This window comes from Micromonospora sp. CNZ303, assembly GCF_004345505.1.
The window spans coordinates 56,433-112,584 of the sequence record NZ_SLVT01000021.1 but is presented as its reverse complement, the minus strand read 5'-3'; the positions used below and the strand labels follow the sequence as shown (position 1 = coordinate 112,584).

Sequence of the window (56,152 nt, the reverse complement as noted above, 5' to 3'; positions counted from 1 at the left end):
TGCGCTACACCCCGGCGGTCTGCGCCGCGCTGGCGCTCGGCTACCGGCAGGACCGGACGGCGTGGAACATGACCGCCGACCTGTCGTACGACGGCTCGCCCGCGCTGCGCCCGACGGAGCCGGCGGAGGCGCGGCTGGCCGGACAGGGCGTCACGGTCCGCCGCGCCGAGGCGAATGACCTGCCGGCGCTGGGGGAGTTCGCCCGCGCCACCTTCGGCGGGGCCTGGGACGCCGAACTGGCCGGCTCGGTGGACCGGGAGGGGGCGGGCTGCCACCTGGCCGAGCGCGACGGCGAGGTGCTCGGCTTCGCCGCGTACGGGTCGTCGCGGCCGAGCTGGTTCGGCCCGATGGGCACCGCCCCGGCGGCCGAGGGCTCGGGGATCGGCGGGGTGCTGCTGCGCCGCTGCCTGCGCGAGCAACGGGCGGCGGGCGTGACGGCGGCGCAGATCGGCTGGGTCGGGCCGGTCCCGTTCTACTCGGGCAGCGCGGGTGCCCGGATCGAGCGCGCCTTCTTCCTGTACCGCAGGACGCTCGGGGACTGACAACCGGGCGAACAGGATATAGACCCTCATAACGCCATTCGCCCGCATTGGTGATCGTCGCGCCCTACCGTTTCCGGTAGAGGAGGCAGCCATGACCACGGACGACGAACGCCCCGGCCCGTTGCCGTTCGACCGGCTCGACTACGGCGACGCCGAGCAGCAGGCGGAGATGGCCGGCGTCGACGAGCCGGCCGACGAGCCGGTGACACTGGTCGACGAGCCGGTGCAGATCCCGCAGCCGTACGACCGGTCGCAGAAGAGACGCAACCAACGGCCACTGCCGACGTGACAGCGCAAGGGGCGGACCGCTGACGCGGCCCGCCCCTCATGGCGTTGGTGGAGCTGGACTCAGAAGTCCATGTCCCCGCCACCCGGACCAGCCGGGGCGGCCGGGGTCTTCTCCGGCTTGTCCGCCACGACGGCCTCGGTGGTGAGGAAGAGCGCCGCGATCGACGAGGCGTTCTGCAGCGCCGAGCGGGTCACCTTGGCCGGGTCGATGATGCCCGCGGCCAGCAGGTCGACGTACTCGCCGTTGGCGGCGTTGAGGCCGTGACCCGGGTTGAGGTTGCGGACGTGCTCGACGACCACGCCACCCTCGAGACCGGCGTTGACGGCGATCTGCCGCAGCGGGGCGTCCAGCGCGATCTTGACGATCTGCGCGCCGGTCGCCTCGTCGCCGACCAGGTCCAGCTTGTCGAAGGCGGTCTTGCCGGCCTGCACCAGCGCGACGCCACCACCCGGGACGATGCCCTCCTCGACGGCGGCCTTCGCGTTGCGGACGGCGTCCTCGATGCGGTGCTTGCGCTCCTTCAGCTCGACCTCGGTGGCCGCGCCGACCTTGATCACCGCGACGCCGCCGGCCAGCTTGGCCAGCCGCTCCTGCAGCTTCTCGCGGTCGTAGTCGGAGTCGCTCTTGTCGATCTCGGCCCGGATCTGGTTGACCCGGCCCTGGATCTGCTCGGCGTCGCCGGCACCGTCGACGATGGTGGTCTCGTCCTTGGTCACCACGACCTTGCGGGCGCGGCCCAGCATGTCGAGGCCGACGGCGTCCAGCTTGAGGCCGACCTCCTCACTGATGACCTGGCCACCGGTGAGGATGGCGATGTCGGCCAGCATGGCCTTGCGGCGGTCACCGAAGCCCGGCGCCTTGACGGCGACGGACTTGAAGGTGCCCCGGACCTTGTTGACGACCAGGGTCGCCAGGGCCTCGCCCTCGATGTCCTCGGCGATGATCAGCAGCGGCTTGCCCGACTGCATGACCTTCTCCAGGATCGGGAGCAGGTCCTTCACCGACGAGATCTTGCTGTTGACGATCAGGAGGTAGGGGTCGTCGAAGACGGCCTCCATGCGCTCCGGGTCGGTCATGAAGTAGGCCGAGATGTAGCCCTTGTCGAAGCGCATACCCTCGGTGAGCTCCAGCTCCAGCCCGAAGGTGTTGCTCTCCTCGACGGTGATGACGCCTTCCTTGCCCACCTTGTCCATCGCCTCGGCGATGATCTCGCCGACGCTGGTGTCACCGGCGGAGATGGAGGCGGTGGAGGCGATCTGCTCCTTGGTCTCGACGTCCTTGGCGAGCTTGAGCAGCTCCTCCGAGACGCTGGCCACGGCGGCCTCGATGCCCCGCTTCAGGGCCATCGGGTTGGCACCGGCGGCCACGTTGCGCAGGCCCTCGCGGACCAGGGCCTGGGCCAGGACGGTCGCCGTCGTCGTGCCGTCACCGGCGACGTCGTCGGTCTTCTTCGCGACCTCCTTGACCAGCTCGGCGCCGATCTTCTCGTAGGGGTCCTCGAGCTCGATCTCCTTGGCGATGCTCACACCATCGTTGGTGATGGTGGGGGCACCCCACTTCTTCTCGAGGACGACGTTGCGGCCCTTGGGGCCGAGGGTCACCTTCACGGCGTCGGCGAGCTGGTTCATGCCCCGCTCGAGGCCGCGGCGCGCCTCTTCGTCGAACGCGATCATCTTGGCCATACGGCGTTGTCCTCCTGGACACTCACGGGCCACCCGGAGTGTGTGTCCCGGATGGGCCGCCTGGTGTACGCACCTTGGGACGTCGCCACCTGGCGACGACGACGTCTCCTCGGCCGGGCCGGATAGCCCGCGACGACCGGCCATGTGCCGCAGCCGCGTCTGGACGCCGCTACGACCGTGGCCCTACCGCCCCGACCATTGGCACTCACGGTATGCGAGTGCCAATGACTTGTTTAGCACTCTCCCCTGCCGAGTGCAAGCACGATGGGCCCGGTCAGCCGAGTTCGCTGGCGAGCCGCGCGCTGTCCACCGGCCCCTCGTGGGCGCGCTGCTCGGCGTACGTGACGACCAGGCCGACCAGCTGGGCGAGGTGGGTCGGCAGGGCCAGCACCGCACCCACCAGCGTCACCACGAGCACGCCGACCGCCGTGCCGGGCGACTCCAGCGGGGTGGTGCCGAACGGCAGCGTGCCGATGCCCTCCACCATGCCGGCGGCCCCGCTGCCGACGATCACCGCCGCCGCCACCAGCGCCACCCGGCCGAGCAGCAGACCGAGCCGGTCGTGGAACATGCGGAAGGAACGGCCGATCGGGTGCTGCCGCTCGAACAGGTAGACCGGGCCGGCCATGCTCAGCGCGAAGGCGAAGTAGATGCCGGGGATCACGCAGAGGCAGACCCCGAGCCCGATGATCACGCTCATCAGCAGGGTCCAGCCCCAGAGGCCCAGCGCCCGGCGCACCCCATAGGAGAGGGCGGCGCCCACGCTCACCGGTTGACCGGACGCCTGCCGGGTGACCACCCAGGTGCCGGCGGCCCAGCCGAGGCTCTGCACGAAGCCGAAGATGAGGGCGCCGCCCAGCACCACGGACAGCAGGACGACCGTGTCGGTCAGGAAGGTGTCGGGCAGCGCCGCCGGGTCGCCGGCCATCGACTCCTCCCACTTGGCGCTCGGGTCGACGACCAGCGAGAGCATCGACACCACCAGGGCCGGCAGCGCCTGGGTGAGCAGCAGGATCGGCAGCAGCAGCCGCCAGCCCCGGCGCACCGCGCCGACGCACCGGCCGAACCAGCCGTTGACGCCCGCGCCGGGCGGGGTGACGAGCAGGTCGGCCGGGTCGAGGCCGTGCCCCGGCGGGTACCACCCGTGGACCGGCTGCCCGGGGTACGCGACCGGGGCGCCCGGTTGCCCGGGATACGCGACCGGGGCGCCCGGTTGCCCGGGATACGCGACCGGGGCGCCCGGGTACCACGGCTGCCCGCCGTACGGGCCGGAGCCGACCGGGTACCCGCCGGTGGGCGGGAAGACCCAGTCCTGCGGCTGTTGCGGGCCCGTCGGCGCAGCACCGCCCGGGCCGACGGGGGGCGTCGCGGAGGGGTCGGGATCTCCCGGGGGCGGCGCGGCCTGGGGTGGCTGGTCGGACATGAACCCTCCTCAGCGATGGCTGGAACGGCTCACGATCCTCCCCTGCCGACGCAACCGCGCCGAAGCCCGCCCCCGTGGAGCAGATCGGCCGACAGCCCGCCCCCGTGGAGCGGACCGGCCGACGACCGCCCGGGCCACCCCCGGCCGGTGCCCCACGACCGGTGGTCGGGAGGGCGGTCGGCGCGGGGGCGCGGGAGGGACGCCCGTCAGGCGATGACGCGCACGCGCTCGGCCTGGGGGCCCTTCTGGCCCTGGGCGATCTCGAACTCGACCCGCTGGCCGTCGTCCAACGCCTTGTAGCCGTCCATCTCGATCGCCGAGAAGTGGACGAAGACGTCCTGCCCGCCGTCGACGGCGATGAAGCCGTAGCCCTTTTCGGAGTTGAACCACTTCACGGTGCCCTCTGCCACGGTGCACTTCCTCACTCTGCGCGGCGTTCCACGACCCCGGAGGCCGGGCGGGCCGGCACCGGAGGACCACCGGCTCGGCGATCGACGAGGGCCGCTGAAACGGTGACCGAAATCGCACGCTACACGAAGCGTGACGACGGCGCACGACCACAAATCGGACATACGCCGATCGACTGCCATCGGCCGTCATCGCTGTGATAGGCATTCGGCATGACGAGCACGCCCGACGGTCCGGGGCCGACGCGGCGGGCCGAGATCCGGCGGGTCCGCCCCCCGGACGCTGCTCGGATGCGGGCGCTGCGGCTGGAGATGCTCGCCGACGCCCCGCTGGCCTTCCTGGAGACCCTCGCCGACGCGGCGGCCCGGTCGCACGCCGACTACGCGGCCAGGATCGCGTCCGTCTCCGTCGGGGCGGGCACCGCCCAGTTCGTCGCGGACCCGGGCGGCCGGCTCGTCGGGCACGCCGGCGGCACGGTGGCCCCCGGGGAGCCGGGGCTGACCGTGGTGTACGCCGTCTACGTCACCCCGCCCTGGCGGGGCACGGGCCTCCTCGGCGAACTCGTCGACGCGGTCGCGGCCTGGTCCCGCGCCTGCGGGCGCCCCGAGCTGATGCTGGAGGTCGTGGTCGGCAACGACCGGGCCTACCGGGCGTACCGGCGGCTGGGCTTCGTCGACACCGGCGTACGCGTGCCGCACCCCACGGTCCCGGCGCTCACCGAGCTCCAGATGCGCCGCCCGGCCTGACCCGCGCCGGCGACCCGCTCCGCCAGGACCGGGTCGGCTGCCCGGAGCGGCCCGTGCGGGGCCGACCCGGGCAGCCGGAAACGTCAGGCGTGCCGGCGGGACTGCACGATGCGGAACCGGTTGGCCACGTAGGCGCCGTCGGTGAGCGCCGAGTTGGCCGCCGCGTTGGCGCCGCTGCCGTGGAAGTCGGAGAAGGCCGCCGACTGGTTCACGAAGACCCCGCCGGTCAGGTTGCAGGACAGGTGCACCCCGACCTCGATCGCCGCGGCCTCGGCCGCGTCGAGGACCGCCTCGTCGGTGGAGTAGACCGCCGCGGTGAGCGCGCCCTTCTCGCCGACCGTGGCGCGCAGGATCTCCAGGCTGTGCGCGGTGGAGTCCGTGGCGATGGCGAACGAGATCGGCCCGAACCACTCCTTCGAGTAGGTCGCGGTGTCGTCGGCCGCCAGCCTGACCACCGTCGGGGTGCGGACCACCGCGTCGGGGAAGGCCGGGTGCTCGACCGTACGCGACTCCAGCACCGCCTCGCCGACCTTGGTGACCTCGTCGAGGCGCTCCAGCACCCCGTCGTTGACGATCGCGCCGGTCATCTCCACCCCGCGCGCCGGGTCGGCGGTGACCTTGGCGACCGCCGCGGCGATCCCGCCCGCCACCTCGTCGAAGCTCTTGTGCCCCTGGTCGGTCTCGATGCCGTTGCCGGGGATGAGGATGTTCTGCGACGTGGTGCACATCTGGCCGCTGTAGAGGGTCAGGGTGAAGCCGAGGTTGCGGCACATCCCGGCGAAGTCGTCGGTGGAGTCGATCACCACCGTGTTCAGCCCGGCCTTCTCGGTGTAGACCGCCGCCTGCCGGGCGTTGGCCTCCAGCCAGTCGCCGTACTCGGTGGAACCGGTGAAGTCGATGATCTTCACGGCCGGGTGCAGGGCCAGCGTGGAGGCGAGCTTCTCCCCGGGGGCCTCGGGGGCGAGCAGCACCAGGTTCGGGTCGAAGCCGGCCTCGGCGAGCACCTCCCGGGCGTACTTCACCGTGATGGCCAGCGGCAGCACCGCGCGCGGGTGCGGCTTGACGACGACCGGGTTGCCGGTGACCAGCGAGGCGAACAGCCCCGGGTACGAGTTCCAGGTCGGGAAGGTGTTGCAGCCGATCACCAGCGCGACGCCGCGGGGCACCACGTGGAACGTCTTCGTCATCCGCAGCGGGTCGCCCTTGCCGGCCGCCTTCTCCCAGCCCGCCGTCCCCGGGTGCCGGGTCATCTCCGCGTACGCGTAGGCGACCGCCTCCAGCGCGCGGTCCAGCGCGTGCGCGCCGCCGGCCTGGAAGGCCATCACGAAGGCCTGGCCGCTGGTGAACTGCACCGCGTTGGCCAGCTCGAAGATGTGCTTGTGCAGCCGGTCGAGGATCTCCAGGCAGACCCCCACCCGGGCCTGCGGGCCGGCGTCGCGCCAGCCGGGCAGGGCGGCGGAGGCGGCGGCGACCAGCTCGTCGGCGCCGGCGTGCGGGTAGCGGACGTTCAGCTCGACGCCGAACGGGCTGCTCTCGGTGGCGACCCGGTCGGCCGCGCCCGGCTGGTCGAGGGGGAAGTCACCGCCGAGGTACGCCTCGAAGGCGGCCTTGCCGTCGGCGGCGGCGGTCTCGCCGTAGACCCGGGGGCTGGGCGACTCGGGATAGGCGGACCAGTACCCGCGCTCCGTGATCGCGGTCAGCGCCCGGTTGAGGGTGTCGGCGTGCCTGTCGTACAGGGGGTGCGGGGTCTCCGTCATGCCCGCCATCATGCAACAGGAACCCCTCAGATCAGTAGGGGCCTGTCACAACTCAGATGGTGAGCTGCCAGTCGGTCCACCCGTCGACGGGCCGGAACCCGAGCTGCTCGTTGATCCGCACCATGTGGGCGTTCTGCGCCGCGTTGAAGGTGTCGATCGCGCGTACCGCCGGCTCGTGGGCCAACAGGTGGCGCAGGTTCTCGACCTTGGTGAGCAGGCCGAGGCGACGGCCGCGGTGCTCCGGGTCGACGATGGTGATCTGCTGGAACGCGTGCCAGTCGGCCGACGCCCCGACGTCGAGCAGGGTCCAGGCGACCACCCGGCCGGACGCCTCGTGGCGCACCGCCGTGTGGTAGCGCCGCCGCCCCCGCGCCCGCAGTGCCCGCTCGATGCCGCGGACGCGTTCGACGTCGATCCGCTCCGGCTCCCACTCCACGTCGCCCAGGGGCGCATCGGTCATCAGCCGGCCGTCGAGGTAGGCGATGTCGGCGACGTACTCCTGCGGGGTGTCTCCCTGCCAGCGCACGACGTCGTAGCCGGCGGCCCGGCTCCGGGCGTCGGCCAGCGCGGCGGCCAGGCCGTCGTGGTCGAGCCGGGTGGTGTCGAGCCGGCGGCGGACCTCGGCCAGCGCCGGCCGGGCGCCGGTCGACGCGGCGAAGGCGGCGGCGGCCCCGGAGCGGGCCGGGCCGCCGGGAAGCGCGGAGACCGCCATGGCCACCACCCGCTTGCGACCCCGCTCCCGCAGGAGGCGTACGGCGTGCTCGTGCAGCGCGCGGCCGACGCCGCGACGCCGGCGCTCCGGGTGCACGACCAGTTCGGCCGTGGCGTTCTCGGTGTTGTCGAGCTGCGGCAGGTCCACCGCGAGGTAGCCGGCCGGCACGCCGTCGAGCCGGGCCAGCGCCCAGAGCGGCTCGTTGCCCGGCATCGGGTGCCGGATCGCCGCCTCGAAGCGCCGCCGGCAGAAGGGCGGAAAGTCCGGCAGGTCGGCCTCGTTGGCCGCCGCGCCGATCTGGTACGCCTCGTCAACGGCGGCCTGGTCGGCGGCGTCGAGCGGCGCGATCGCGATGCTCATCGGCTGAGGGTGCGCCACCTGACGACGATCGGGCCAGCGAATTATCGCTGGCCCGATCGGAAGTTGGTCGGGAGGGACGCTCGCACAACGCCTCCGGCGTTGGGTCGCAAGAACTGAAAGTCTCCGGCGAAACGCCCTCCCGCACGGAGCATCTTGCGCCGTCCGGTTCCTGCCGTCAAGTCCTTGTCGGCGCGTTTTCCGCACTCACAGCGAAAACCCAGTTACGCCGCGAATCCCCCGCCCTCCTGCCCGCGACCCCCTCGACGCGCCAGCTCCCGGCCCTCTGGAGGGGCGGGGAAGACCGGGGTGCGGACGCGGGTCAGCCGAGGAGGCCGGCGTCGCGGGCGGCGCGGAGCGAGGGCTTGATGCGGTGGGTGGGGCCGACCTCGCCGGCCACCGCGTCAAGGGTCTTGAGGCCCTCGCCGGTGTTGAAGACGACGGTCTCGGCGGTCGGGTCGAGGCGGCCGGACTCGACCAGCTTGCGCAGCACGGCCACCGTCACCCCGCCGGCCGTCTCGGCGAAGACGCCGGTGGTCCGGGCCAGCAGCCGGATGCCGGCGCGGATCTCGTCGTCGTCGACGTACTCCATCCAACCCCCGGTGCGGCGCACCGCCTCCAGCGCGTAGATGCCGGCGGCCGGGTCGCCGATGTTGAGGGACTTGGCGATGCCGGTCGGCTTGACGGGCGTGATGGTGTCGGTGTCGGCGTGCAGGGCGGTGGCGATGGGGTTGCAGCCGGCCGACTGCGCGCCGAACACCTTCCAGCCGCCGGCCGGCGCCTCGACCAGGCCGATCTCGACCAGCTCGGCGAACGCCTTGTCGATCTTGGTGAGCAGCTCGCCGGAGGCCATCGGGATCACCACCTGCGCGGGGATCCGCCAGCCGAGCTGCTCGGCGACCTCGTAACCGAGCGTCTTCGAGCCCTCGGCGTAGTAGGGGCGCACGTTCACGTTGACGAACGCGGTGTCCTCGAACTCGTCCGTCTCCACCAACTCGCCGCAGAGCCGGTTCACGTCGTCGTACGAGCCGTCGATGGCGACCAGCTCGCCGCCGTAGACGGCGGTGGTGATGACCTTGCCCTGCTCCAGGTCGCCGGGGATGAAGACCACCGACGGCGCGCCGGCCCGGGCCGCGTGCGCGGCGACGGAGTTGGCCAGGTTTCCGGTGGAGGCGCAGGCGTAGCGGCTGAAGCCGAGCGCGCGGGCGGCGGTCAACGCCACCGAGACGACCCGGTCCTTGAACGAGTGGGTCGGGTTGGCGCTGTCGTCCTTGACCCAGAGCGGGGCCGTGATGCCCAGCTCGGCGGCGAGGTGCGGGGCGGCCACCAGCGGGGTGAAACCGGGGTCGAGGGTGACCCGGGTGGCCGGGTCCTGGCCGGCGGGCAGCAGCGCCGCGTACCGCCAGATGTTCTGCGGGCCCGCCTCGATCTGCTCCCGGGTGACCGTCGCGAGCGCGGCGGCGTCGTAGTCGACCTCCAGCGGGCCGAAACACTCGTAGCAGGCGTGCTGGGCGGCGAGCGGGTAGCGCGCCGAACAGGCGCGGCAGACCAGGGCGCGGGCGGGGCTGGCGGTGGTGTCGATGCCGGAGGGGGCGAACGTCGACGTCATGTCGCGGTTCCTCTCATCTTTCCCCGCATCGCACCCTGCGGCGGGGACGGAATTGGCACCTGCCCCGCCGGTCGCTCTGCGATGAGCGCGCGGGGTGGTTGCCGGGGCGTCGTCGGGCCGTATCCCTCAGCCCCTCTGGATGAGGTATGCAGTTGTGCCGTCGAGTCTAAGCACCGACGCCGCCCGGATCACCGGGAGATCCCACGCTGTGAGCGATCCCGCAGTCGCCGTCGGGCGACCGGCGGGCCTTCTTCGACGGTACGGATTCAGGCGGTCACCGAGCGGGAGTCGGCGGGGCGTCGGGCCCGCAGCGCGGTGTCGACCGCCCACGCGCCGGGGCCGAACACGGCGATCAGCAGGAACGACCAGCAGAACAGGACGGCCAGCTCACCGCCGTTGCGCAGCGGGAGCAGCGCGTCGGGCTGGTGCACCACGAAGTACGCGTAGGCCATCGAGCCGGACGCCAGCAGGGCCGCCACCCGGGTCAACAGCCCGACGAGCACCAGCCCGCCGCAGACCGCCTGGATCAGCGCGGCCCACCACCCCGGCCACTCGCCGAGCGGAACCGCCTCGCCGGTGCCCCGGCTGCCACCGAGGACCCCGAGCAGTGAGGCCAGGCCGTGGCAGAGGAAGAGCAGGCCGACGACGGCACGGAACAGGGACAGGGCCGGGCCGCCGATCCGGTCAGCGAGCATCAGGGCACCTCCGATGAGACGACGGGACGACACCAGAATGCCGACGCCCATTTGGCGATGTCGATGCATTCCCTCTTCGTGGGAACGCTCCCATGGCGCTGCGGGGTAGGCGTGGCGCGGGCCCGTTACGGTGCGGGCAGATCGACGGAAAGGAACGCGCGATGCGTCGCAAACTCGTCCCGGTGGTGGCGCTCTCCATGGCCTGCCTCCTGACGTTCACCACCGCCTGCTCCACGGGCAACCGCAAGAAGCGGAACCGGTCCGCCGACCGGACCGCCGGCACCGCCGCGAAGCGGGACGACGTCGACGCCACCCCGGCGACCGCCCGGGCGACCCCCACCCCGCGCCGCACCGGCGACCAGCTCACCTGCCTGGAACTGCGCGACACCCGGGTCGGCAGCCGGAAGGTCCGCTACCGCGGGTACGCCACCCCGCTCCGCCTCACCAACGGCCGGTGGGCCGACCGGGACGGCACGACGGTGCAGTTGCAGCGGCCGTGCGCCGTCGGCGACCTCGACGGCGACGGCGCGGGCGACGCGATCGGCGTGGTCGCGCTCGACGGCGGCGGCACCGGCCGTTTCTTCACCCTCGCCGCCTGGCGCAACGTCAGGGGCGAGCCGGACTACCAGGCCCAGGTCGACCTCGGCGACCGTACGCCGGTGGAGAGCGTCAGCGTGCGCGACGGCAGGGCGACGGTGGTCTACCTGACCCGGCCGGCGGGCGGCCCGATGGCGGAGTTGAGCATCCGGCGCACCGCCGTCTACCAGCTCAGGGGCGCGACGCTGGCCGAGCTGAGCCACACCGACGCCCGGGTGACCGACACGCCCGACGACGGGGACACCGCCGACTCGGGCACCACGCCGGACTCCCCCGACTCCCCCACCCGCAAGCGCAGGCCCCGTTCCCGCTGACGTCCCCGCGACCGGGCCGCCTCCGCCCGGGACCCGTCGGTCTTGCCGGCTCCGGCCGTGCCGGGCACGCGCGGCTCAGTCCGGGACCGGCCGGTGGACCGGCGGCCTCGGCAGCCGTACGGATCCGGTGGCCGGGCAGTCCTGCTGGCGCACCTCGCCGAGGCAGCCCCACTCCGTGCCCGGAGGGCGTTCGAAGTACTGGACGGGCCGCGTCGGGATGGCCTCGGTGGTGAACGTGCCGGTGCCGCCGGGGATGCGTTGCTCGTGGGCACCGGTCGTGTCGGTGTAGGAGGCAACGATGTGCCACTCGCACGTGTGGGTGGACACCTCCGGCTGGACGCGGAAGGCCATGTTGGACTGACCGTTGCCCAGCTCGACGACGTTGCGGCGGAAGTACAACTGCCCCTCCTCCGGCTCGCCGTCGGCCAGGACGTACGGGCCGTGCGGTTCGTCCGTCGGCCCACCGGTCAGGTCCCACAGCAGCCCCTGCCGGGTCTCCGCACCCGCCGGGGGAAGGGTGACGACGGTCTGCGCCGTGGGTGCGCGGCACGAGTCCTTCACGGCGGTCATGTCGTTGATCGTGAGTCCGGCGGCGCGGTCGCTGTTCAGGTTCAGGTCGAACGTCTGGGCATGGCCGCGATTCTCGTTGCCGTCCTCGAACGAGGCCACGTAGGACGCGTGCTCGACCACCCGGCCGCCGAGCGGCTTCAGGAACTCCCACACCTCCGACCTCGGGCCGGTCAGTGCGGTGAGGGCGACCTGCTCGTCCTCGGTCAGCGGCCGGTCGAGCAGGACGGTGAAGGCCTCGGGCAGGTCCCGGTCGTAGTCCAGGGGCGTGACCGTGGACACGAACGCGGGCTGCTCACGGTCGACCGCCTTCGCGGCCTGCCGGTCCGAGCGGGCCCGATCGGTGGCCGTCGAGCGGTCCAGGAGGAAGTTGGCCTGGTACGCGAACAGCGCGCCGACCACGAGGATGACGACGGCGGCGGTCGCGTACACCGCGCGCTGCTTCGGCGGGAGCCCGCGAATCCCGGGCAGGCGCTGATCCACCAGTACGGCCCAGGCCTTCGGCCCGGCCACCGACGCGGACGGCCGTGCAGGCGCAGACGCGGACGGCGGCGTAGGCGCAGACGCGGACGGCGGCGAAGGCGCAGACGCGGACGGCGGCGAAGGCGTAGGCGCGGAGGCGGATGACGGCGCGGGCGCCGACGCGGGGGAACGCTGGGACGGCGGCGCGGGCGCAGACACGGACGGCGGCACGGGCGCAGACGGGGCGGACCGCTCGGACGACGGCTCGGGCGGCGGTGTGGACGACGACTCGGACTGCGGCTCAGGCGGCGGCTCAGGGGGCGGATTGGCCATACCCGATTCTCACTCACCGACACCACGCCATCACTGAAACACTTGCACCGTGCCGGTGGCCGACCGCCGTCGCCGTATCCCCGGGGCCTCGCGGCCCGACCGGCGATCCCCTTGTCCTGCCGTCGGACCGGGCCGAGGGAGCGTCCGACCCGGGTCGTGGTGGGAGCGGGACGGGTGATGTCGTAGACGATTCAGCTCGACACGCACCGCGCCGTGCCGCCGCCCCTGCCGAAACGTCAGCCCTGATGGTGCCGCTGCCGCGCGGGCGCGGAGCCGGCGGCGGGGGTGCGGGGCCCGTCCGGTGCGATGATCGGGAGATGTCATCGGCATCGGCAGCGAGTCCCGCGCACCGGCCCACACCGCGCTCGCGCCGCGCAGTGCCCGGTCCGGTGCGGACGGTCGGGGTCGCGATCGCCGGCCTCGTCCTGCTCGGTGCCTGCGCGCCTGCGCCCGGCCCGGCGCCGGCAGACCCACAGCCGGCCAGCCCCCAGCCGGCCAAGCCCCAGCCGGCCAAGCCCCTGCCGATCGATACGATGCCGATCGATCCCCCGCAGGTCGTTCCGCGGCCGGGCGAACCGGCGCCGCGCGACACGGCGTCCGACCTCGCGGGCGAATGCCCGCAGTCCGGCGTACGGATCACGTCACCGGGCAGCAGCGCCGCGATGGGACTGCGGGCGCTCGGTCTGCTACTGGTCAACTGCGGCACGAAGCCCTACCGGCTGAACGGCCACCCGGTGCCGCGTCTCTACGACGGCGACGGCGATCCGATACCCGTCCGGGTCGTCGACGGGGCCAGGGAGATCACGTCGGGCTTCGACGCTCCGCCCCGGCCAGTGACCCTGCGGCCCGGCGAACGGGCTGCGGCCACCGTGCTCTGGCGCAACCTGGTGACCGACTCGACGGTCGTCGCCACCAACGGCGAGCGCCTGGAGATCGCGCCCGCCGAGGGCCGGCCCGCGCAGATGGTGGGCCTGGACGGGCCGATCGACCTCGGGAACACGGGCCGGATCGGGGTCAGCGCCTGGAAGAAGCAGACCGACCCGGCGCCCTAGCTGGTGACGTCCTTGCGGGTGAAGCGCCAGAACGCCAGGCCCCAGAACAGCGTCGCGTAGCTGATCGCCGAGATCGCCCCGCGTACCACGTCGTCGGTCTGCACCGGCGTCGACAGCAGCCCCAGCCAGGCGGTGCTGTAGTGCGTCGGCAGGAACGCGCGCAGCGCGCCCAGGGCGGTGATCTGGTCGAGGATGCTGGAGAGGATCCAGAGCAGCACCGCGCCGCCGACCGCGCCGAGGGCGGCGTCCGTGACCACCGACAGCAGGAACGCCAGGCCGGCCACCACCAGGAGTACGACCGCCAGGTAGCCGAGCACGCCCAGCAGCCGCAGCAGCCCCTCGCCCGGTTCGAGCTGGGCCGCCACCGTGCTGCGCAACGGCTCCCAGCCGTAGCGGAGGGTGCCGATCAGCAGGGCGGTGCCGGCGAGCAGCAGCAGCGCCAGGGCCGAGTAGACGAGCGCGACGAGCAGCTTCACCGTCAGCAGGCGGGCCCGGGGCACCGGCACCGCCAGCAGGTAACGCAGGCTGCCCCAGCTCGCCTCGCTGGCCACCGTGTCCCCGCAGAACAGCGCCACCACCACGACCATCAGGAACGACGCCGAGACGAAGATGGTGAAGAGCGTGAAGTTCAGCCCGCCCGACGTGGCGAACTCCACCAGGCTGCCGAACTCCCCGCGCCCGTTGTCGTCGTCGCCGCCCGTGTCGAACTGGAACGCGATCAGGATGATCAACGGCAGCAGCACCATGAACCCGAGCGCGAGCTGCGTACGCCGCCGGAAGGCCTGCCGCCGGAACTCGGCGCCGAACGGCAGGGTCGCCGAGGGCCGGTAGCCGGCCGCCGCTCCCACCGTGGGTGACGTGCCCGCCATCATCGGTCCCCGCTTCCCCGAGAGTTCTCGCCCACCAGGGCGAGGAACGCGTCCTCCAGGCGGCGCCGCGGCACCACCCGGTCCACCCCGATGCCGGCCCGGACCAGCTCGGCGACCACCTCGCTGCGGGCGGTGCCGTTGGTGTCCACCACGAGCTGCCCCTCCCCGTCGGGAAGCACCCGCACCCCGTCCAGGCCGTCCAGCACCGCGCGGGCGGCCTCCGGATCGGTCACGTCGAAGAGCACGCTGGGCGACTCGCCGACGATCTCCTCGACCGGGCCCGAGGCGACGATGCGGCCCTTGTTCACCACCACCGCGTGGGTGCAGGTCTGCTCCACCTCGGCGAGCAGGTGGCTGGAGACCAGCACCGCCCGGCCGTCGGTGGCGTAGCGCTGGAGCACCCGGCGCATCTCCGCGATCTGCGGCGGGTCGAGCCCGTCGGTCGGCTCGTCGAGCACCAGCAGCTCGGGCAGGCCCAGCATCGCCTGCGCGATGGCGAGACGCTGCCGCATGCCGTGGCTGTAGTTGTTGGTCTTGCGGTGCACGGAGTCGCCCAGGCCGGCGATCTCCAGGGCCTCCTCGAAGTGCGCGTCCTCGGCGGGCCGTCCGGTGGCCCGCCAGTACGCCTTCAGGTTGTCCAGCCCCGACAGGTGCGGCAGGAAGCCCGGCCCCTCGACGAGCGCGCCGATCCGGGACAGCACCGGCGACCCGGGCACCAGCCGGTGCCCGAAGACGTAGATCTCGCCGGCCGTGGGCTGGGTCAGCCCCATCAGCACCCGCAGCGTGGTGGTCTTGCCCGCGCCGTTCGGGCCGAGCAGGCCGACGACCTGACCGGGGTGCACCTCGAAGTCCACGTTGGAGACGGCGACGAAGCCGTCCGCGTACTCCTTGCGGAGCTGCCGCACGGCCAGCGGGACGCCCGCGTACGCCGGGTGGATGGAGCTGTCCTGGCGGCGGTGCCGGCGGCGGACCACGGCGACGACCACGACGAGCCCGACGACGATCGCGGCGACCAGGCCGGCCAGCACCCAGCGCCACACGGTGGCGGAGGTGGGGATGGGGTCGCCGGCGACGGTCGGCAGGCTGACCGCGCCGGTGGCCGCGACGGTGTGCACGGCCGGCTCGACCGGGGTGGCGTACGCCTGGTCGGAGGTCGCCACCACCACGCGCAGCCGGTGCCCGGCCTCGATCCGGCGCACGATCGCCGGCAGGGTGACGGTGACCGGGCGTGCCGCGTCGATGGTCGGCGGCAGGCCGGTGAGCCGGACCGGGGCGACCAGGCCGTTGGGCAGGGTGGCCGCGCCGTTGGGGTCGACGTCGTAGAGCTTGACGAAGAGCACCGCCTCCCCCGTCGGCGACGCCGCCCGCACGTCGACGGTCGGGGCGCCGACGACGTCCACCGCCTCGGCCAGCGGCTCCGACTCGAACCGGGCGTGCTGGCCGGGGATGTCGCCGGCCACGCCGCCGAGCAGCGACGACAGCTCACCGGCGAAGGGCACCGAGGAGATGGCGGCCGGGTTGCGTGACGGCGGGTTGGCGACGGGCTGGGCGGGGCCGGCCACCGGTACGTCCCGGCGGGCCGTGCCGGCGACGCCGGGGTAGTCGGCGTAGCGGTAGCCGGTCGCCACCAGGCCCCGGTCGAGGGCGTCGAAGCCGGCGATCCGGGACCAGGTGAAGTCGTCGCCCGGGGCGTCGCCCTCGCCCTTGACGTAGTGGTCGAGCCACTGCACGGTCAGGAACTTGACCCGGTCCGAGTCGGTCTTCGGGCCCTCGCCGCCGTCGTGCCCGCCGGTGAACCAGGCCACCCGGACGGGCGTGCCGGCGGCGGCGATGCCGCGCGCGTTGGCGTCCGCCTCGCCGAGCGGGAAGAGGGTGTCCGCCTCGCCCTGCACCAGCAGGGTCGGCGCCTTGATCCGGTCGAGGACCCCGGCCGGGCTGGAGCGGCGCAGCAGGTCCACGGCGGCCTGGTCGGCCCGGCCGGTGGTGGCGATCCGCAGGTACGCGGCGCAGATGTCGGCGGCGAACCGGCCGCAGGCCGGGTCTCCCGCCCCGGCGGGGGCGCGCCCCGGACCCGTCCCCGGACCGGCGCCCGGCCCCGGGCTGGGCGGACCGGCGGAGGCCGGCGCCCCCTCGGGCTGCGCGGCGCTGTTCCCGGAGAGCCCGGCCGGCCCGGAGCCGACGTTGCCGCCGCCGCCGAAGAACAGCCCGGCCCAGCCGGACTTGAACACGCCCTCCGTGGGCTCCTTGCCGCTGCTCTCCGGCAGGAAGGAGCGGGACAGGTCGTTCCAGGTGATCATGGGCACGATCGCGTCGACGCGCTGGTCCTGCGCGGCGAGCAGGAGCGCCAGGCCGCCGCCGTACGAGCCGCCGACGACGCCGACCTTCGGGTCCCCGGCCGCGTCGGTACGGATCTCGGGCCGGGCGGCGAGCCAGTCCAGCAGGCGTTCGGCGTCCCGGACCTCGTAGTCCGGGTGGTCCAGGTGGATCTGCCCGCCGCTGCGGCCGAAGCCCCGCGCGGTCCAGGTGAGCACCGCGTAGCCGCGTCCGGCGAACTCCTCGGCGTCGGCGCGGACGGACTCCTTGGTGCCACCGAAGCCGTGCGCCAGCAGCACCGCCGGCACCTTGTTCGCCGCCGACGCGTCCTCGGGCAGGTAGAAGGTGGTGTCCAGGTCGACGGGCTCGTTCCCGGCCGGCCCGGAGGAGACGTTCACGAACGCCGCCTCGGTGCGGACGGCCGGCCCCTGCGGCAGGACGGCCCAGGCCACGGCGGCGGCGAGCAGCACGACGACCACCGTCGCGGCGACGGCGCGCCGGCGGGTGGGCAGGGCACGCCGGATCCACGCGGCCGACAACGGCGATCTCATTGGGCACACGGTACGGCCCGGATCCTGAGCGTTGGCTGAGATCCTCCGTACGTCCGTCCGGTTGATCCGATCGGCGTCGCACCGGCGCGGTCCAGACCGTCTCACGGAGATGAATTCGGATCACGTGAATTCCGATGTTCGTCGGAAATCCACTCCGATCCATCCTTGTCACTCTCTGGCCTGGCACGGACGGTGCCTGACGAGTGACCCTGCGGTCACTTCGGGCTTCGGGACGCAAAGCTGACCGTCCGGTGGCCGGAACGGCCCCCGCTGGTCGGTTAGTTTTCCGGTCCGGTGCACGGGACTTCGCCGCCGACCCCCGACACCCCCACCGATCCCGTGCTCCCGCCGGAGGAGACAGACATGACCGTCCCCGCACCGCCGGCCCGCCGGCGGCCCACCGCGGTGGGCCGCGTACTGCCGCTGCTGCTCCTCGTCGCCCTGCTCGCGCCGATGACCATGCTGTTCGTCCAGACCTGGCGGCTCACGGCCGACGACCGGGACCTGGCCGGCCGGGAACGGCTGGGCGTGGAGTACCTGCGCGCCCTCGCCCCGGTCACCCACGCCCTGGTCGAGGCCCAGTCCGCCGCCGTCGCCGCCCGGCCCGCCACCAGCGAGGCGCTGACCCGCGCGGTCGAGGCCGCCGCCTCCGTGGACGCGCGGATCGGCGACGAGTTGCGCACCAAGGAACGCTGGGCGGGCCTGCGGGCCAGGATCGAGGCGCTGGGCGCCCGCGGCCCCGCCGACCCGGAGGCGGCCTTCACCGCGTACGGCGAGGCCACCGACCTGCTGCTGGCGCTGCACGGCAAGGTCCGGGAGACGTCCGGGCTCGTCCGCGACCCCCGGCCCGACTCCTTCTTCCTCCAGCACGCGAGCCGGGACCTGCCCGAGGCGGTCGTGGCGGCCGGCAGGCTGGCCGACCTGGCCGTGCTCGCCGACCGCCGGCCCGCCGCCGACCGGAACCGCACCGCCGTCGAGATCGCCGCCCTCCGGGTGGGCGTGCTCACCCCGGCCGGTGACCTGGTCGCCGACCTCCGGGCCGCCGTGGACAACTCGGAGAGCGCCGACCTCGGCCCGAGCGTGCTGAACCCGCTCGACACCTACCAGCGCGCCGTCGAGACGTTGGCGGCCCACTCGGCGCCGGCCGGTCGTGACGCGGAGACCGACCAGGCGCGGATCGCCGGCGCCCGGCTGAACGCGCAGGCCGCCGCCGAGCAGCTCCAGCCCGTCATCCTGGACGAACTCGACGCGCTCCTCGCCGGACGCTCCCGCGACCTGGACCGGGACCGCTGGCTGACCGTGGGGGCCGGGGCGCTGGCCGTCCTGCTGTGGGCGGCACTGGGCGCGGTGTGGCTCGCCACCGCCCGGCGGGCGCCGGGGCGCGCGGCACAGGCGCGACGCGAGCGGTACGGCGCCGACGCCCCGCCGGAGGACACGCCGTGGCAGCCGGCCGCCGGCCGGGGCGCCGAACCGCGTCAGCTCCAGCCGGCGGGGTCGGCCCGCGAACGCGGCGGCGCGCAGTGGGGGCCCTCCGATGCTGCTCGCTAGGCTCCGCATCCGGGGCAAGCTCGCGCTGCTCGTGGTCATCCCGCTGCTCAGCATGGTGGCGCTCGCCGTGCCGGCGGTGCTCGACCGGGTGGCCGCCGCGCAACGGGCCGGTGACATCGCCGACCGGGTCCGCGTCGCCAGCCGGATCGGCAGCCTCGTGCAGGACCTGCAACAGGAGCGCGTCCTCTCGGTCGGGCTGCTGCTCGGCCGGGTCACCCGGAGCGAGCTGATGCAGCGGACCGCCGGCGTGGACGACCGCGTCGCCGACCTGCGGGCCACCCCGGCAGGCCTGCTGCCGCCGGAGGTGACCGAGGCCCTGCACGGCGTACGCGGGCTGACCGACGTGCGTGCCGCGGTGCTCGCCGGCACCGCCACCCCGGACCAGATCATGGCCGCGTACGGGCCGGTCAGCACGGGACTGATCAACGCGCTGCGGCTGCCGTTCGGGGTGGACACCGACACGGCGGCCGGGCGGCAGGTGCTGGCCCTGGACGGGTTGCTCCGCGTCGACGAGGCGATGGGCGCCTGCGCCACCCTCATCGTGCTCGTCAAGGCCACCGGCTCGCCCCGGGTCAGTGCCTCGTACGTCGCCTGTATGGCGGGGCTGCGGGCGGACAACCAGGGGTTCCGCAGCCTGATCACGCCGGAGCAGTTGAAGCTGGTGACCCTGAACGACGCGGCCGTGGCCGCCCGGACCAGCGCGGACTTCCTCAGCAGGAGCGCGCTGGACCCGGCTGGCGCGACCAGGGACATCCCGCTGGACGCCCTCTTCCCGTCGGTCCGCTCGATGATCACCTTCGGGCAGTTCATCGAGAAGAAGCTCGTCGCCGACGTCATCGCCGAGGTGACCGGGCAGCAACGCCGGGCGCTGACCGAGGCGTACCTGGTGGCGGGGATCGTCACCCTGATCCTCGCCGTGGTGGTGCTGCTCAGCGCGGCCGTCGCCCGGACGGTGGCCCGGCCGCTGACCCGGCTCACCCGCTCCGCCGACCGGGTGGCCCGAGTCGCCGAGGCGGAGCTGACCCGGGTCGCCGACGACGAGACCGAGGGCGCCGTGCCGGTACGCCTCGACCCGGTCGACGTACGGGCCCGCGACGAGATCGGCGACCTGGCCCGCGCGTTCGACCGGGTGCAGAGCACCGCCGCCCGGCTCGTGGAACGGCAGGTCGCCGGCCGACGCAACGTGGCCCAGATGTTCGGCCACGTCGGCCGCCGTACGCAGAACCTCGTGGGCCGGCAGATCGCGCTGATCGACCGGCTGGAGCGGCAGGAGACCGACCCCGGCCGGCTGGAGCACCTGTACCGGCTCGACCACATCTCCAGCCGGCTGCGCCGCAACGCCGGCAGCCTGGTGGTGCTCTCCGGCTCGGCCGGCGCCGACCCCCACGTGGCGCCGGTGCCGCTCGCGGACGTGGTCCGGCTGGCGCTCGGCGAGATCGAGGACTACACCCGGGTCGACGTGCAGGTCCCGCCCGGCGTGTCGGTGGCGCCCGGCGCCGTCGGCGACCTCGTCCTGGCGCTGGCCGAGCTGATGGAGAACGCGACGGTCTTCTCCCCGCCGCACACCCGGGTCACCGTGGGCGGCGAGCCGACCGGCTCCGGCGCCCGGCTGACCGTGGTGGACCGGGGGATCGGCATGGCCCCGGAGCGGCTGGCGGAGGAGAACGCCCGGCTCACCCGGCGGGAGCGGCTCGACCTCGCGCCGACCGAGGTGCTGGGGCTCTTCGTGGTGGGCCGCCTGGCCCGCCGGCACGGCTGGCAGGTGCGGCTGACGCCGACCGCCGGTGGCGGCGGGGTGACCGCGCACCTGGACGTCCCGGAGACGTCGCTGATCGTCCACCGCGCCGAGCGGGCCGGCGTGACCGTGGCCCGGGCCGCCGTACCCGCCCGCGACCGGCGCCCGCCCGACGAGCCGGAGGCCGCCCGGCCCCGCGCGGCCGTCGGCACGGCACCCTCCGAACCCGGCGCGGCGGTCGACACGGCACCGTCCGGGGTCGGCGCGGTGGTCGGCGCGGCACCGTCCGCGCCCCGCACGGCGGTCGGCGCGGCGGCGGAGGCGGTGCCGTCCGGGTTCGACGCGGCGCTGCTGAGCCGCGCCACCCGCAGCCTGGAGTCCGGCGCCTCCTGGGACGCGTTCAGCTCCAGTGGTGAGCCGGCCGGCGTCGAACTGCGGGCGCCGGCCGGCACCGAGCGGCGGGCACCGGCCGCAGCCGCCCCGCCGGGCATCCGGCAGCGGGTACCCGGCGCCACCCTGCGCCCGGCCGGACCGCCGGCCCCGCCGGTGAGCGGGCCGGTGCCGGTCACCGACGCGGACCCGGCCGCCGCCCGCGCCCTCGTCGAGGCCGTCGAGTCGGGCGTACGCCGGGCCGAACTGGGCCGGGGCACCCCGGACGGCACCGCGCCGGCCGGGCTGACCCGGCGGGTGCCCGGGGCGAACCTGACCGCCACCCCGGCCCGTCAGCCCGACAGCCCGCCCGAGAACCCGGACGAGGTCCGCGACCTCCTCACCGAGTTCGAGGCGGGCGTCGCCCGCGCCCTGCGCGAAGTCAGCCAAGACCACCGCTACGAAGAGGGAACATCACGGTGACCAGCCCCTTCCCGCACGACAACGTCGACCACCAGAACGCCGGTGACCTGAGCCCGGAGGCGCGCACCTTCAACTGGCTGCTGGACTCCTTCACCTCCAGTACGGCCGGCGTGCTGGAGGCGATCGCCGTCTCGTCGGACGGGCTGCTGATGGCCATGTCGGCGATCAAGGACCGCTCCAACGCGGAACGGCTCGCCGCGGTGGTCTCCGGCATGACGAGCCTCGCCGGCGGCGCCGCGAGCTGGTACGCCCTCGGCGGGCTGAACCGGGTGGTCGTGGACATGGCCGAGGGCTACCTGCTGATCAGCGCGATCAGCAGCGGCTCCGTGCTCGGGGTGGTCGCCGACCGCTCGGCGAACCTCGGCACCGTCGCCTACGAGATGACGCTCTTCGCCGGGCGGGCCGGTGGCGCCCTCACCCCGAGACTGATCGCCGAGCTGAAGAACGCCGCCCAGCAATGACCCCCGAGGTCGCCGGCGAGGGACCGGACCCGGAACCCACCGTCCGGATCCGGCCCTACCTGCGCGCGTCGTCCCCGCACGACGCCCGGCCCGGCCTGCCGGCGACCACGGCCACGCCGGCGACCGAGGAGGGGCCCGCCGGCCCGCGCCCGTTCGTGCTGACCGCCGGGCGGGTGGCCGGCGCCGACCCGGCGATCGGACTGGAGACGCAGGTGACCGCCCGACCGGCGACCGACCGGCCGGCGTCGCTGACCTGGCTGGCACCCGAGTTGCAGGCGATCGTCTCGCTCTGCGACGAGCCGATCTCGGTCGCCGAGATCTCCGCCCGTACCCGGTTGCACTTCGGCGTGACCCGGGTGCTGGTCGGCGACCTCCGCGCCGCGGGCCACCTCGACGTGCACGACGGCGCCGACGCCCTCGACCCCGACATCATCCTGCGAGTGATTGATGGACTCCGTGCGATCTCCTGAATGGCCGGTCGCCCCGCTGGGCGGGATCGCCGCCAACAGCGCCGCCACCCGGTACGGCTCCCCGACGGGGCCGCAACCCGCCGCGTCCGCTCCGCCCCCGCACCGGACGCCGGCCACCGGGGTGGCCGCGGTGCCCCGGCCCACGCCGGCCGCCGCACCGCCGATCCCGGTCAAGATCCTCATCGCTGGCGGCTTCGGCGTCGGCAAGACCACCACGGTCGGCGCGATCTCCGAGATCGCCCCGCTGACCACCGAGGCGGAGATGACCACCGCCGGGATCGGCGTCGACGACCCCGGCGTACGCTCCGCGAAGACCACCACCACGGTGGCGATGGACTTCGGCTGCGTCACCATCGACCGCAGCCTGAAGCTGTACCTGTTCGGCACGCCGGGGCAGGCCCGGTTCGGTTTCATGTGGGACGACCTCGCCCGGGGGGCGCTCGGCGCACTCGTCGTGGTGGACAGCGCCCGGCTCGACGACTGCTACCCGGCGATCGACTTCTTCGAGCGGGCCGGCCTGCCCTTCGTGGTCGGCGTGAACGCCTTCGACGGGCGGCTGGCGCACGACCTCGACGCGATCCGGTGGGCGCTGGCCGTCGGCGACCACGTGCCCCTGGTGCAGTTCGACGCCCGGGACCGGCTCTCGGTGCGGGACGCCCTGCTGGTCGTCCTCGACCGCGCACTCGAGCGGGCCACCCGGGAGGGAAGGTCCTGAGCCGCTGCGGCGGTTCGACCCGTTTCACGAGAAGGGGTGGTTCGTGATGAGAGGTGGACTGGACGAGACACTGGCCCGGATGGCGCGCCGCGAGGAGGCGTTGCGGCGGCGGGCCGCCGAGGCGGAGCCGGCGGGCGCGGAGGCCGTCGGGGAGCCGGAGGCACGTGGTGGATCCGAGCCGGGGCGCGCCGACGTCCGGGGCGAGGGGCGCAACGCCGGGCCCGGCTGGGCCGACGCGCGGCGGGGCGCGGAGCACCGCGACCCCGTGGTGGAGGTTGCCGAGGCGGTCCGTCGCGTGGTGGCCGGCCACCCCGGCACGGCGGTCAGCATCCGGGTCGAGCACGACGGGCAGGCGTACCCGCTGCGGGTCGCCTGGACCGACACGGGCGTGACGGTCGACGCGGAGGCCCCCGCGCCGCCGCCGGCGTGGCCGATGTCGGTCAAGACGGTGCCGGCCTGGACGCCGGCCCAGGAGGGGCTGGCCCCCGACCCGGCGGCGCGGCTGGCCGAGCTGATCCGCCGCGACCCCTCCCTGCTGGGGGACGGTGACGCTCCTCGCGGAGCACGGAACGCACCGGGAGAGCGCAGGGCGTGACCACGGCGGCTAGGGTCGGGCGGTGGCGGAACCCGACCTGACCCTGACCGCGAGCCTGCGGCCGGCGGCCCTCGACGCCCGACGGGGCGTCGTCCGGCTGCACCCCGAGGTGCTCACCGCGCTGGCGCTGCGCCCCGGCGACCCGGTGCGGCTGGCGGGCCGGCGGGTGACCGCCGGCATCGTCGCGCCGGCCGAGCCGACCGCCAGCACCGCGCTGCTCTACGCCGACGACCTCATGCTGGGCAACCTCGGCATCCGCGACGGCGCCCAGGTGACGGTGAGCCGCCTACCGGTCACGCCGGCCCGTCGGGTGCTTCTCGCCGGTCCGGCGCAGATCGCCGCCGTGGTCTCGCCCGAGATGCTCCGGCTGGCCCTGCTCGGCAAGGTGGTGACGACCGGGGACGACGTGTCGCTGCTGCCGCAGGACGTGCTGCCCGACGCCTCGGTGCGCAGCCTCGTGGAGGCCGCCCGGCGCAGCCTCTCCAACAGCATCGGGTACGCGTGGACCAGCAGCCTGCTCGCCGTGGTCGCCGCCGAGCCCGACACCGGCTCGCTGGTCACCATGGAGACCGTCGTCGGCTGGGAGCACGGCCAGGCGACCCACGGCTCCGCCGGCACCGGCACCGCCCCGCAGGGGCGACGCCTCGACGCGGGTCCGACGCCGAACGGGACCGTCCCGGGCCGGGCGGCTGCCACGGGGGGCGTACGCCTCCCGGGCGCCGTGGACGCCACGGAACGCACCGCCGGGAGCGTCGACGACGCGCCGCCCTCGGTGGACGAGCTGCCCGGGCTGCGGTCGCAGGCCGAGGAGCTGACCGAACTGCTCGACCTCGGCTTCCACCACCGGGAGGTGCTCGGCCGGCTGGGCACGACCATCTCGCTGGGCGTGCTGGTCGCCGGTCCGGCCGGCTCCGGCAAGGCGGCGCTCGTACGGGCCGTGGCCGCCCGGGTCGGGGCCCGGGTCAGCCCGCTCTGGGCTCCCGAGGTGGCCGCGCTGACCAACCAGGCCGCCGCCGAGCGGCTGCGCGCCGCCGCGGCCGAGGCGCGCGCGGACGGCCCCGGGGTGCTGCTGGTCACCGACGTGGAGGCGCTCGCCCCGGCGGACGGGCCGGGGCCGGTGGCGACCGTGTTCCGGCAGGTGGTGGCCGAGACCGTACGGGCGGGGGCGGCGGTCGTCTGCACCACCGGCCGGCCCGAGGCCGTCGACCCCGCGCTGCGGGCCCCGGACCTGCTCTCGCTGCGGATCAGCGTGCCGCTGCCGGACGCGGCCCTGCGCCGGGAGCAGTTGACGGTGCTGACCCGGCAGGTCCCGCTCGCCGACGACGTGCGGCTCGACGAGGTCGCCGGGCGTACCCCCGGCTTCGTCGCCGCCGACCTGGCCGCGCTGCTCCGCGAGGCCGGGGTGCGCGCGGCGCTGCGCCAGAAGTCGGCCGAGACGCCGACGGTGGCGATGGCCGACTTCACCGCCGCGCTGGAGGTGGTCCGCCCCACCACCATGGCCGCCTCCACCCTGGAGCTGGCCTCGGTGACGCTGGACGACGTGGGCGACCTGACGGAGGTCAAGGCGACGCTGACCGAGTCGGTGCTCTGGCCGCTGACCTACCCGGACACCTTCGCCCGGCTCGGCGTGCAGCCGCCGCGCGGAGTGCTCCTCTACGGCCCACCGGGCTGCGGCAAGACCTACCTGGTCACGGCGCTGGCCGGCTCGGGGCGGGCGAACGTGCTCTCGGTGAAGGGCGCGGAGCTGCTGTCGAAGTGGGTCGGTGAGAGCGAGCGCGCGGTCCGCGAGCTGTTCCGCCGGGCCCGGGAGGCCGCGCCCACCCTGATCTTCCTGGACGAGGTGGACGCGCTCGCCCCCGTACGCGGCCAGGCCAGCGACGGCGGCACCACCGACCGGGTGGTGGCCGCGCTGCTGACCGAGCTGGACGGCGTGGAGACGCTGCGCAACGTGGTGGTGGTCGGCGCGACGAACCGCCCCGACCTGGTGGACCCGGCGCTGCTGCGCCCGGGACGGCTGGAACGACTGGTCTACGTGCCGCCGCCGGACGGGCCGGCGCGGGCGGAGATCCTGCGCGCCTCGGCGCGGAACGTGCCGCTGGCACCCGAGGTGGACCTCGTGGAGCTGGGCGGGGAGCTGGACGGCTTCTCGGCGGCGGACTGTGCCGCGCTGGTACGCGAGGCGGCCCTGGCCGCCATGCGGGAGTCGCTGACGGCGTCCACGGTCACGGCCGCGCACGTGGCGGCGGCCCGCGCCCGGGTCCGCCCGTCCCTGGACCCGGCCCAGGTCGCCTGGCTCGCCGCGTACGCCGAGAAGCGGGCCGGCTGACCGGCCGGGGGTGACGGGCGCTGTCGGGCCGACGTCGTGGACGACCCGTCAGTCGGTGGGCAGGAGGGGGCCGAGGGGCCCGAGGTCGAGATTCAGGTCCTCGGGCGTGAGGCCGAAGTACTCGCGCAGCCCCGCCATCTGTTCCTCCAGGGCCATCAGCGTGGTGCCGATCCGTTCGATCTGCTCCTCGGTGAGGTCGCCGAGGTCGACCCGGCGCAGCGCCTGTCGCTCCATGAGCTGCCGCAGCAGCTCGATCACGGTCAGCACGAGGCTGGCCAGCCCTCGCTCGACGCCGTCCCGGTCGACGGCGAGCCGGCGGTCCAGCGGCGTCACGCGGGGCGGCTGCCACCGGGTGTCGCCGAGCGCGGCGGCGAGTTCGGCGGCCTCGTCCCGGCGGTCGACACCGCCGCCCGGCTCGTCCCGCCGGCCGCTACCGCCGCCCGGTCTGCCCACGCCCACTCCGCCCCCGCCACCCGGGCCCGTCGCGCCGTCCGGGCGGCCGTCCGGGGCGGTCACGGCCACGTCCCCGGCGTCCCGGCGGCGGCGCTCGGGGCGGCGTCGGGCAGTTCCGGCGGGGCGAGCGCGCCGACGGAGGCGACCAGCGCGCGCAGGGAGATCCGGACCAGGTCGATGTCGGCGATCGCGATGGTGATGTCGCCGCTGATCACCACGCCGGTGGCGAGGACCCGGTCGAGCAGGTCGACCAGGGCCACCGGCCGGTAGGACAGCGGGTCGTCGGCGCTGCTGGGGGCGAGCGACGTGGTCACCACGCCGGGCCCCGGGCCGTCAGCATGCCGGCTCCCGTACGGTGAGCGCCGGCTCGGCGGGCCGCTCCTCGGCGAAGGAGTACGGCGGCCACGGACCGGTCAGCTCCAGCCGGATCTCCGGGTGCCGCCCGGCGAGCGCGGCGACGAGCTGGCGGAATCCGGCGACCGACCCCTGGCCGACCAGGTACGCCCCGTTGAGCACCATGGCGGTGGGCGCGCCGGAGAGCCGGCGGTCCTGCGGTGGGTGCCGCCGGACGGCCACCGCGTGCCCGGCCAGTGCCTCGTGCACGGCGCAGGCGGCGTCGGCGGCGATCCGCTGCCCCTCCTCGCGCGCGGTGAGCTGGGCCCGGCGCCGCCGCAGGTACGCCGCCCCGGCGCCGCCCGACCCGGCGGGCTCCGCCGTGCGGGGCGTCGCGCCCGGCACGACGTACCCCTTGACGCCCCACTCGTCGTGGCCCGCGAGCCGGTCCAGGACGGTGGTCAGCTCGACCCGGCGGGCGGTGAGCTGCGCCGCCACCCGCGCGTCGTCGTGGTGGACGGTGGCCAGCCGGGCGGGCACCACGGCGCCGTGGCGGGACAGGGCCGCGACCACCGCGTGGTGCGTCCGGGCCGCCCGCTCCAGCCAGGCCAGGTCCTCCAGGTTCCGGCGCAGCGCCTCCTCGCCGTACTCGGACAGCGGCGCGGCGCTGACGACGGCGACCAGGCCGGCGGCCCGCACCGCGCGCACCGGAGCGCCGTCCATCCCGGCAGTGGTGGCGAGCAGGGCGGGATCGACGTCCCGCGCCACGCCGTGCAGCCACACCCCGACGCCGGGGCTCGCCGGCCCGGTGGCGGGCACGAGGTCAGCCGTCGAAGTCATCCCGCTCCTCCCTGCGGGCGGCCGTCCGGGCGACCCGGGGGCGGCGTTCCGCCTCCACCTGCTCCGGGTCCCGTGGGCCGGGCTCCACCGGCGGCCTCGCCCGGGAGCTGAGCCACGGGTCGTGCTCCCACCAGTCGATGCCGATCTGCCGGGCCGTGTCGACCGAGGCGATGACCAGTCGCAGCTTGAGCGTCAGCAGCTCGATGTCGAGCAGGCTGACCCGGATGTCGCCGGCGATCACGATGCCCCGGTCGAGTACGCGCTCCAGGATGTCGCCGAGGTTGGCCGGCTCGTGCCCGGCGGGCAGGACCTGGCCGGAGTTCTGCACCACCGGGGGCGGCTGCACGCTCACCTCAACCCACCTCGCCCTTCCCGCGCTGGTAGCGCCGCGCCCGCCGGTAGCCGAGCAGGCCGCCCTCCAGGTCCAGCTCCACCTCGTAGAGGCCGAGCAGGTCGGTGGAGCTGGGGATACGCCGGTCCTCGATCACCTCCACCCCGATCAGCCAGCCGTCCCGCGACGACTTCAGCGAGGTGGTCCCCACCGGATCCCGGCCGGTCAACTCGACGATCTGCCGCATCCCCTCGCGCGCCGCCTCGGCGGCCGTGATGGGTTCGAGGTACTCCTCCTCGTCGTCGTACCGGTCGTCGTCGACGGGCTCGCTCCTACGCGCCCGACCGCCGTCGCCGCGGATCAGACCCTCCATTGCGCTCACCTCCCTCGCCGCCGCGCGACACCCGCCGCGAGCGTTCGGTGCCGACCTGCCGCGCCCGTTCCGTACCGTTTCGTCGCGCCCGACCCTCGCCGGGCTGCGGCGCCCGTTCCGTGCCGGCCTGCCGCACCCGGCCGGAGGTCGTCTGCCGCGCCCGGCCCGAGGCGGACTGCCGCGCCCGGTCCGCGCCGGACTGGTACCGGGTCCCGCCGTTCTGCCGACGGGACCCGGGGCCGTTCCGGGCCGGGGCCCGGTCCTGGGCGGGCGCCGGCCGCTGGACACCGCCGGTCAGCCGCTCCAGCACCTGCTGCTGCCCCCGGTCCCGTTCCGCGGCGCTGATCTCGCCCGCCGCCGTCGCCGCGTCCAACGCCTCCAGCTCGCGCCGGACGTCGACGGGGTTGCGCTGCCGCGACTCCGCCTCCCGGGCGATCACCTTCACCACCGCGGTAAGCCCCCGCACCGGCGCGTACGGCAGGGTCAGCAGCGTCCACAGGATGTCCACCGGTCACCCCATCAACTGGTGGGCGCTGACGAAGTCGTACGGCGCGAGCGGGCCGAGCAGCCGCATCCGGATCAGCTCCCGGCGCTGCTCGGCGTACTCCTCGACCGCCGAGATGAACTCGTCCTCCCGGTCCTGGTCGACCAGGAAGGCGGCGTTCGACGCGTCCAGCTCGTTGCTCGGCGGCCGGGGCGCGCTCGCCACGACGAGGGGACCGAGGGTGTCGACCAGTTGCCGGTTCTCCGCCTCCCGACGCAGCTCCACCGCCTGGCTGATGATCTCGCCGAGCCGGATCCGCTGCGTCCGGGTGGCCGCCTCCGGCTGCCCACGCACCTGGTCCGCCAGGTCGGCGGCGCCCGGGTTGTCCGCCAGCACCGCCGCGATCAGGTTCGCCTCGTCGTAGCGCCCGTGCACCGTGTACTGGATCCGCCCCTCGAACTCGTCGAGGGCGGCGGCGAACCGGTCGTGGTGCGCGTCCAGCAGGTCGGCGACCGCGTCGGGCCCGGTGACGACCGTGCCGAAGCGCACCGGCAGCACCGGCGCCACCGCCGCCGTGCCGTCCACCAGTTCCTGGTACGCGGTCAGGTCCGCCGGCCGGCCGAGCGGCTCGGTCAGGCTCACCTCGCTGACCAGCGCGGCCAGGTCCTCGTGCCGCACCGCCGTCACCTCCCCGGGCGGGTCGCCGACCCCGGCGGCGTCCGGGGTCGGCTCCACATCGGAGGGCACGATGCCGTAGATGAACAGTCCGGTCTCCTCGGCCATGCTCACCGCTCCTCGTCCCGTCGCCGCCGGGGCCGGTCGCGATCCCGGTCCCGGTCGTCCGAGCCCAGCTCGCCGACGGCGTCCTTGATCGCGCCGACCGTCTTACCGACCCCCGAGACCGCCTTGCCGGCGCCGACCGCCCCCGAGGCCCCCTCGACCAGGTCGGGCAGCCCTTTCTGGCCCTTCGGGGTGATGTCGAACCGGTCGACCGCCTCGGCGAAGCGCAGATAGGTCTCCACGCTGGCGATGACGATCCGGGCGTTGATCTCGACAAGCTGGATGCCGACCACCGCGATCGAGACCTGGGCGTCGATCACCACGCCCTTGTCCAGCACGGTCTCCACGACATCGGCCAGGCCGGAGCCCCCTCCGCCGCGTTCCAGGGCGCCGCCGCCCTGGCCCTCACTCGTCGCGATGGTCACTCACGCTCCTCCCGTCGACGGCGGACCACCGGGCGCCGGGGCGCTTCCGGGGAACGGCGGGCCCGAGGCTCCTCGCGGGAACGGGGCTCCTCACGGGAACGGGGCTCCTCGCGGGGCTGCGGGCGGCGGGCCCGCTCCGGGGCACGGCGGCGCGGCGGGGGCTGTTCCTCCTCCGGCTCCTCCTCCTCGTACTCGTCGTAGTCGCCCTCGTCGTACTCGTCCTCGTACTCCTCGTCCTCGGCCGGGCGACGGCGCTGGGGCGGCCGGCGGCGGCCATGCTCGGCGGGCCTGCGCTTCTCGCGCGGCTCCTCCTCGGGCTCTTCCTCGGGCTCGGGCTGGCGCCGGCCGCGCTGCCCGCGCTCCTGTCGCTCCTCGCCCTCCTCCTGACCCTCGCGCTCCTGCTGCTCGCGCTCCTCCTGCTCCTCGCGCAGCGCGGTCTCGTGGTCGCGGACCACCCGCGAGTCCTCGATCTCGCCGCGCCAGCCCTGCACCGAATCCGGGTCGAGGACCGTCCGGGTCATCACGTGCCGGACGAAGTGCTTCAGCTCCAGCCGGGCGCGGCGGCCCTGGGCCCGCCACAGGTTGCCGGTGTGCTCGAAGAGGCCCTGCGGGTGGTACTCCAGCACCACCAGGATCCGGGTCAGGTCGGGCGACAGCTCGTGGAAGCTGACGGTGCCGTCGACGGAGCCCTTCTCGCCCTTCGAGCGCCAGTGGATCAGCTTGTCCGGGATCTGCCGGACGATGGTGGACTCCCAGGTGCGGTGCGACCAGAAGACCTGCGCCTTCCAGGTCAGCTTCTCGTCCGACTCGGTGTCGACGTTCTCGACCTTCTTCATGAAGCTCGGGAAGTCGCCGAACTGGGTCCACTGGTCGTACGCGACCCGGACCGGCACGCCGACCTCGATCGCCTCGACGATGTTGGTGACCTTGACCTTCTTGCCGCCGCCCTTGCCGCCCTTGCCGAGCGCCGACATGACCTTCTCCTTACCGCCGGCCAGTCCGGCATGGAACATCGCCTTCACCGGTGAGCCGCCCTCGGCGAGCTTCTGCGCGCCGGTGGCAGCGGAGATCAGGCCGGGACCGCCGCCCTGCTTCGCGTAGTCGCTGAGCCGGCCGGTCGCGCCCGTGATCCGCTCCGTCACCACCCGCATCGCGCGTTCGCCGATGGCGCTGGCCAGGTTGCGCGCCTCGCCGCCGAGCTGGCCCCGGACCTTGTCCCCGAGTCCGCCGGGGTTCTTCGTGTCCGGCATGGTCACCGCCCCCGCCGCTGGTCGCCGGCGTCGCGGTTCCGCTGCCCGCCGTCGTCGTCGCGGTCCTGCCCGCCGCCGTCGTCGTCGCGCTCCCGCCCGCCGTCGTCGTCGCGGTCCTGCTCCCCGCCGTCGTCGTCGCGCCCCTGCTGCTCGGTGTCGGTGTCCCGGTCCGGCCGGTCGCCGTCGCCGGCGGCGCCGGCCCCGCCCTTGCGGCGCAGCGCGTCGGCCGAGCCGCGCAGCTTGCCGCTGATGGCATCGATGCCGCTGCCGGCGGCGGCGGTCGCGGCCGCCTTGGAGGCTGCGGCGAGCGGGCCGCCCAGGCGGCCGAGGTTGCTCAAGTGGGGAGACGACTGGAGCAGGTTGCCGCCCGCCTTCAGCAGTCCGCCGGGTTCCCGACTGGCCCGGCCGGCCGCGACCGCGGCGGCCAGGGTGAGGGCGGTACGCAGCTTGCGCCGCCGGCCCAGCAGGTAGCCGAAGCCGACCGCGAGCCCGATTCGTGCTCCGCTCTTCATCAGTTCTCCTTCGCTCCCCGGAGCGCCGGACACCTGACGGCAATGGTCGAAAGAATGGCTGCCGGGGATCAGCACGCGCCGGACCGCACATCAGGTGTCCCGTTCAATCGGACCCGACGGGCAGTACCCGTTGACCTATCGGCGAAACACTCGTGCGTCTTGTCGACACCATTCACCCGGACCGGAGCGCGCGCCTCACAAACCGCGCAAAGCCGACAGCGAGGTAGCGCCGAGCAGGAAGAACGTCAGAAAGTAAATAATTGCGGAATGGCCGTCACATGGCCGGCAGCGTCGAATCGAGGCATATCTCGGCGTGTACCGCACCGCCACTTTCGCGCAATTTGGCGCCACACTTCTCCAGCACGGAAACGGCGCCGTGGTTGTCGGCGGTGGTCTCCGCGACCACCAGTCGCATTCCGGCCGCCGCCGCCTCGTTCAACAGTTCACGCAGGGCGGCTGGACCGATTCCCTGGCCCCGGGCGGAGCGGCCCAGCCACATCCCGGTCTCGACCGTGCCCGGCTCGTCGCGGCGGGTCATCCGGATCATGCCGACCACCTCGCCGCCGGCCAGGATCGCGTACATGCAGCTGCCGGTCGGGCCGTCCAGACCTCCGAAGCTCGCCCGGTGGAACTCCCGGAACGCCTCCCGCCGGGCGCACGACCAGCCCGCAGGGGCCTCCACCGGCGGCATCACGTCGCCGGGCTCCGCTTCCGCAGCCGCTACGGAGAGCAATGGTTCCAGGTTCTGCTCGTCCACCGGCTCCAGCCGCACCGTTCCCGCCACGTGCCGCAGTCTGCCGGCCTCACCGGCCCAAGTCCACCCCATCGGGCCCCGACTGGCGGTCCGGCGGAAGGTACCAGCCGGTCGGACCGCATCGTGTTCCGCCTCACGCTCCGCTGTCGGCCGCCCGTCCGGCCCGGGTGACGGGCGGCGGGCCCGCCCACCCGGGGACCGGTCAGGGTGCCCCGGCGTCGAACTCGCAGAGCACCACGGAGGCGTCGTCGGCTGGCTTGTGCCGGCGCAACCGGTCCGGATGGTCACGCTCGGCGACGCGTACCCGGTCGATCAGCCCGCCGGGGCCCTCGGCGGTCGCCACGTCCAGCAGCCCCGCCCAGTCGAGGACGCCGAACTGCTCCACCAGGGCCGACGCGCCGTCGCTGAGCAGTGCCGCCCGGTGTACCGCGCCCGACCCCCGCAGCGGCAGGGTCCCGGTCACCGCGTGGAACGCCGCGTCCGGGTCTGCGGCCGCCACCCAGTAACCGTGGGTGCGGTTCATCCGCGCCCGCTGCATGTCGACCGCCTGCCGCATCCGGGTCACCCGGTCGGCGCCACCCGCCGGCAGGGCCGCGACCATGGAATGCAGCTCCGCCGTGGCGGCGTCCAGTCGGTCGTCGGTGACCACGCCGACCCGACCGCCGGCGTCGAGCACCAGCGGGCTGTCGCAGAGCACGAGGTAGTCGAGGTGGTCGCCCCCGTCGCGCAGCAGGCAGACCGTGCTCGACGGGGTGCCCGGATGGTCGAGGTCGCACCCGTCGCCGTGGTCGGCCCGGACCGCGAGGATCGCCGCCGCCAGGTTGCTCATCAGGGTCGCCGTCGGGCGGACCGCCTCCGCGAGCCCGAGCCGGGCCGCGAGGTGCCGGACGTACCAGGCGGTGCCGTGCGCGCAGCCCGTGTCGAAGCCCTCCGGCACGCTGGCGCCGTCCAGCACGCCGACCAGCGGTCCGAACCGGAAGACCAGGTCCTCGTTGACCGCCCGGCCGGGGGGCGGCGCGGACGCGGAGCGTACCCGCATCGTCCGCGCCGCCCCGACCACCCGGGTCGCCTCAGCGGCGACGGAGGTCGTCGGCGGTCTCATGCGCCTGCCCCTGCATCTGGTGGGCGGCCGACCGGCCCTGGTCCCGGACGGCGGACGCGCCACTGGCGGCCGTCGCACCGACCGCCCGGGCCGCGTCCTGCGCCGGTCCGCGCATGTTGTGGCTGACCTCGTGGCCCATTTCGCGGCCCACCTCGCCGGCCTGCTCGCGCAGGTGTCTGGCCTGCGCCCGCAGCTGGTCGGAATGCTCGCCGACCATGTCCTTGGCCTGGCCGGCCCAGTGCCGTTCGGGGCGGCTGGGCGGGATGAGCGACGAGACCAGCAGCCCGGCGCCGAAGGCGATCAGGCCGGCCGCAAGGGGGTTGCCCTGCGCCTGCTGGCGGGACTGCTGCCCGAGCGAGCGGGCCTCCTCCCGCACCGACCCGGCCACGTGCGACACCTGTTCCCGGGACTGCTCCCCGAACGCCCGCGCCGAATCGGCCGCGTGCGACATCCGGTCCCGGGACTGCCCGCCGAACTCCCGCGCCGAATCGGCCGCGTGCGACATCCGCTGACCTGTCGCCTGCGACATCCGCTGTGCGGCGCCGTGCCCGTCAGACTGCACGCCCATCACCTTCTCCCTGGCCCGGGTGAACGCGCCGCGGGCCTGCCCGACGCGCTCACCGGCGATCCGTCGCGGGTTGACCTTGTCGGCCAGCGCGTCGACGTCGCTGCTCAGTTCGTTCCGGGTGTTCTCGATCTCCCGCCGGATCCGGTCCGGATCGTTGGACATGATCTGCTCCCTCCCGGTTGGTTCACCGGCCGCGCACCGCGTCCGGAATCTCCTGTGCGGTCTGCCTCGTCCGGGGCAGCACCGAGCGGAGCTGCTCCTTCTCCTTGCGCGCCCTGGAGAGCAGGACACCCGTGACGACGCCCCAGATGACGGCCACGATCAGCGCCGCCCAGCTCTGGTCCATCACGTTGGACAGCCCCCACCACAGCGCGTACGACACGAACAGCACCGTCAGGAAACCGGCCAGCGAGGCTCCGCCGAACATGCCGGCGAACCTGCCGACCTGACCCGCCTCCTCGCGCAGCTCCGCCTTGGCCAGTTCGACCTCCTTGCGGACCAGCACGGAGAAGTCCCGGGTCACGTCGCCCAGCAGGTCGCCGACCGACTGCGTCCGCTCCTTCTCGGGGGCGCTCACGGCGCCACCCCGCCCGGGATGTCCGGCCCCTGCCGACCCGACGGCGAGGCGTTGCGCACCCGGGCCGTCCCGGTGTACGCCCCCTCGGGCGTGTACGGCGCCTCGGCCGTCCGCTCGTACGGCTGCGGCCCGGCCATGGTGGACGCGGCGGTCGGCCCGGTGGGCGCGGTGCCCGGCCCGGTCGGCGGCATCGACGGCTGGCCCTCGCCCCGCGCCCCGTCGCCCGACGCGGTCAGGTTCCGGGTGAGCCGCCCGACCAGCATGCCGGCCAGGGCCGCGCCGGCCAGGAAGGTGCCCGGGTGCCGGCGCGCGTACGACCGCACGTCGTGGAGCATCTCCCCAGGTTCGCGCTCGTCGAGCCAGCCGGCCGCCTGCTGGGCGGCGTCGGCGGCCCGGCGGACCGCCTGGGCGGCCATCCCGGAGTCCTCGCTCCGCTCCGCCATCGAGCTGAGTTCGCGCCCGATGCCGCGCAGCCCGTCGGCGGCCCGGTGCTGCTGCGCCCGGGCCTGGTCGCGCAACTGCGTGCCGGCCTCGCCGGTCAGGTTGCGCGCCTGCCGCCGGGCCTCCGACGCCACGTGTCCGCCCTGTTCGGCGGCGGCGTGCGCGACGTGTCCGCCCTTCTCGGCGGCCGTGTGCGCAGCGTGTGCGCCCTTCTCGGCGGCGGTGTGCGCGAGGTGTCCGCCGGCCTGGGCCGCCTGGTGCCCGACCCGGGACGCCTCCTGCCGGGTCTGCTGTGCGGTGCCGGTCGCACCGTCCGGTGGCCGGCTCGGGTTGATCTGCGTCATCGCCCGCTCCCTCCGTCGGCCCCGGGCCGCAGGTCACGGCCCGGAACGTGAACCGGCCGCGAGATGCGGCCCGGAACGAGACCCGCGTACCCGCGCGGATCGCCGACATTCCGCACCGGCGTCGGGGGTAGGAGCGGCGGTCCGCCCGGGTGCGCCGCCACGCGGGCGGCACCGGACCGGTCGGCCGGAACGGGGGCGGCGGGGCCGGGACCGGTCGCGGGGTACGACAGCGGTCAGCGGCGGCGGTTGCGGGCCCGGGAGGACCGCAGCCGGCGCAGCCGCCCGATCAGCACCGGCTCGGCGGCGAGGGCGGCCGGGTTGTCGAGCAGCCCGTTGAGCAACTGGTAGTAGCGGGTGGCCGAGAGGCCGAAGGTGTCCCGGATGGCCTGTTCCTTGGCGCCGGCGTGCCGCCACCACTGCTGTTCGAAGGCGAGGATGCCGCGCTCACGCTCGGTGAGGCCGCTCTCGGGCCGGGCGTCCGCCGGGGCGTCGGCGTCGGTGCCGGCCCCGTCCGGCGGGGCGGCGGCCTCGCGGGGCGCCGCCCCGGCGACGTCCGGCTCCGGCGCCGAGCGGGGCTGCGGGACCGTCGGCGTCCCGGCGCCCGGACCGGTACGCGGCTGGGGAACGACGCTGCCGGTGTCCCGCGCCTCCCCGGTGGCGTCCGCCCCGACGGTCGCGCCGGCCTCGCCGGGCCGGCCCGGCACGGGCGGCTCGGTGGCGGCCGGGGCGGCGTCGGCGGGCTGCATGGCGCTCCTCGTGGGGCTGGCGGGCGGCACACCACGACGCCGACCGGTGGGGGACTCCCAGCCTAACCAGGGCCGACCCGGTTCGCATCGGACGACAGTGCCGGAACGTGACCGCTCCGGTTCACGTCGTGTCCGCCCCGCGAACCCACCGTGCTACGCCCGGAATACGCCGGTTCGTCACCCCCGCCGGGGCATGGCGGTGCGGCCGGGGCCGGGGAGAGCCGCCGGTCGCACCGCCTGCGGTCAGGAGATGTCGCGCCGGCGCATCGCCCAGAGGGCCGCGCCGAGGATCACCACGAACCCGACCGCCATCATCACCGAGGACTGCTGCCAGGTGATGTCCATCGTGTCCGGTTTGCACTCGCCGAAGTAGGTCGCCTGGCAGGTGTTCCAGTCCTCCAGGGTCACCTTCTTCTGCATCCACGCCACGGCGTAGGTGGGCAGCAGCCAGGCCTCGGCGAAGCGCACGCCGGCCATCGCCAGCAGGATGCCGAGGCCGAACTGCCCGACGACCATCAGGGCGATCACCCCGCCCAGGGCCATCGCGGTGTGCCGCCCCAGCGAGGCGAGCGCGAAGCCGATGGTCGCGGTGACCAGTGCGAGCACCAGCCCGCGCAGCCCCGTCAGGGCGAAGGACTGCCACGCCCCGGAGGTCATCTCCGCCGTGCTGCCACGGAACGTGGCGACCAGCCAGAAGCTGCCGAACCAGAGCGCCGTCGTGGGCACGGCCAGGGCGACCAGCCCGGTGAGCAGCGCCGCCAGCTTCGTCAGCAGTACGGTCAGCCGCTTCGGCCGCCACAGCAGCAGGTTCATCATGCCGCCGGTGTTCCACTCCGCCCCGACGAACGAGGCCCCCACGACGAACCCGACCAGCGCCAGGATCGCCGCCAGCGGCAGCAACGTGTCGCCGAAGTTCTCCCGGAAGTCGAACGTGGAGGGCAGGAACCAGTCCGTCTGGATCGCGTCCCGGGGCGGGGGCTGGATCATCGCGCAGTCGTCGGGGAACTCCCCGGACTGGGCCGTGCCGGCCGCCTTCGCCTTCTCGCACTCCGCGCGGTACTCCGTGTTGTGGCGGACGTCCCGCTGCCACTGCTGGTCGGCGGCGCGCTCGGCCTTCGCCAGCGCGCTGGCGTCGATCTTCTCGTTGGTGAAGAAGACCCCGACCACCACGGCCGCGAGCACCAGCAGGCCCAGCAGGCCCATCCAGCGGGTGAAGCGCCGCTTGGCGAGCCGGCGCAACTCCGTACGGTAGAGGCTCACGCGCCCCACCCTCCCCCGGTGGGACCGGGCTGCCCCGCGCCACCGACCTTCGTGGACTGGTCGACCTGCCGGTGCTGGCCGGGTACCGGCGCGGTGGCGGTCAGTTCGAGGAAGACGCTCTCCAGGTCGACGGCGACCGGAGCGAGCTCGCTGACGTAGAGACCCTGCTCGGCGAGGAGCCGGGTCACCGTGGCCGGCTTGTCGACCCCGGCGAGCATCAGGTGGTCGGCCTGGCCCGCCACCCGGATCCCGGCCCGGGTCAACGCCTCGGCGGCGAGCGGCAGGTCGGTGACCGCCTCCAGCCGCACCCGGACCGCGCCCGAGGAGTGCTGGGCGAGCACCTGCTCGACCGGGCCGAACGCCACCCGCCGGCCCAGCGAGATGATGGTGACCGAGTCGCAGATCAGTTGGATCTCGCCAAGGATGTGGCTGGAGAGCACCACGGTCATCCCCGACTCGGCGAGGTTGCGCGTCAGGGTGCGCATCTCCCGGATGCCGCCCGGGTCGAGGCCGTTGGCCGGCTCGTCGAGGATCAGCAGCTTCGGGTTCTTCAGCAGGGCCGAGGCGACGGCGAGCCGCTGCTTCATGCCGAGCGAGTAGGTCTTGACCCGCTCGCCGGCGCGGTCGCGCAGCCCGACCAGCTCCAGCACCTCGTCGACCCGGTGCTGCGGCACGTCGCCCGCGCCGGCGAGCAGCGACAGGGTGTCCCGCGCGGTGAAGTGCGGGAAGAACTGCGGGCTCTCCACGATCGCGCCGACCTGACCGGCGACCGCGGGCAGTGCCGCCGGCACCTCGTGGCCGAGGATCGTCATCCGGCCGCCGTTGGGCCGGATGAGGCCGAGCAGCGTACGCAGTGTGGTGGTCTTGCCCGACCCGTTGGGGCCGAGGAAGCCGTGCACCTGCCCCTGTTCGACCCGCATGTCGAAACCGTCGAGCGCGTTGCGGGTGCCGCGCCGACGGCTCTTGTACGTCTTGCGGAGACCTTCGATCTCCAGGACAGCTGGCAAGCTGCACCTCCCCCGATGGGTGTATGACACGCGACACCATACGCGGTATGCAGGTCCCCGCAATACCCGGTATGCATGCGACGCGCCGATCAGGTGGAAGGAAGGGCCCCTTCCTATGCACCAGGCGTCAGGAAGGTGCCCTTCCTTTCACGTCAGGCGCAGATGACCGTGACGCCGGCGGCGCGGAACGCCTCGACCACCTCGGGGTTGGCCCCGGAGTCGGTGACCAGCGTCTCCACCCGGTCCACCGGGCAGATCCGGGCGAACGCGTGACCGCCCAGCTTGGACGAGTCGGCGATGATGACGACCCGCTTGGCCCGGGCCACCATGAGGTTGTTCATGGCCGCCTCGCCCTCGTGGTGGGCGGCGGCGCCGAGCTGCGGGTCGATCGCGTCCACGCCGAGCAGGGCCACGTCCAGGGTGACCTCGCGCAGCAGCGCCCCGCCCAGCGGGCCGACCAGCTCGAACGACTTCGGGCGGACCACGCCGCCGGCCACCACGACCTTCATCCGGGAGCGGACCAGCAGCTCGTTGGCGATGTTCAGCGCGTTGGTGACCACGGTGAGCTGGGCGCCCTCGGCGCTGGTGTTCAGGTCGGGCCGGACGGCGAGGGCCCGGGCCACCTCCGTGCTGGTGGTGCCGCCGTTGAGGCCCACCACGGTGCCCGGCGAGACGAGCGCCGCGGCGGCGGCGCCGATGCGCTGCTTCTCCGCCGAGTGCTTGGCCGTCTTGTAGCGCAGCGGCAGGTCGTACGAGACGCCGTTGGCGACGGCGCCGCCCCGGGTCCGGGTGATCATCTGCTGCTGGGCGAGCTGGTCGAAGTCGCGCCGGATCGTGGCCTGCGAGACGTCCAGCCGCTCGGCGGCCTCCTCGACGCTGACCCGGCCGTTGTCGGTGAGCATCTCGAGCAGGGCGTTCCATCTGGCGTACCGGTCCACCCCGTGCCCTCCAGTTACTGCGCGGTCGGTGATTGATTGCGTGCACAGTAGTGCGCGAAACTACGAGGGCGCAAAACCCTGTCTTGCGCGATGCCGGGGCTGGTTGCCACAGCCAGCCGCTTTCGCGCAGAATAACGCGCGAAAGGCGGCTCTAACGAGCCGTATTGCGCACCGCTCCCCTGCGTAGGAGTTCTCATGTCGTACGTCGACGCCGAGATCGCGAGCCAGCCCGACTGCTGGCGGGAGGCGGCGCGACTCGCCGCCACCGCGACGGACCACCTCCCCCGTCCCGGGGAGCGGGTCGCCGTCGTGGGTTGCGGCACGTCGTGGTTCATGGCGATGGCGTACGCGGCCCGCCGCGAGCACCTCGGCCAGGGCGAGACCGACGCCTTCCAGGCCTCCGAGTTCCCCGCCGGCCGGCGCTACGACCGGCTCGTCGCGATCACCCGTTCCGGCACCACCACCGAGGTCACCGAGCTGATCGCCGCCCTGCGCGGGCGCGTGCCGAGCACCGTCCTGGTCGGCGACCCCGACTCCCCTGCCGTCGCGCTGGCCGACGCGGCGGTGACCATGCCCTTCGCCGACGAGCGCTCGGTGGTGCAGACCCGCTTCGCGACCACCGCCCTGGCCCTGCTCCGCGCCCACCTCGGCGACAACATCGACGCGCTCGCCGCCGACGCGGAGGTGGCCGTACGCGCCCCGCTGCCGATCGACCCGACGCGCATCGAGCAGGCCACCTTCCTCGGCCGGGGCTGGACGGTCGGGCTCGCCCAGGAGGCCGCGCTGAAGTGCCGCGAGGCGGCCACCTTCTGGGCCGAGGCGTACCCGGCGATGGACTACCGGCACGGGCCGATCTCGATCGCCGCGCCGGGCCGGCTGGTCTGGGCGTTCGGCGAGCTGCCCGACGGGCTGCCCGAGGACGTGGCGGCGACGGGAGCGTCGTTCGTGCACAGCCGCACCCACGGCTGCCGCACGGTGCTGGGCAGCTGGGCCGCCGGCCGTACGCCCGTCGACCCGATGGCCGACCTGATCCTGGCGCAGCGCTTCGCCGTCGCGCTCGCCACCAGCCGGGGCCTCGACCCGGACGCGCCCCGGCACTTGACCCGTTCCGTGGTCCTCGCGTGAGGCCAGCCGAGGTCGTCGTCGCGCTGGACGTCGGCGGCACCGGGATGAAGTGCGCCCTGGTCCGGGCCGACGGTGCCGTGCTGCACACCGAGCGGCACCCCACCGACGCCGAGCGCGGCCCGGACGCCGTCGTCGACACGGTCCTGGGGATCGCCGAGGGGCTGGCCGGCAAGGCCCGCGCCGACGGGCTCGACCCGGTCGCGATCGGCATCGCCGTACCCGGGGTGATCGACGAGGCGCGCGGGGTCGCCGTCTGGTCGGCGAACGTCGGCTTCCGGAACGTACCGCTGCGGGACCTGGCGCAGACGCGGCTCGGACTGCCGACGGCGGTCGGCCACGACGTGCGCGCCGGCGGCCTGGCAGAGGCGCGGCTCGGCGCGGGCAGCGACGCCGCGCACGTCCTCTTCGTCGCGATCGGCACCGGCATCGCCGCCGCGCACCTGGTCGGTGGTGCGGCGGCCACCGGCGCGCACGGTGCCGCCGGCGAGATCGGCCACATTCTGGTACGCCCCGGCGGGCCGCGCTGCGGCTGCGGCCGTCCCGGGTGCCTGGAGGCGGTCTCCTCCGCCTCCGCGATCGGCCGGCTCTACTCGGCGCGGGCCGGCGTCCCGGCGACCGCCGCCGAGGTGGCCGACCGGGCGGCGGCCGGCGAGCCGCTGGCGGCGGACGTCTGGCGGGAGGCCGTGGAGGCGCTCGCCGACGGCCTCGCCACCGGCCAGGCCCTCTTCGACGTGGAGACCGTCGTGATCGGCGGCGGGCTGGCGCGGGCCGGCGCGCTGCTGTTCGACCCGCTGCGGGCCGCGCTGCACGAGCGGATGACGTTCCACCGGGAGCCGCGCCTGGTCGCGGCGGCCCTCGGCGACGAGGCCGGCTGCCTCGGCGCCGCCCTGCTCGCCCTCGACAGTCTGGAGAAGTGATGGCTCTTCGGGTGAACGGCAAGGTGGTGACCCCGACCGGCGTGATCCGGCAGGGCTGCGTGGAGGTCGACGAGGGCCGGATCCGGGCGGTGGCCGAGTACCCGTCAGTCCGCGACGGGCACTGGATCGTGCCGGGCTTCGTCGACATGCACACGCACGGCGGCGGCGGGCACACCTTCACCACCGGCGACGCCGGGCAGGCCCGACAGGCCGCCGACTTCCACCTGCGGCACGGCACCACCACCCTGCTGGCCAGCCTTGTCAGCTCGCCCTTCGTGCTCATGCGCTCGGCCACCGAGGCGTTCGCCCCGCTGGTCGCCGAGGGGGTGCTGGCCGGGATCCACTTCGAGGGGCCGTACCTCTCCTCGGCCCGCTGCGGCGCGCAGAACCCCGAGTACCTGCGCGACCCGTCCACCGACGAGCTGGCCGAGCTGATCGAGCTGGGCGACGGGGCGGTCCGGATGGTCACCCTCGCCCCCGAGCGGGACGGCGCGCTGGAGGCGATCAAACTGCTCACCGCGCACCGGGTGGTCGCCGCAGTCGGCCACACCGACGCCACGTACGACGAGACCCGCGCCGCCGTCGCGGCGGGCGCGAGCGTCGGCACCCACCTGTTCAACGGGATGCGGCCGGTGCACCACCGCGAGCCCGGCCCGGTGGTGGCCCTGCTGGACGCCCCGAACGTGGTCTGCGAACTGGTCGCCGACGGCGTGCACCTGCACGACGGGATGCTGGCCTTCGCCACCTCGACGGCGGGCCCCGAGCGGTCCGCCCTGATCACCGACGCGATGGCCGCCGCCGGCATGGCCGACGGCGAGTACGACCTGGGCGGCCAGACGGTCACGGTGGCGGACGGCGTGGCCCGGTTGGCCCGCGACGGCGCGATCGCGGGCAGCACCCTGACCATGGACGCCGCGCTGCGGCACGCGGTGGGCGCCGGGATCCCGATCGCGGACGCCGTACGGATGGCGGCCACCACGCCGGCCCGCGCCATCGGCCTCGGCGACCAGCTGGGCGCGCTCCAGGTCGGGCTCCGGGCCGACCTGGTGGTGCTCGACGACGACCTCAACGTGGTCCGGGTGATGCGCGGCGGCTCCTGGCTGGAGTGACCGCCGGGCCGGCGCCGGCGAATCGCTGCCGGTGGTCACACCGCCACCAGCCCGGCCGGCGGCACTGCCGGGTCCGGTCCTGCCGCGCCGGCCCTTTCGAGCTGAATCGGTTACGACATCGGCCGCCCTCGTCCGCCTGATCGTCTACGACATCAGCTCGAAAGGGCCGTGACGACCCCACCCAAGGAGGAGCACCGGCCCGCGTACGAGCCCGGGGACAGGCATCAAGCGTCAGGCCCCGCCAGGCTCAGTCGGTGGGGACCTCGACGCCGAGCACGGCCTGCTCGTCGGGGCGGTGCACCAGCACGTCGGAAAGGAACGACTGCACGGCCGGGGCCATCCCGACGTCCCGGCCGGCCCGCTCGGAGAGCAGCCACTTGTGCTCGATGATCTGGGCGAAGAGCTCCTGCGGCTCCAGCTTGCGGCGCAGGTGCGCGGGGACGGCCCGGACCACCGGCTCGAAGACCTCGGTCAGCCAGCGGTGCGCGGCCTGCTGCTCGTCCATCAGGTAGCTCTCCGCCCGGTAGGCGTCCAGGTCGTTGAGCAGCCGGCGGGCCTGGTTCTCCTCGGCGTCGAGGCCGGTCAGGCGGAGCAGGCGCCGGGTGTGGTAGCCGGCGTCGACCACCTTCGGCCGGACCAGGTAGCGCCCGTTGTCGATCGTGGACATGGCCACCTCGGCGACGTCGAAGCCCAGCTCGTTGAGGCGGCGGATCCGCCCCTCGATGTCGTGCCGGGCCTCCCGCTCGACCTGCTGCTCGTAGGTGATCTCGTGCCACAACCGCTCGTAGCGCTGCACGACCTCCTCGCAGACCACCTCCGGGTCGATCGACTCGTGCAGCAGCCCGGCGGCCTGGAGGTCGAGCGCCTCGCCGAAGATGTTGACCCGGGCGATCTCCAGGTCCTCGCCGCGCTGTCCGTTGGAGAGGGAGTGGTGCAGCGCCCCGGTCTCGGCGTCCACCAGATACGCGGCGAACGCCCCCGCGTCTCGCCGGAAGAGGGTGTTCGACAGCGAGCAGTCGCCCCAGAAGAAGCCGGTCAGGTGCATCCGGACGATCAGGGCGGCCAGCGCGTCGAGCAGCCGGCCCATGGTCTCCGGGCGCAGGGTGTGCGAGAAGAGCGCCCGGTAGGGCAGCGAGAACTGCAGGTGCCGGGTGATCAGCACCGGGTCGAGCGGCTCGCCGTCGTCGGTCTGCCGGTCGGCGACGATCGCCACCGCCTCCACCGACGGGAAGTCGATCCGCTCCAGGGCGCGCAGCAGGTCGTACTCCCGCTCGGCGACCCGCTCACCGGTCTCCTTGACCGCGTAGACGTAGCCGCCGAGGCGGACGAAGCGGACGATGTGCCGGGAGATGCCCTGCGGCAACGCCACCAGGTGTTGCGCAGGCCACTCCTCCAGCGGGGTCGACCAGGGGAGGTCGAGCAGCGCCGGGTCCACGAGGGCCGAGGTGATCCGCACGGGACAAGTCTGACGGGTACCCCCCGCCGAGCGCCTCCCTTCGTGGCTCGGCACACAGGCGGCCCCGGCCCGTCCCCATCCGGCGCCGAGCGGGGCCGGTAGCGTGGTCGGGGTGCGGGAGACCACGACGGTACGGGCAAAGGTGCAGCTCCGGCCGGTCCGGCCGGCCGGCTGGTGGTTCGACGCGCTGCTGCTGACCGCCCTCGTCGGGTTGACCGTGGCCCTCGCCGGCGAGCGGCTCTTCGGGATCGACCGCGCGATCGCCGACTGGTCGCAGGCGCACCGGCCGACGGCCGCGCACTGGACGGCGGTGGTGCTCAACTACCTGGGCCAGGGCACCCCGTTGACGTTGATCGCCCTGGGGCTCGGGGTGCTGCTCGCGGTGCGGCTGAGGTCGGTCCGCCCGGTGCTGCCGCCCGTGCTCGCCTTCGCCCTCAGCTACCTGACCATCGGTCCGCTCAAGGTGTGGACCGCCCGACCCGCGCCCAGCGCGAGCGTCAAGGAACCCTTCCTCCCCGCCGAGCAGACCCTCCCGCTGTTCCAGGACGAGCTGCCGCTGAGGTTCGCCCAGTCCTACCCCTCCGGCCACGTCGCGAACGCGATCCTTTGGTACGGCGTCATCGCGCTGCTGCTCGCCCCGCTGCTGCGCACGTACGGCCGGACCATGCCGCCCCGGCTGGTCACCGTGGTCCGGGTCGTGCCGCCGGTGGTGGTGCTCTGCACCACCACCTACCTCGGCTGGCACTGGCTGACCGACTCGGTCGCCGGGCTGCTGCTGGGGCTCCTCCTCGACCGGCTGGTGCACCGGGTGCCGTGGGACGACCTGCCGTTGCCGGGAGCGCTGCGGGACTGGAACCGTCCGTTCATCTCCGCTCCCTAGGGTCTCGCCGTGGAGCAACTGGCGCGCCGGCTGGGCGTACGGGATGCGGTGGTCATCGGCCTGGGGTCGATGCTCGGCGCGGGCGTGTTCGTGGTCTTCGCGCCCGCCGCGGCGGCGGCCGGCGGGGCCGGCCTGCTGGCCGCGCTGGTGCTGGCCGGCTTCATCGCCTTCTGCAACGCGACCAGCTCAGCCCGGCTCGCGGCCCGCTACCCCGAGTCCGGCGGCACCTACGTGTACGGGCGGGAGCGGCTCGGCCCGTTCGCCGGGTTCCTGGCCGGCTGGGGCTTCGTGGCCGGCAAGACGGCGAGCTGCGCGGCGATGGCGTTGACCGTCGGGGCGTACCTCTGGCCGGGGCAGGCCCGGCTCGTCGCCGTCGGCGCGGTGGCGGCGGTGACCGCCGTGAACCTGCGTGGCATCGGCAAGACCGCCACCGCGACGAAGGTCCTGGTGGGCGTGGTGCTGGCGGTGCTGGCCCTGGTCGCGGTGGCCGGCGCGGTCGGCGGCGACGTGTCGCTCGACCGGCTCGGCGACCTCGGCGGCGGCGGGCGGGGCGTGCTCACGGCCGCCGGGCTGCTCTTCTTCGCCTTCGCCGGGTACGCGCGGATCGCCACCCTCGGCGAGGAGGTGCGCGACCCGGCGCGGACCATCCCCCGGGCGGTCCCGCTGGCCCTCGGCGTGGTGCTGGCGGTCTACCTGGTGCTCGCCGTGGTCACGGTCGGCGTGCTCGGGGCCGACCGGCTGGCCGGTTCCGCCGCGCCCCTGGCCGACGTGGTGACCGCCGCCGGGCTGCCCGGCCTGGCGTGGCTGGTGCGGGCCGGGGCGACGGTGGCGGTGACCGGGGTGCTGCTCTCCCTGCTGGCCGGGGTGGGGCGCACCGCGCTGGCGATGGCCCGCCGCCGCGACCTGCCGGGGGCCCTCGCCGCCGTCCACCCGGTGCACCGGGTGCCGCACCGGGCGGAGTTGGCCGTGGCCGCCGTGGTGGTGGTGATCGTGCTGCTGGGCGACGTACGCGGCGCGATCGGCTTCTCCAGCTGCACCGTGCTGGTGTACTACGCGATCACCAACGCCGCCGCGCTGACGCTGGGCCGGGAGCCGGGCCGGCGGCTGCCGGTGCGGGCGCTGGCCGTGCTGGGGCTGGCCGGCTGCCTGCTGCTCGCGGTCAACCTGCCGCCGGCCAGCGTGCTCGCCGGCGTCGCCGTGCTCGCCGTCGGCGCCCTCTGGTACGCCCTGCGCCCCCGGCGGGCCTGACCCCGCCTCGGGCCGCGCCGGCCGTCATTCCGGGCGCGCCGCGCCGTAACCGGGCCTGGCGCGGCGGCCGTCACTCCTCCGGCTGGCGGGGCGCGGGCGTGACCGGGTCCTCCGGCGGGGGCGCGGCCTCACGGAGCAGGGCGTTCAGGCCGGCCCGGCGGGCCACCACCGTCAGCCGGTCGCCCGCGACGATCACCAGCCGGGCATCGGGCGCCCAGTCGAGGCGCTGTCCGGCCCGGGCGTGCGCCAGCAGGCGTACGCTCTCGGCCCGCCCGACGGCGGCAAGCGGCCTGCCGTCCAGCGACGACCCGGCGGCGACGGAGACCTCGGTGACCAGCAGCGCGTGCCGGCCGACCGGGATGGTGGCGATCACGGCGCGGTCCAGCAGCGCGGCGGAGAACGAGAACGCGGCGAGGTACGACACGCTGCGCGAGACGCCGATGCCGAACGCCTGCTGGATGCGTTCGGCGAAGTGACCGTCGAAGAGGCGCAGCACCACCTGGAGTTCCGGGTTGACGGCCCGGCCGATGAGCGCCGCCTGGAGGTTGGTCTCGTCGTCGGTGGAAACCACCACCAGTGCCTGGCAGCCGCCCACCGACGCCGACTGGAGGGTCTCCTCCAGCGCGGCGTCGCCCACGATCAGCGGTACGCCGAGCCGCCGGGCCAGCGCGCCACCGCGCGGCTCGGGCACCTTGTCGATCGCCACCACCTCGACGCCGAAGTCGCAAAGCTGGGCCATCACCCGGGTGCCGACGTTGCCCAGCCCGACCACCACCACGTGCCCGGAGCGCTCGGGCTGGATGCGGCCGGAGTGCAGGGCCAGCCGGGCGTTGACGATGCCGTCCACCACCACGGCGGTGATCAGCGGGATCAACGCCAGCCCGGCCAGGTTGAGCACCACCTGCATGACCTGCTCGGCGGCCGACTTGTCCGGGTTCGGATCCTGCCCCGTCAGCGTGGTCACCAGCGTCAGGTAGAGCGAGTCGGCCCAGTCCTCGTGCGCCGCGTAGCCGTTGAGCGAGCCGAGCACCCCGATCACCGCCAGCAGCACGATCACCGCGACGCCGATCTTGCGGGTGGCGAAGCTGCGTACCGCCCGCAGCAGCACCGTCAGGGGCCGGCGCCGCCGCCGGGCACGCCTCAGCCGGCGGGCGGCCAGCTCCGTCCCCGGCGGCGTCCCGGTCGCCTCGGCGATCACCAGGTCGGCCGCGCGCTCGTCGGCGGGCAGCAGCCGGACCTGCTGCGGATCGCGGGTGTCGGCGACCCCGCAGACCACGTCGGGCGGGCGTACGTCCTCGCGGCGGGCCACGTAGAGGGTGCGCCCGCCGTGCCGGAAGTGGGTGGGGGCGACCTCACCCAACGCGGCGGCGACGAAGGCGGGGGCGGCCATGGAGGCGTCGGAGAGCACGGCCGAGTCGGGGAAGATCTGCCGCACCCCGTTGGCGAGGCCGGTGTTGAACATCCGCACCACCAGCCGCAGCCGGGGCTCGACCTCCTGCGCGCAGAGCGCGGCGTGCATGTTGCCGACATCGTCCTGATGCAGCAGGGCCAACCCGTCGGCGCCGGCCAGCCCGGCCCGACGGAAGGTCACCTCGTCCAGCCGGTCGGCGCGCACGACCTCGACGCCCTGGAGGTCGCGCCCGTCGGGCTCGTCCGAGCGCGGTCGTTCGGGCACCACCAGGGTTATCCGGACGCGGCCGGCCTGGAGCTCCGTGGCGAGCAGCGCCCGCACCACCCAGTAGGCGAGGGCGTCGCGACCGCAGATCACGTAGTGCGCCCGCGCGTCCCCGTTGACCCGGAGCCGCCGGCCGGCACGCCGCGCACGATCCAGCAGGGGCTCCGCCATGTGCCGCATCGTAGTCAGCCGGTCGCGCCGGACGCAGCCCCGTGATCATGAACGCTGGTCGCGCCGGCATGTCCCGCCCGGCGACGGGTAGAGCACCGGAATGCAGACGTTCCTGCCGTACCCGGACTTCCTGGCCAGCGCCCGGACGCTGGACCAGAAGCGACTGGGCAAGCAGCGGGTGGAGACCATCCAGGTGCTGCGCGGGTTGACCTGGCCCACGTACGGCTGGCGCAACCACCCGGCGGTGAAGATGTGGGCCGGGTACGAGGAGGCCCTCACCCGGTACGGGCTGGACGTCTGCGCGGTCTGGTGCGAGCCCGGCCGGGCCGACACCTGCGCGACCACGATGACCGCCGACCTCGCCGCCGCCTGCGGCCTGACCCGGGTCCGCACCCAGGCCGAGCTGGCCGAGGCCGGTGAGCTGCCGCCCTGGCTGGGCCGCGACGACCTGCACCTGAGCCACCGCTCGTCGCTGCTGCGCAAGGACCCCGGCCACTACGGGCCGCTCTTCGGCGACGACGTCCCGCCCGACCTGGAGTACGTCTGGCCCGCCTCGGACCGCGAACGCCGCTGCCTCCCGCCCAGTTGAAAGGAAGGGCACCTTGTTAACGCTTTAGGTAGAGGAAGGGCCCCTTCCTTACACCTGGGGGCAGACTGGAGAGCCACCCGGCGGGAAGGTGCACATGGCGCTGTCGAAAGTGGTCGGTCGACTCATCGGCGTACGCGAGCACGAGGTGGACCCGGGCGGTGGTGGCGCCCCCCGCGTGCCGGGCCGGGTCGAGGCGGTGGTGGTCGGCGGCGGGATCGCCGGCATGTCGGCGGCGGTGGTGCTGGCGGAGCGCGGGGTGGCGGTGACGGTGCTGGAGGCCGCGCCGACGCTCGGCGGCCGGCTCGGGGCCTGGCCGGAGACGCTGGCCGACGGCAGCCGGCAGATGAACGAGCACGGCTTCCACGCGTTCTTCCGGCAGTACTACAACTGGCGGTCCATCCTGCGCCGCGCCGACCCGGAGCTGGGCTTCCTCAAGCCGGTCCCCGGCTATCCGATCCTCAGCGAACGGTGGCCCACCGAGGAGTTCGGCAAGCTCCCGCCCGCGCCGCCGGCGAACCTGCTGGCGCTGCTGCTGCGCAGCCCCAGCCTGCGCCTGGGCGACCTGCGGGGCATGGACCGGGACGCGGCGCTGCCGCTGCTCACCTACGACCCGGTGCGCACCTACGCCGAGTTCGACGACAGCACCGCCGACGCGCTGCTCACCTCGCTGCGGCTGCCCGACCGGGCCCGCGCGATGCTCTTCGAGGTCTTCTCCCACTCGTTCTTCAACCACGAGGCGGAGATGTCGGCGGCGGAGATGATCGCCCAGTTCCACTTCTACCTGCTGGGCAACCCGGAGGGGCTGGCCTTCGACTGCCCCGACGAGGACTACGCGACGGCGATCTGGGAGCCGCTGACCCGGCACGTGGAGAAGCACGGCGGCCGGGTGCTGACGGACGCCGCCGCCACCGCCCTGACCCGCGACGGCGCCGGCTGGCGGGTGGCGACCGCCGACGGCACGTCGTACCCGGCCGGGCACGTGGTGCTCGCCGTCGACCCGCCCGCCCTGGCCGCGCTGGTCGCGGCCTCACCCGGCCTGGCGGACCACGCACCCCGGCTGGTGGCGCGGATGCCCGCGTTCGGCCGGCCCGGTCCGCCGTACGCGGTGGCGCGCTTCTGGTGCGACGGGGACGTCTCCGCTGACCGGGCGGTGTTCAGCGGGGTGTCCCGGCAGCCCACTCTGGACTCGGTGACCCTCTACCACCGGCTGGAGAACGAGTCCCGCCGCTGGGCCGAGCGCACCGGCGGCTCGGTCGTCGAGCTGCACGCGTACGCCTGCGACGCGGGCGTGCCCGCCGAGGAGCTGGCCGAACGGATGCGGGTCGAGCTGACCGCGCTCTGGCCGGAGGCGGCCCGGCTGCGGGTCCGCGAGCTGCGCGCCCGGGTGGAGGCGCAGGCTCCGGCGTTCACGCCCGGCAGCCACGCCTGGCGGCCGGGGGTGCGCACCGACGCCGACGGGCTCTACCTGGCCGGCGACGGCATCCGGACGGACTTCCCGAGCGCGCTGATGGAGCGGTCGGCGGCGACCGGGATCATCGCGGCCAACCACGTCCTGCGGGCCGAGGGCGCCGCGGCGGAGCGGGTCCGCTCGATCCGGCCCCGGGGCCTGCTCGCCGGACGGGGCTGACCCACCCGGGGTCTGCGCGCCGGGCCGGCTGACCGGCCCGGGGCCCGCTCGCCCGGCAATGAGGAGCAAAACGGGCAAATGGGCTGTTTGGTTCACCTAGGCTGATCGTCTGGGGTGAGCCGGGAGGTCGGATTGTCGCCGCGCACGGACGACGGCCCGCTCGTCGCCGACGTGCCGCGGGACGACGCGTACCCGCTGATCCGCGACGAGCGGGCCTGCGTCGTGACCGCCCTGCGGCTCGGCTGGTGGATGGCGGACGCCTACCACCACGCGCGGACCGCCGAGCTGCGCGACCCCGGGGCCGAGCGGCCGGCGGGCGCACCGGCGAAGCTGTCCAACCTGACCGAGATGTCGGGGCGGCGGCGCATGCAGATGTATCTGGACGGCGTGGAGGTCGCGCTCACCCAGATCGCCGAGCTGACCCGGCGCGTCGGCCCCGTGCCCGCCACCGCCGACGCGCGGGGCCGGGTGGCCGACGGGTCCGGAGACGCCCTGCTGCTCGCCCTCGACGACCTGAACGTGGAACTGCTGCGCTGGACGATGGCCACCAACCAGCGGGTGGGGCTGGCGTACCGGCTGGGACGCTCGCTGGCCGACACCGTCCGGTACGGCGACGCCGTGCGGAACGGCGACGCCGGGCAGGTGGCCCAGCGCTTCGGCGGGCGGCAGTTCGAGATCGGCCGTTGGCTGGGCGAGCTGGCCAGCGTGCTGCCGCCGTACTCGGCCGCGGTGGTCCGCCACTCGCTGTCGGCGTGGGCATCGGCGGTCACCCGGGCGAGCGTGGGCGACCCGACCGAGGCGGGGCTGCCCGAGCTGGCCCGCGAGCTGCGCAACCAGGGCGAGCTGTGGCAGGGCGTACTCACCGGCGGGCTGCACCCGAGGGACCTGCTCGACGAGGAGGACTACGCGATCGTCGCCCGGAACCTGATCGTGCGGGACCGGAGACTGGTGGTGCAGGCCGTCCGGGGGATCTTCTGGCCAGTGCTCGTACCGCTGCTCGCCGTGCTGTTCGCCGTGGTGGGGGTGAGCGCGCTCGCCGCCGCCGGCCCACCGGTTACCCGGGCCGCCGTGGCCCTGCTCGGGCTGGGCGCCGGGCTGGCCGCGATCTGGCGCACCGTCTCGGGGCCGGCGCTCGCGGTCGCCGGGGAGGTCAACCGGCCGCTGCTGGAGAGCGAGCTGACGGCGCGGATGGCCGTACGCATCGACCGGCCCTTGGCCGCCGCGCGGGCCGGCGGCCGGGCCCGCCGGCAGCGTCGCCCCGACGAACCGCAGCCTCGATCGAAATCCGTTGCCCCTCTGTCCCCCGCCGACCTACCGTGATCGCGCAAGGTCAACCACCGCCGCAGGAGCTGGTCATGTCGATGTCGCACGTCACCGGTGTGCCGTCGTGCCTGCCCACGCGTCCGGCGAGCGGCGGCGGTTGCCGCGCCGAAGACCCCGGGGGCGGCCGGCCCGACTGACGCGTGCCCGCACGCCGTCGAGCCGCCCGTCCGTAACCCGGACCGGGCGGCTCTTTCGCTGTCCGGCCCGTCCAGATCGTCACCGCCACGAAGGGAGACACCGGTGGACGCCGTCCTCGTCGTCAACGCCGACCTCGGCCCGCTGCACCGGGTCACCGTCCAGCATGCGATCCGGATGCTCTGCCGGCGGGTCGCCGAGATCCATGAGGCCGAGCCGGACCGGGTGATCGGGGTGTTCCCGGTCCCCCGGGTGGTGCGCCTGGTCCGCTACGTGGTGACCCGGTGGCGGTTCAGCGCCGGCCCGGCCTGGTCCCGCGCGGGCGTGCTGCGCCGCGACGGGCGCTGCTGCGCGTACTGCGGGGGGCCGGCCGGCACCATCGACCACATCCTGCCCCGCTCGCGCGGCGGCCGGAACACCTGGCGGAACACGACGGCCGCCTGCTACGGCTGCAACCAGCACAAGGGCGACCGGACGCCGGCCGAGGCGGGCATGCCGCTGCGGCGCGAGCCGGCCGTGCCGAGCTGGGCGGCGCTGGCGGGGCGGTGACGGACCGGCCGGCGGGAACGGGGGGCCGCGTCGGGGGTACGCCCTCGGCGCGGCACCCGTCGGCCCCCACCCACGGGAGGTGGAGCGGTCAGTGCCGGGCGGGCGGGGTCCAGCCGAAGCGGGCCGGGCGGCGCTCGTGGAAGGCGGCCACGCCCTCGCGGGCCTCGCCGCTGGCCCGGACCTGCCCGTGCCACCAGGCGATCCGGTCCTCGTCCGCCCGCCCGTCGACGATCTCCTTGGCGGCGGCGACGCTGAGCTGCGACCGGGCGACCACGGCGGCGGTGAGCTCGTCCACCCGGGCGGCGAGCCCGTCGCCCGGCAGCACCTCGTCGACCAGGCCCACCCGCAGCGCCCGCTCGGCGTCGATCAGCTCGGCGGTGAAGAGCAGGTGCTTGGCCGCGGCGGGACCGACCAGCCGGGCCAGCCGGCGGGTGGTGGGCGCCGGATAGACCAGTCCCAGCCGCGCCGGCGGCACGCCGAACCGCGCGTCGGTGGTGGCGACCCGCAGGTCGCAGGCGACGGCGAGCTGACAGCCGCCGCCCACGCACGCGCCCCGGACGGCGGCGACGGTGGGCTTGGCGAAGGCGGCGAGCCGCTCCTCGGCGGCCACCGCGACGCTGGCGTCACCGGCGTCCAGCAGCTCGTCCAGGTCGCCCAGGTCCGCGCCGGCGCAGAAGGTGTCCCCCGCGCCGGTGAGCACCAGCGCCCGGACAGCCGGGTCGGCCTCCAGCCCGTCGAGCAGCTCCGGCAGCCGTCGCCACATGGCGGTGGTCATCGCGTTGCGCCGCGCCGGGTTGCGGATCACCACCGTCGCCACCGGCCCGGCCACCTCGACGAGGAGTTCCGCGTCCGCCACCGTCACCACCCCTTCGACGTACCGCCCGGCCGCCGGGAGCGGCGACGCGTGCGGCGACCATAACGGCGCCCACCCGACGACCACCCTGGCGGGGTGGTCGCCGGGCCGGCGACGGTACGGCTACGTCAGGAGACGTTCAGCGCGGTGTCGTCCACGACGAAGGACGTCTGGAGCGACGAGTCCTCGACGCCGGTGAACCGCAGGGTGACGGTCTGCCCCTTGTACGCGGCCAGCGAGAACGACTTCTGGCTGTAGCCAGCGGCCTTGTTCAGGTTCGAGTACGTGGCGAGGGTCGCCAGCACCGTCCCGGAGGAGTTGAGCACCTGCACCCGCAGCGTGTCGTACGCGGTGCTGCTGGTGGTCTCCGCCGAGTCGATGTGCAGCCAGAAGCTGAAGTTGTACGACGTGCACCCGGCGGGCAGGCTCACCGACTGGGAGAGCGTCTCGGTGCGGGTGGTCCCGTACCCGTTCATCCACGCGCTCCACGTGCCGGTGCGGGCCGGCTGCGCGGTGCCGTGCTGGCCGATCACGCCCGAGGTCTGCGTCCAGGCGGTGGCCCCGGACTCGAAGCCCGCGTTGGCGAGCTTCTGACCCGGGCTGGTGCAGCCGCCGCCGGTGCCGTTCACGGTCAGCGTGTAGGTGGCGCTGCGGGTGACCGAGCCGGCGCCGTTCACGGTGACCGTGTAGGTGCCGGGCGCCGTGGCGGCCGTGGTGGCGACGGTGAGGGTCGACGAGCCGCCCGAGGTCACCGAGGCCGGGCTGAACGAGGCGGTCGCGCCGCTCGGCAGGCCGGCGGCCGACAGCGTCACGGTCTGCGCCGAGCCGCTGGTGGTGGCCGTGGCCACGGTGGTGGAGACCGAGCCGCCCGGGTTCACCGCGCCGGAGGTCGGCGAGAGCGAGACCGAGAAGTCGTTGCCGGTCGAGCACGGCGCGTCGTTGCCGGCCACGTTCACCGCGGTCCAGGCCGCCTGGACGGTCCGGTACTCGGTGGAGCAGCTGCCGTACAGGTCGGTCGCGGCGCGCAGGCTGTACGCCCGGGCGGTGTTGGCCGGGTTGCTGGTGTTGACGTACGAGGTGTTGGAGGTGAAGTACGCGTCCAGCGCCCGCCACCAGATCTTCTCGGCCTTGGCGCGGCCGATGCCGGTCACCGCCGGGGCGGAGCCGCAGACCGGCGAGGTGCCGTACGAGGTGGCCCCGGTGCCCTCGGCGAGGTTGAAGAAGAAGTGGTTGGCGACACCGGACGAGTAGTGCACGTCCTTGCTCCTGGTCGCGGTGGACCAGCAGCTGTCGCTCGACCCGTCCAGGGACGGGTTGTACATGTAGCGCAGCGGCGTACCGTTGCCGTTGATGTTGATCTTCTCACCGACCTGGTAGTCGCCCGGGTCGGCGGAGCTGTTGGCGTAGAACTCGACCATGTTGCCGAAGATGTCGCTGGTGGCCTCGTTGAGGCCGCCGGACTCGCCGGAGTAGGTCAGGCCGCCGGGGACGACGTTCTCGGTCACGCCGTGGCTCATCTCGTGGGCGGCCACGTCGATGGAGACCAGCGGCCGGGAGTTGCCGCTGCCGTCGCCGTAGGTCATCCGGGAGCCGTCCCAGAAGGCGTTGACGTAGTTGTTGCCGTAGTGCACCCGGCTCGGCACGCCCCGGCCGTCGCCGAAGATGCCGTTGCGGCCGTGCACGTTCTTGAAGTAGTCGAAGGTCTTGGCGGCGCCGTGGTGCGCGTCCACGGCGGCGGACTGCCGGTTGGAGGCGGCGCCGGTGCCCCAGGTGTTGTCGGCGTCGGTGAACGTGGTGCACGTCGACGTGCCGTTGTTCATGTCGCACGTGGAGCCGTTGCCGCGCAGCGGGTCGATCATCTGGTACGTGCTGCCGGAGAGCGTGGTGTCCACGGTGACGGTGCCCGAGTAGACGCTGTTGCCCGTGCCGGCGACGGCCTCGATCTCGTCGTACGAGCCGACGACCTTGCCCGTGGTGGCGTCGGTGACGACGTGGAACCGCGACGGCGTCTGCCCGTCCGGGTGCCAGCCGGTGACGACGGTCTCCCAGGCGAGCCGGCCCTTGCCGGAGCTGGCGTCGACGAAGAGTTCCGGAGTGCCCACGGCGGTGAGCGTGCCGGAGAACTCGGCGCGGGCGGCCTTCTTCGCCGCCGCGGCGGTGACCTTCGCCGTGGTGGGGAGGGTCAGCGGGGCGTCCAGACCGACCGAGGAGCCGGCGTAGCCGCCGCTCGGGGTCGTGTGGATGACGAAGTCACCGCCGTACACCCGCAGGCCCTGGTAGGTCCGGGTGTAGCGGGTGTGGGCGGCGCCGTTGGCGTCCACCTTGGTGCTGTGCACCTGGTAGGACTCGGCGCCGGTGCCCTGCACGGCGCCGGGGTTGGTCCGCAGGACGCTCGCCGCGGCGGCGGCGGGCCCGCCCGGGGCGGGGGCGGTGGGGGGTGCCGCGAGCGCCGGGGTGGCGACGCCGGTCAGCAGGCCGCTGGTGAGCAGGGCCGTACCGACGGCGGCAATGGGTCTTTTCACGTGCCCTCCTGAACGGGGGTATGCGCGACAGGGATAGTCACGCATGTAGATATAACGATGTGACGACCCAAAAGAGAAGAGGTGATCCGGATTCCGCCCGGGACACTGACCGTTCGGTGGAACCGGGGCCGGCGGGAACCGCGCCGCCGCGCCGCGCGTCCGAGCGGAATGAGATCAGTCTCGATGGCTTGCGTCAAGATCGCGCTGCTGGTGACGGCCCTGCCCGGCTGCACGACGACCGAGCCGCCCCGGGTGCCGCCGCCGGAGAGCTTCCCGGCGGGCCCGTCCGCACCGACCGTGGCGCCGCCCACCTCCGCACCGACGGCCGCGGCGGCACGCGTGGTGCTGACCCGCTCGGGCGGGTTCGCCGGGCGCGGCGACACCGTGACGGTGGAGCCCGACGGACGATGGAGCGCGGTCGACCGCGCCGGGTCGCGCCGCACGGGCCGGCTCTCCGGCGCGGACCTGGACCGGC

At 74.4% G+C, this 56,152-nt stretch carries 55 protein-coding genes and 1 riboswitch (2 of these 56 only partly in view); of the genes, 22 read left to right on the top strand and 33 right to left on the bottom strand.

Annotation, left to right across the window (positions count from 1 at the left end; all coding sequences use genetic code 11):
- Both EV374_RS27025 and EV374_RS27020 read left to right on the top strand, forming a co-directional pair.
- A protein-coding gene (locus EV374_RS27025) for a GNAT family N-acetyltransferase (RefSeq protein ID WP_132239976.1) crosses the window boundary here: on the top strand, positions 1 to 542 show its 3' portion. It extends 388 nt beyond the left edge of the window; the window shows 542 of its 930 coding nt (coding positions 389-930); the start codon falls outside the window, past its left edge; the stop codon is at positions 540 to 542.
- 91 nt (positions 543 to 633) lie between these two features.
- Complete coding sequence (locus tag EV374_RS27020) at positions 634 to 831, top strand: hypothetical protein (protein WP_132239975.1); 198 nt, start codon at positions 634 to 636, stop codon at positions 829 to 831.
- 59 nt (positions 832 to 890) lie between these two features.
- Here the strand turns inward: EV374_RS27020 and groL are convergent, their stop codons facing one another.
- The 3 genes from groL to EV374_RS27005 all read right to left on the bottom strand — a co-directional run bounded on the left by groL (position 891) and on the right by EV374_RS27005 (position 4,346).
- On the bottom strand, positions 891 to 2,513 hold the full coding sequence (gene groL, locus EV374_RS27015) for a chaperonin GroEL (protein ID WP_132239974.1): 1,623 nt from the start codon (positions 2,511 to 2,513) through the stop codon (positions 891 to 893).
- Between the two features lie 274 nt (positions 2,514 to 2,787).
- Positions 2,788 to 3,936: a DUF3824 domain-containing protein gene (locus EV374_RS27010; protein WP_132239973.1), complete on the bottom strand. Its 1,149-nt coding sequence runs from the start codon at positions 3,934 to 3,936 to the stop codon at positions 2,788 to 2,790.
- Positions 3,937 to 4,142: 206 nt separating this feature from the next.
- Positions 4,143 to 4,346: a cold-shock protein gene (locus EV374_RS27005; RefSeq protein ID WP_121400069.1), complete on the bottom strand. Its 204-nt coding sequence runs from the start codon at positions 4,344 to 4,346 to the stop codon at positions 4,143 to 4,145.
- A 210-nt stretch (positions 4,347 to 4,556) separates the two neighbouring features.
- Between EV374_RS27005 and EV374_RS27000 the strand changes: the two genes are divergently transcribed.
- Positions 4,557 to 5,090, top strand: coding sequence for a GNAT family N-acetyltransferase (locus tag EV374_RS27000; RefSeq protein ID WP_132239972.1), 534 nt, complete (start codon positions 4,557 to 4,559; stop codon positions 5,088 to 5,090).
- Positions 5,091 to 5,173: 83 nt separating this feature from the next.
- On the opposite strand, the gene paaN is transcribed toward EV374_RS27000, so the two are convergent.
- The 4 genes from paaN to EV374_RS26980 all read right to left on the bottom strand — a co-directional run bounded on the left by paaN (position 5,174) and on the right by EV374_RS26980 (position 10,220).
- Positions 5,174 to 6,847, bottom strand: a complete 1,674-nt coding sequence (gene paaN, locus EV374_RS26995; protein ID WP_207914592.1) for a phenylacetic acid degradation protein PaaN — start codon at positions 6,845 to 6,847, stop codon at positions 5,174 to 5,176.
- Positions 6,848 to 6,899: 52 nt separating this feature from the next.
- Positions 6,900 to 7,919, bottom strand: coding sequence for a GNAT family N-acetyltransferase (locus EV374_RS26990; protein ID WP_132239970.1), 1,020 nt, complete (start codon positions 7,917 to 7,919; stop codon positions 6,900 to 6,902).
- A 319-nt stretch (positions 7,920 to 8,238) separates the two neighbouring features.
- Complete coding sequence (thrC, locus tag EV374_RS26985) at positions 8,239 to 9,525, bottom strand: threonine synthase (protein ID WP_132239969.1); 1,287 nt, start codon at positions 9,523 to 9,525, stop codon at positions 8,239 to 8,241.
- A 10-nt stretch (positions 9,526 to 9,535) separates the two neighbouring features.
- Positions 9,536 to 9,671: riboswitch (SAM riboswitch) on the bottom strand.
- A 120-nt stretch (positions 9,672 to 9,791) separates the two neighbouring features.
- Positions 9,792 to 10,220 (bottom strand): DoxX family protein, encoded by a 429-nt coding sequence (locus tag EV374_RS26980; protein WP_132239968.1) that lies wholly within the window; start codon positions 10,218 to 10,220, stop codon positions 9,792 to 9,794.
- A gap of 161 nt (positions 10,221 to 10,381) precedes the next feature.
- On the opposite strand from EV374_RS26980, the gene EV374_RS26975 reads away from it, so the two are divergent.
- A complete protein-coding gene (locus tag EV374_RS26975; RefSeq protein ID WP_132239967.1) occupies positions 10,382 to 11,131 on the top strand; it encodes a hypothetical protein in 750 nt (249 codons plus the stop codon).
- 75 nt (positions 11,132 to 11,206) lie between these two features.
- Here EV374_RS26975 and EV374_RS26970 read toward each other — a convergent pair whose 3' ends face one another.
- Entirely contained in the window at positions 11,207 to 12,130 is a 924-nt protein-coding gene (locus tag EV374_RS26970) for a hypothetical protein (protein WP_132239966.1), read from the bottom strand.
- An 896-nt stretch (positions 12,131 to 13,026) separates the two neighbouring features.
- Here EV374_RS26970 and EV374_RS26965 point away from each other — a divergent pair.
- A complete protein-coding gene (locus tag EV374_RS26965; protein ID WP_486485986.1) occupies positions 13,027 to 13,545 on the top strand; it encodes a DUF4232 domain-containing protein in 519 nt (172 codons plus the stop codon).
- Here the strand turns inward: EV374_RS26965 and EV374_RS26960 are convergent.
- Both EV374_RS26960 and EV374_RS26955 read right to left on the bottom strand, forming a co-directional pair.
- Positions 13,542 to 14,417, bottom strand: a complete 876-nt coding sequence (locus tag EV374_RS26960) for an ABC transporter permease subunit (RefSeq protein ID WP_132239964.1) — start codon at positions 14,415 to 14,417, stop codon at positions 13,542 to 13,544. The two genes, EV374_RS26965 and EV374_RS26960, sit on opposite strands and share 4 nt — an antisense overlap.
- Entirely contained in the window at positions 14,414 to 17,278 is a 2,865-nt protein-coding gene (locus EV374_RS26955) for an alpha/beta fold hydrolase (protein ID WP_132239963.1), read from the bottom strand. The genes EV374_RS26960 and EV374_RS26955 overlap by 4 nt, the downstream gene beginning before the upstream one ends.
- A gap of 363 nt (positions 17,279 to 17,641) precedes the next feature.
- Between EV374_RS26955 and EV374_RS26950 the strand changes: the two genes are divergently transcribed.
- Genes EV374_RS26950 through EV374_RS26920 form a run of 7 tightly spaced genes read left to right on the top strand, consistent with a single transcriptional unit; the run spans position 17,642 to position 25,980 of the window.
- Complete coding sequence (locus EV374_RS26950) at positions 17,642 to 18,826, top strand: hypothetical protein (protein WP_132239962.1); 1,185 nt, start codon at positions 17,642 to 17,644, stop codon at positions 18,824 to 18,826.
- Complete coding sequence (locus EV374_RS26945) at positions 18,813 to 21,413, top strand: nitrate- and nitrite sensing domain-containing protein (RefSeq protein ID WP_132239961.1); 2,601 nt, start codon at positions 18,813 to 18,815, stop codon at positions 21,411 to 21,413. The genes EV374_RS26950 and EV374_RS26945 overlap by 14 nt, the downstream gene beginning before the upstream one ends.
- Positions 21,410 to 21,874 carry a roadblock/LC7 domain-containing protein gene (locus tag EV374_RS26940; RefSeq protein WP_132239960.1) on the top strand — a complete coding sequence of 155 codons (465 nt, stop codon included), beginning with the start codon at positions 21,410 to 21,412 and terminating at the stop codon, positions 21,872 to 21,874. The genes EV374_RS26945 and EV374_RS26940 overlap by 4 nt, the downstream gene beginning before the upstream one ends.
- Positions 21,871 to 22,344 (top strand): DUF742 domain-containing protein, encoded by a 474-nt coding sequence (locus EV374_RS26935; RefSeq protein WP_132239959.1) that lies wholly within the window; start codon positions 21,871 to 21,873, stop codon positions 22,342 to 22,344. Before EV374_RS26940 ends, EV374_RS26935 begins: the two co-directional genes overlap by 4 nt.
- On the top strand, positions 22,322 to 23,059 hold the full coding sequence (locus EV374_RS26930; protein WP_132239958.1) for a GTP-binding protein: 738 nt from the start codon (positions 22,322 to 22,324) through the stop codon (positions 23,057 to 23,059). The genes EV374_RS26935 and EV374_RS26930 overlap by 23 nt, the downstream gene beginning before the upstream one ends.
- A gap of 46 nt (positions 23,060 to 23,105) precedes the next feature.
- On the top strand, positions 23,106 to 23,654 hold the full coding sequence (locus EV374_RS26925; RefSeq protein WP_132239957.1) for a hypothetical protein: 549 nt from the start codon (positions 23,106 to 23,108) through the stop codon (positions 23,652 to 23,654).
- Between the two features lie 22 nt (positions 23,655 to 23,676).
- Positions 23,677 to 25,980 carry an AAA family ATPase gene (locus EV374_RS26920; protein WP_132239956.1) on the top strand — a complete coding sequence of 768 codons (2,304 nt, stop codon included), beginning with the start codon at positions 23,677 to 23,679 and terminating at the stop codon, positions 25,978 to 25,980.
- A 48-nt stretch (positions 25,981 to 26,028) separates the two neighbouring features.
- Here EV374_RS26920 and EV374_RS26915 read toward each other — a convergent pair whose 3' ends face one another.
- The 19 genes from EV374_RS26915 to EV374_RS26825 all read right to left on the bottom strand — a co-directional run bounded on the left by EV374_RS26915 (position 26,029) and on the right by EV374_RS26825 (position 39,498).
- Positions 26,029 to 26,433, bottom strand: coding sequence for a gas vesicle protein K (locus tag EV374_RS26915; protein WP_486485985.1), 405 nt, complete (start codon positions 26,431 to 26,433; stop codon positions 26,029 to 26,031).
- Between the two features lie 59 nt (positions 26,434 to 26,492).
- A complete protein-coding gene (locus tag EV374_RS26910; RefSeq protein ID WP_165947923.1) occupies positions 26,493 to 26,750 on the bottom strand; it encodes a gas vesicle protein in 258 nt (85 codons plus the stop codon).
- 16 nt (positions 26,751 to 26,766) lie between these two features.
- Positions 26,767 to 27,606 carry a GvpL/GvpF family gas vesicle protein gene (locus tag EV374_RS26905; RefSeq protein WP_132239955.1) on the bottom strand — a complete coding sequence of 280 codons (840 nt, stop codon included), beginning with the start codon at positions 27,604 to 27,606 and terminating at the stop codon, positions 26,767 to 26,769.
- The gene (locus EV374_RS26900) at positions 27,590 to 27,958 is read right to left on the bottom strand and encodes a gas vesicle protein (protein ID WP_132239954.1); all 369 of its coding nucleotides are present in this window, start codon (positions 27,956 to 27,958) and stop codon (positions 27,590 to 27,592) included. The genes EV374_RS26905 and EV374_RS26900 overlap by 17 nt, the downstream gene beginning before the upstream one ends.
- Position 27,959: 1 nt before the next feature.
- A complete protein-coding gene (locus tag EV374_RS26895; RefSeq protein WP_132239953.1) occupies positions 27,960 to 28,310 on the bottom strand; it encodes a gas vesicle protein GvpO in 351 nt (116 codons plus the stop codon).
- Positions 28,270 to 28,818, bottom strand: a complete 549-nt coding sequence (locus EV374_RS26890; RefSeq protein WP_132239952.1) for a gas vesicle protein GvpG — start codon at positions 28,816 to 28,818, stop codon at positions 28,270 to 28,272. The genes EV374_RS26895 and EV374_RS26890 overlap by 41 nt, the downstream gene beginning before the upstream one ends.
- 3 nt (positions 28,819 to 28,821) lie before the next feature.
- Positions 28,822 to 29,577, bottom strand: coding sequence for a GvpL/GvpF family gas vesicle protein (locus EV374_RS26885; protein ID WP_132239951.1), 756 nt, complete (start codon positions 29,575 to 29,577; stop codon positions 28,822 to 28,824).
- 2 nt (positions 29,578 to 29,579) lie between these two features.
- Positions 29,580 to 29,999, bottom strand: a complete 420-nt coding sequence (gene gvpJ, locus EV374_RS26880; RefSeq protein ID WP_132239950.1) for a gas vesicle protein GvpJ — start codon at positions 29,997 to 29,999, stop codon at positions 29,580 to 29,582.
- Complete coding sequence (locus EV374_RS26875) at positions 29,996 to 31,249, bottom strand: SRPBCC family protein (protein WP_132239949.1); 1,254 nt, start codon at positions 31,247 to 31,249, stop codon at positions 29,996 to 29,998. The genes gvpJ and EV374_RS26875 overlap by 4 nt, the downstream gene beginning before the upstream one ends.
- A gap of 2 nt (positions 31,250 to 31,251) precedes the next feature.
- Positions 31,252 to 31,761 carry a hypothetical protein gene (locus tag EV374_RS26870; RefSeq protein ID WP_132239948.1) on the bottom strand — a complete coding sequence of 170 codons (510 nt, stop codon included), beginning with the start codon at positions 31,759 to 31,761 and terminating at the stop codon, positions 31,252 to 31,254.
- Positions 31,762 to 32,035: 274 nt separating this feature from the next.
- Entirely contained in the window at positions 32,036 to 32,545 is a 510-nt protein-coding gene (locus EV374_RS26865) for a GNAT family N-acetyltransferase (RefSeq protein WP_132239947.1), read from the bottom strand.
- Between the two features lie 172 nt (positions 32,546 to 32,717).
- Positions 32,718 to 33,617, bottom strand: a complete 900-nt coding sequence (locus EV374_RS26860) for a hypothetical protein (RefSeq protein WP_132239946.1) — start codon at positions 33,615 to 33,617, stop codon at positions 32,718 to 32,720.
- Positions 33,586 to 34,347, bottom strand: coding sequence for a DUF3618 domain-containing protein (locus tag EV374_RS26855; protein ID WP_132239945.1), 762 nt, complete (start codon positions 34,345 to 34,347; stop codon positions 33,586 to 33,588). The genes EV374_RS26860 and EV374_RS26855 overlap by 32 nt, the downstream gene beginning before the upstream one ends.
- 22 nt (positions 34,348 to 34,369) lie before the next feature.
- On the bottom strand, positions 34,370 to 34,762 hold the full coding sequence (locus tag EV374_RS26850; RefSeq protein WP_132239944.1) for a phage holin family protein: 393 nt from the start codon (positions 34,760 to 34,762) through the stop codon (positions 34,370 to 34,372).
- The gene (locus tag EV374_RS26845) at positions 34,759 to 35,547 is read right to left on the bottom strand and encodes a hypothetical protein (protein ID WP_132239943.1); all 789 of its coding nucleotides are present in this window, start codon (positions 35,545 to 35,547) and stop codon (positions 34,759 to 34,761) included. Before EV374_RS26845 ends, EV374_RS26850 begins: the two co-directional genes overlap by 4 nt.
- A 233-nt stretch (positions 35,548 to 35,780) precedes the next feature.
- On the bottom strand, positions 35,781 to 36,293 hold the full coding sequence (locus tag EV374_RS26840; RefSeq protein WP_132239942.1) for a DUF3263 domain-containing protein: 513 nt from the start codon (positions 36,291 to 36,293) through the stop codon (positions 35,781 to 35,783).
- A 243-nt stretch (positions 36,294 to 36,536) separates the two neighbouring features.
- Complete coding sequence (locus tag EV374_RS26835; RefSeq protein ID WP_132239941.1) at positions 36,537 to 37,553, bottom strand: ABC transporter permease subunit; 1,017 nt, start codon at positions 37,551 to 37,553, stop codon at positions 36,537 to 36,539.
- On the bottom strand, positions 37,550 to 38,560 hold the full coding sequence (locus EV374_RS26830; RefSeq protein ID WP_132239940.1) for an ATP-binding cassette domain-containing protein: 1,011 nt from the start codon (positions 38,558 to 38,560) through the stop codon (positions 37,550 to 37,552). The genes EV374_RS26835 and EV374_RS26830 overlap by 4 nt, the downstream gene beginning before the upstream one ends.
- Positions 38,561 to 38,712: 152 nt before the next feature.
- Positions 38,713 to 39,498, bottom strand: a complete 786-nt coding sequence (locus EV374_RS26825; RefSeq protein WP_091626905.1) for a DeoR/GlpR family DNA-binding transcription regulator — start codon at positions 39,496 to 39,498, stop codon at positions 38,713 to 38,715.
- 195 nt (positions 39,499 to 39,693) lie between these two features.
- Here EV374_RS26825 and EV374_RS26820 point away from each other — a divergent pair, with 195 nt between their 5' ends.
- Genes EV374_RS26820 through nagA form a run of 3 tightly spaced genes read left to right on the top strand, consistent with a single transcriptional unit; the run spans position 39,694 to position 42,649 of the window.
- Positions 39,694 to 40,623 carry an SIS domain-containing protein gene (locus EV374_RS26820; RefSeq protein ID WP_132239939.1) on the top strand — a complete coding sequence of 310 codons (930 nt, stop codon included), beginning with the start codon at positions 39,694 to 39,696 and terminating at the stop codon, positions 40,621 to 40,623.
- Positions 40,620 to 41,540 (top strand): ROK family protein, encoded by a 921-nt coding sequence (locus EV374_RS26815; RefSeq protein ID WP_132239938.1) that lies wholly within the window; start codon positions 40,620 to 40,622, stop codon positions 41,538 to 41,540. Before EV374_RS26820 ends, EV374_RS26815 begins: the two co-directional genes overlap by 4 nt.
- Positions 41,540 to 42,649 carry an N-acetylglucosamine-6-phosphate deacetylase gene (gene nagA, locus EV374_RS26810; protein ID WP_132239937.1) on the top strand — a complete coding sequence of 370 codons (1,110 nt, stop codon included), beginning with the start codon at positions 41,540 to 41,542 and terminating at the stop codon, positions 42,647 to 42,649. Before EV374_RS26815 ends, nagA begins: the two co-directional genes overlap by 1 nt.
- Positions 42,650 to 42,896: 247 nt before the next feature.
- Here the strand turns inward: nagA and EV374_RS26805 are convergent, their stop codons facing one another.
- A complete protein-coding gene (locus tag EV374_RS26805; protein WP_207914590.1) occupies positions 42,897 to 44,105 on the bottom strand; it encodes a DUF4032 domain-containing protein in 1,209 nt (402 codons plus the stop codon).
- A 142-nt stretch (positions 44,106 to 44,247) separates the two neighbouring features.
- Between EV374_RS26805 and EV374_RS26800 the strand changes: the two genes are divergently transcribed.
- Positions 44,248 to 44,985: a phosphatase PAP2 family protein gene (locus tag EV374_RS26800; protein ID WP_207914594.1), complete on the top strand. Its 738-nt coding sequence runs from the start codon at positions 44,248 to 44,250 to the stop codon at positions 44,983 to 44,985.
- 9 nt (positions 44,986 to 44,994) lie between these two features.
- Positions 44,995 to 46,233 (top strand): APC family permease, encoded by a 1,239-nt coding sequence (locus EV374_RS26795; protein ID WP_132239934.1) that lies wholly within the window; start codon positions 44,995 to 44,997, stop codon positions 46,231 to 46,233.
- Between the two features lie 70 nt (positions 46,234 to 46,303).
- On the opposite strand, the gene EV374_RS26790 is transcribed toward EV374_RS26795, so the two are convergent.
- On the bottom strand, positions 46,304 to 48,079 hold the full coding sequence (locus EV374_RS26790; RefSeq protein WP_486485984.1) for a potassium channel family protein: 1,776 nt from the start codon (positions 48,077 to 48,079) through the stop codon (positions 46,304 to 46,306).
- 100 nt (positions 48,080 to 48,179) lie between these two features.
- Here EV374_RS26790 and EV374_RS26785 point away from each other — a divergent pair, with 100 nt between their 5' ends.
- The 4 genes from EV374_RS26785 (at position 48,180) to EV374_RS26770 (ending at position 52,302) form a co-directional block, all read left to right on the top strand.
- Complete coding sequence (locus EV374_RS26785; RefSeq protein ID WP_132239932.1) at positions 48,180 to 48,668, top strand: MSMEG_6728 family protein; 489 nt, start codon at positions 48,180 to 48,182, stop codon at positions 48,666 to 48,668.
- A gap of 94 nt (positions 48,669 to 48,762) precedes the next feature.
- Entirely contained in the window at positions 48,763 to 50,295 is a 1,533-nt protein-coding gene (locus tag EV374_RS26780) for an FAD-dependent oxidoreductase (protein ID WP_132239931.1), read from the top strand.
- Between the two features lie 132 nt (positions 50,296 to 50,427).
- Complete coding sequence (locus EV374_RS26775; RefSeq protein WP_486485983.1) at positions 50,428 to 51,615, top strand: hypothetical protein; 1,188 nt, start codon at positions 50,428 to 50,430, stop codon at positions 51,613 to 51,615.
- 243 nt (positions 51,616 to 51,858) lie between these two features.
- Complete coding sequence (locus tag EV374_RS26770; protein ID WP_132239930.1) at positions 51,859 to 52,302, top strand: HNH endonuclease; 444 nt, start codon at positions 51,859 to 51,861, stop codon at positions 52,300 to 52,302.
- An 88-nt stretch (positions 52,303 to 52,390) separates the two neighbouring features.
- On the opposite strand, the gene EV374_RS26765 is transcribed toward EV374_RS26770, so the two are convergent.
- Together EV374_RS26765 and EV374_RS26760 are read right to left on the bottom strand one after the other, a co-directional pair.
- Complete coding sequence (locus EV374_RS26765) at positions 52,391 to 53,164, bottom strand: enoyl-CoA hydratase/isomerase family protein (RefSeq protein WP_132239929.1); 774 nt, start codon at positions 53,162 to 53,164, stop codon at positions 52,391 to 52,393.
- A gap of 119 nt (positions 53,165 to 53,283) precedes the next feature.
- A complete protein-coding gene (locus EV374_RS26760; RefSeq protein WP_132239928.1) occupies positions 53,284 to 55,677 on the bottom strand; it encodes a M4 family metallopeptidase in 2,394 nt (797 codons plus the stop codon).
- A gap of 183 nt (positions 55,678 to 55,860) precedes the next feature.
- Between EV374_RS26760 and EV374_RS26755 the strand changes: the two genes are divergently transcribed.
- Positions 55,861 to 56,152, top strand: partial view of a protealysin inhibitor emfourin gene (locus tag EV374_RS26755; RefSeq protein ID WP_132239927.1) — the 5' portion only. Its footprint extends 197 nt past the window's final position; 292 of the gene's 489 nt are visible here — the first part of the coding sequence; the start codon lies at positions 55,861 to 55,863; its stop codon lies off the right edge, out of view.

Coding starts and splice junctions, on each gene's coding strand:
- EV374_RS27020 (WP_132239975.1), top strand. CDS start 634: ATGACCACGGACGACGAACGCCCCGGCCCGTTGCCGTTCGACCGGCTC.
- groL (WP_132239974.1), bottom strand. CDS start 2,513: ATGGCCAAGATGATCGCGTTCGACGAAGAGGCGCGCCGCGGCCTCGAG.
- EV374_RS27010 (WP_132239973.1), bottom strand. CDS start 3,936: ATGTCCGACCAGCCACCCCAGGCCGCGCCGCCCCCGGGAGATCCCGAC.
- EV374_RS27000 (WP_132239972.1), top strand. CDS start 4,557: ATGACGAGCACGCCCGACGGTCCGGGGCCGACGCGGCGGGCCGAGATC.
- paaN (WP_207914592.1), bottom strand. CDS start 6,847: ATGACGGAGACCCCGCACCCCCTGTACGACAGGCACGCCGACACCCTC.
- EV374_RS26990 (WP_132239970.1), bottom strand. CDS start 7,919: ATGAGCATCGCGATCGCGCCGCTCGACGCCGCCGACCAGGCCGCCGTT.
- thrC (WP_132239969.1), bottom strand. CDS start 9,525: ATGACGTCGACGTTCGCCCCCTCCGGCATCGACACCACCGCCAGCCCC.
- EV374_RS26980 (WP_132239968.1), bottom strand. CDS start 10,220: ATGCTCGCTGACCGGATCGGCGGCCCGGCCCTGTCCCTGTTCCGTGCC.
- EV374_RS26975 (WP_132239967.1), top strand. CDS start 10,382: ATGCGTCGCAAACTCGTCCCGGTGGTGGCGCTCTCCATGGCCTGCCTC.
- EV374_RS26965 (WP_486485986.1), top strand. CDS start 13,027: ATGCCGATCGATCCCCCGCAGGTCGTTCCGCGGCCGGGCGAACCGGCG.
- EV374_RS26960 (WP_132239964.1), bottom strand. CDS start 14,417: ATGATGGCGGGCACGTCACCCACGGTGGGAGCGGCGGCCGGCTACCGG.
- EV374_RS26955 (WP_132239963.1), bottom strand. CDS start 17,278: ATGAGATCGCCGTTGTCGGCCGCGTGGATCCGGCGTGCCCTGCCCACC.
- EV374_RS26950 (WP_132239962.1), top strand. CDS start 17,642: ATGACCGTCCCCGCACCGCCGGCCCGCCGGCGGCCCACCGCGGTGGGC.
- EV374_RS26945 (WP_132239961.1), top strand. CDS start 18,813: ATGCTGCTCGCTAGGCTCCGCATCCGGGGCAAGCTCGCGCTGCTCGTG.
- EV374_RS26935 (WP_132239959.1), top strand. CDS start 21,871: ATGACCCCCGAGGTCGCCGGCGAGGGACCGGACCCGGAACCCACCGTC.
- EV374_RS26930 (WP_132239958.1), top strand. CDS start 22,322: ATGGACTCCGTGCGATCTCCTGAATGGCCGGTCGCCCCGCTGGGCGGG.
- EV374_RS26925 (WP_132239957.1), top strand. CDS start 23,106: ATGAGAGGTGGACTGGACGAGACACTGGCCCGGATGGCGCGCCGCGAG.
- EV374_RS26905 (WP_132239955.1), bottom strand. CDS start 27,606: ATGACTTCGACGGCTGACCTCGTGCCCGCCACCGGGCCGGCGAGCCCC.
- EV374_RS26895 (WP_132239953.1), bottom strand. CDS start 28,310: ATGGAGGGTCTGATCCGCGGCGACGGCGGTCGGGCGCGTAGGAGCGAG.
- EV374_RS26885 (WP_132239951.1), bottom strand. CDS start 29,577: ATGGCCGAGGAGACCGGACTGTTCATCTACGGCATCGTGCCCTCCGAT.
- EV374_RS26875 (WP_132239949.1), bottom strand. CDS start 31,249: ATGCCGGACACGAAGAACCCCGGCGGACTCGGGGACAAGGTCCGGGGC.
- EV374_RS26870 (WP_132239948.1), bottom strand. CDS start 31,761: ATGAAGAGCGGAGCACGAATCGGGCTCGCGGTCGGCTTCGGCTACCTG.
- EV374_RS26860 (WP_132239946.1), bottom strand. CDS start 33,617: ATGAGACCGCCGACGACCTCCGTCGCCGCTGAGGCGACCCGGGTGGTC.
- EV374_RS26855 (WP_132239945.1), bottom strand. CDS start 34,347: ATGTCCAACGATCCGGACCGGATCCGGCGGGAGATCGAGAACACCCGG.
- EV374_RS26845 (WP_132239943.1), bottom strand. CDS start 35,547: ATGACGCAGATCAACCCGAGCCGGCCACCGGACGGTGCGACCGGCACC.
- EV374_RS26840 (WP_132239942.1), bottom strand. CDS start 36,293: ATGCAGCCCGCCGACGCCGCCCCGGCCGCCACCGAGCCGCCCGTGCCG.
- EV374_RS26820 (WP_132239939.1), top strand. CDS start 39,694: ATGTCGTACGTCGACGCCGAGATCGCGAGCCAGCCCGACTGCTGGCGG.
- nagA (WP_132239937.1), top strand. CDS start 41,540: ATGGCTCTTCGGGTGAACGGCAAGGTGGTGACCCCGACCGGCGTGATC.
- EV374_RS26790 (WP_486485984.1), bottom strand. CDS start 48,079: ATGGCGGAGCCCCTGCTGGATCGTGCGCGGCGTGCCGGCCGGCGGCTC.
- EV374_RS26785 (WP_132239932.1), top strand. CDS start 48,180: ATGCAGACGTTCCTGCCGTACCCGGACTTCCTGGCCAGCGCCCGGACG.
- EV374_RS26780 (WP_132239931.1), top strand. CDS start 48,763: ATGGCGCTGTCGAAAGTGGTCGGTCGACTCATCGGCGTACGCGAGCAC.